We start from the raw sequence: 57,671 nt of genomic DNA on the forward strand, positions 1-57,671 counted from the left end.
ATAGCGAGCGATCTCTATAAAAAATAAGGGATAGCGCTAAGTTGTTTATAATGTGGAGGTTTGTGGAACATAAGGGCTATTTTAACCCAAAAAAATAACTTAAAAGGTGATCAATTGTCGATGAATTGCAGTCCAATTGTGACTGCTGAGTGTAAAAATGGGGCTGTGTTATAAACTAGCCTATAAACTTTTCTCGATTATAGGCTAGTTTATTGATGGATTAAGAAACTAATTTTTTCTCAATTTGCTCGAGGGTTTTTCCTTTGGTTTCTGGCAGTAAGTAGGAAATCAAAACAAAACCTAACACAGCAAATAAACCATACAATAGAAACGTTAAGGCCGTACCTAAATTTGATAACTGCCAAGGGAAAATTAATTGAATACTAAAACTGATTGCTGAATTAATCACCCCAACTACAGATATTGCGATACCACGTAAATGGTTGGGAAATATTTCTGCCAGTAAAACCCACATTACAGGTCCAAGAGATACGGCGAATGAAGCAACAAACCCTAAAATTCCAGCAAGAACAAAAGTGGCTTCTATATTAATCGCCGATTGAATTAGTTTCGCTTCATGTTTTTTAAATTCTTGTTTGCCTAGAGCATCTGTTAACGCTTGCTTAAATTCTAAGTCATCATTAAATTCTACATTAACTATTGGTTGTAGTTGCTCCTGATTAATCTCAAGAGTTTGCACAGCATTAGGTGTAAGTTTATAAGTAGCATTATTAAAGCCGATAAAACAAAGTATCATACTAAGTGCAATACCGATCAAGCCCACATTAAGTAAAGGTTTACGACCAACCTTATCTATTAAGAGCATAGCAATAATAGTAAAGATGACATTAATTAGCCCCACCCATACCGCTTGCGCAAATGCCGCATTAGTGCCAACACCACTTTGTTCAAATATGCTTGGTGCATAAAAGTAAATCGCATTAACACCGGTAACTTGTTGGAAAATAGCTACCGTTACACCAATAAGCATCACTAAGCGCATTTTCTTAGAAAATAATTCCTTAAAGCTTGCTAACAGGTTAGGTGTTTTTGCCTGCTTGGTTTTTTCAATTTCGTTTAGTTCAACTTGCATTAACTCTGCGCCATGCAACTTAGTTAAAACTTCTTTGGCTTTTTGTTGCTCCCCTTTCATCACAAGATACCTAGGACTCTCAGGAATAAAGAACAAACCAATAAAAAATAACATTGCCGGTAGAATTTCTAAACCTAACATCCAGCGCCAAATATTTTCTTGTAAATTAATGCTGGTTGCTAAAGCGCTTTCACTTTGCATCAAATCAACTAAAAAGTAATTAGTAAAATAAGCTGCAGATAAACCAATAACAATATTGAATTGATTTATCGATATCATTTTACCGCGCTGCTTGGCTTCTGATATTTCGGCTATATATACAGGCGCTAAAATTAAAGATGAAAATGCCATGCCACCTAAAAACCTAGAGACAATCAACATTTCATAGCTATTAGCAAAAGTAGAACAAACCGCAGAGACAACATAAAGCAGAGCAATAACTAACAAGACCTTTTTACGGCCGACTTTATCGCTGATAGTTCCTGCCACCGATGAAGCTATAACAGCGCCTAACGTTGGCGAGCTAACAACAAAGCCTTGTTGCCAATCGGTTAAGTTAAATTCTATCGCAACAAAGCTAACAACACCGGAAATAACTGATGCGTCAAAACCAAAGACGAAACCACCAAAGGAGACCATTAACGCGATATATAAACTTGGACTAATTTTATGCATGTAATATTAATTCTTATTTTTTATAAACTATGAGGATGCTATCTATTTAAGCCCATGGAGTAAACCCCATTTGCGTTAAAGCGGATTTTAGCGTTAATAAGTGCTCTAAAAAGCGTTATTTTTGTGACGGTTAAGTAATTAAATTAAAGATCTAATAACAAATATCAAAAAGCTCTCGAAAGATTATTGTTTTACGAGCCAGAACGAACAATAATAGAAGCAATTAAAACATAAACTGCAGGTAGTAATCTTAATGACTTCACGTAAACAACTAGCTAACGCCATCAGAGTGTTATCTATGGATGCTGTTCAACAAGCAAATTCAGGCCATCCGGGCGCACCTATGGGCATGGCTGACATAGCCGAAGTGTTATGGAATGACTTTTTAAAACATAACCCTGAAAATCCAAACTGGCCTGACCGAGATCGTTTTATTTTATCTAACGGTCACGGCTCTATGCTTATCTACTCGCTACTACATTTATCAGGTTATGATTTACCTATCGAAGAAATTAAAAACTTCCGTCAATTACATTCAAAAACCCCTGGTCACCCAGAATATGGCTACACACCGGGTGTAGAAACAACAACGGGCCCATTAGGCGCAGGTATATCTAATGCTGTAGGTATGGCAATTGCAGAAAAAACCTTAGCAGCACAATTTAACCAACCAGGTCACGATATCGTTGATCACTTTACCTACTGTTTCTTAGGAGATGGTTGTTTAATGGAAGGTATCTCACACGAAGCTTGTTCATTAGCTGGTACCTTAGGTTTAGGTAAACTTATCGCATTCTGGGATGACAATGGTATTTCAATCGACGGTGAAGTTGAAGGTTGGTTTACGGATGATACCCCTGCACGTTTTAAATCTTACGGCTGGCATGTAATTAGTGACGTTGATGGTCACGATCCTGTTGCTATTAGCAATGCGATTAAAGCGGCACAAGCAGAAACAGGCAAACCAACAATGATCTGTTGTAAAACTGTGATTGGATTTGGCTCTCCAAACAAGTCTGGTAGCCATGATTGTCACGGTGCCCCTCTTGGTCATGACGAAGTTGCTGCCGTGCGCGAATTTTTAAACTGGGAAGAGAAAGAATCTTTCGTTGTTCCTGATGAAGTTTATGCTGGTTGGGATAAAAAGCAGCAAGGCGTTGATCGCCAAGCGCAATGGGAAGCAGCATTTGTTGAATACAAAAACGCTCATCCAGAATTAGCAGCAGAATTTGAACGTCGTGTAATTAGCAAAGATTTACCAAGCGATTTTGCCGAAAAAGCAGATGAGTTTATTCAAGCATCACAAGCTAGTATGGCTAATGTTGCATCTCGCAAAGCATCACAAAATTCAATTGAAGCATTTGCGCCATTATTACCTGAATTATTAGGTGGCTCTGCCGATTTAGCTGGCTCTAACTTAACACTATGGTCTGGTTCAAAAGGCATTAGTGCAGATGATGCTTCAGGTAACTACTTATTCTACGGCGTACGTGAATTTGGTATGAGTGGCATAATGAATGGTATCTCGTTACATGACGGTTTCATTAACTATGGTGCAACCTTCTTAATGTTTATGGAATACGCTCGTAATGCCGTACGTATGTCAGCGTTGATGGGCATTCAAAATATTTTCGTTTACACCCATGACTCAATTGGCCAAGGCGAAGATGGTCCTACTCACCAACCGGTAGAGCAAGTTCCTAACCTGCGCTTAACACCAAACTTAACAACATGGCGTCCATGTGATGCAACCGAAAGTGCTGTTGCTTGGAAAGCGGCAATCATGAATCAAGATGCACCAACTGCATTAGTATTCTCACGCCAAGGTTTAACTCACCAAGTACGTAATGCTGAGCAAGTTGAGAATATTTCTAAAGGTGGTTACATCTTACAAGATTGTGCTGGTACTCCAGATGCAATTTTAATTGCTACCGGCTCTGAAATGACGATTACCATTGAAGCTGCAAATCAATTAACGGCTCAAGGTCATAACGTTCGCGTAGTTTCTATGCCAAGTACCAATGTATTTGATGCTCAAGATGAAGCATATCAAGAAGCTGTTCTACCAAGCTCGGTTAATAATATCGTTGCTGTTGAAGCCGCTCATAAAGATTTTTGGTACAAGTACGTTGGCCGTAAGGGTCGCGTAATTGGCATGGAAACTTTTGGCGAGTCAGCACCTGGCAATGTGCTATTAGAACACTTTGGTTTTACAGTAGAAAATGTTGTTAATACTACATTAGCGCTTATCAATAAATAGGATTATTACCATGACCTCCAGAGCTTCACTACCAAGTTGGCAAGCATTGCAAAAACATGCTGTTGAAATGAAAACTCAACACATGAAGGACTTGTTTAGTAAAGATGCAAATCGTTTTAATGAGTTTTCGTTAAACTCAGATTCATTTTTATTTGATTACTCAAAAAATTTGATCACCAGCGATACCATGCAAAAGCTTTTTACTCTTGCTCGAGACTGTGAATTAGAGCAGTGGCGCGAAAAGATGTTCAGTGGTGAGCGTATTAACACCACTGAAGATCGTAGCGTATTGCATGTGGCTCTGCGAGATCGTTCAAATACTCCTTTAATTGTTGAAGGTGAAAACCTTACCGAAAAAGTACAAGCTGCATTAGCTCAAATTAAAGACTTCAGCGAACGTATTAGAACGGGAACTTGGAAAGGCTATTCAGGTAAACGCATTAAAGATGTGGTTAATATTGGTGTTGGTGGTTCTAATTTAGGGCCACAGATGGTGACTGAAGCCTTAAAGCACTACAGCGATCAAAGTGTTAGGGTGCATTATGTATCTAACGTTGATGGTACTCAAATTGCTGATATTTTAAGACCTCTTGATCCTGAAAACACCTTATTCATTATTTCGAGTAAAACCTTTACTACCACCGAAACCATGACCAATGCCCAAACGGCAATGAAATGGTTGGTAACATCTGCATTTGATGAAAAAGCCATCGGTAAACATTTTGTGGCAGTGTCATCAAATAAAGCAACCGCCTGCGAATTTGGTATTGAAGAAGAGAATATCTTTGATATGTGGGATTGGGTTGGTGGTCGTTTTTCATTGTGGTCAGCAATCGGCTTACCAATTGCTCTTGATTTAGGTTTTGACAAATTTGTCGAGCTACTCGAAGGTGCTTACGAAGTAGACCAACACTTTAAAACCGCGCCTTTAGAAAAAAATGCACCAGTAATTATGGCTCTATTAAGCTTATGGAATTGCACATTTTTAGGTTCGCAATCACAAGCTATATTACCTTATGACCAACCATTGCATAAATTAACGGCTTATCTACAACAAGCAGAGATGGAAAGTAATGGTAAGTCGGTTAACTGGCAAGGTGATGAAGTGGACTACCCTACCGTACCTTCAATTTGGGGTGAAATAGGTATTAATGGTCAGCATGCCTTTTATCAGTACTTGCATCAAAGTAATAACGTTGTACCAGCTGATTTTATTGGCTCTGTCGCATCAGTTACTCCTGTTAAAGGCCATCACGATACATTAATGGCTAACTTTTTTGCACAAACAGAAGCACTAATGGGTGGTGTTGATGAACAGCAAGTACGCGCTGATTTGAAAGCAAAAGGACGCAATCAAGAATACATTGATAAAGTTGCTCCACATAAAGTGCATAAAGGTAATCGCCCAACTAACACGATTTTAATGGACCAAATAGAGCCACGCTCTATTGGTAGTTTAATTGCCTTATATGAGCATAAGATTTTTACTCAAGGAATCTTATTGCAAATATGTTCTTTTGACCAATGGGGTGTTGAGTTAGGTAAAGGCTTAGCCAATAACATCTACGATGAACTTAAGTCGGATGTTATTGATGGCAAGCACGATAGTTCAACTCAAAATTTAATTAACTATTATAAAGCAACTAAAGCTGCTAAATCATAATTCAAACAATTAGCTTTAAGCTATTGCCTCAATCTAAAGCACAGTATTTTTACTGTGCTTTTTTTGTTTTATAAAAAGACTCAATGAGCAGAAATTTAATGGACTTGGCATTTGTTACTGCTATGATAAGAATATTAATAACTTATTGATTTTTTGTATGAATAACGAATCGTTAATTGCTTTAGTTGTTTTGCTGATCGTCGGCTTAATCTTTGTTGTAAAAAAACTTAGAAACCAAGCCCATAAAGAAGCCGTAGATATTCTTAATAACAAACGCTCTAGACAGCTGATCACTGGTGCTCTTTCTATCTTTGCCATCATTGTTTTATTTATTATTAGTTATGGTTTAGACAGAATAAAGCAGCAAATAAATATACAAGCTGTTGCTTCTTTGCAAGCCGTATCTGAAGCCACAGAATCGTCATTACAAGTATGGCTTGAAGACCGTAAGTTATTACTAAACACACTAACTTCAGATCCTAAAATCAAACGATTAACCGAGCGTTTATTAGCGCTTCCACCTGAACAGATAACTAGAAGCTACCCACTCTCAGAGCTTCGCCAGTACCACCAAAACTTACCGCAAGAATATAAAAATATTGGTTTTTTTATTATTTCTAAAGATAAATTAAACTACGCTTCACAACGTGATAGTAACTTAGGTGAAACTAATATTATTCACTTGCAGCGCCCTAACCTATTGGCTCGTGTATTTAACAATGAAACGGTTTTAGTGCCACCAATAAAGTCAGATGTATCATTACATGACATACAAAAAGGTTTAGGTGCTCACAATACGACCATGTTTATCGCCGGCCCAATAAACGATGAGCAAGGTAATGTTATTGCGGCAATGACCATACGTATTGATCCATTTAAAGAGTTTTATAATTTTGCATCAACAAGTCGAGTAGGTGTTTCAGGAGAGACTTACTTTGTAAATGCGAAAGGACAAATGATTTCTCCGAGTCGATTTGAAAGCCAATTAGCCGAAATAGGCTTATTAGCAGGAGGAGAATCAAGCATATTAAACTTTACCTTAGTAGATCCCGGCCACGCTCTTACAGCTGAAAAACCTCTACAGCAAACTAACAAACCGCTCAGCTTCATTGCTAGTGTTAAAAACGTATTGGCTAAAAATAATGGGTCTAGTGATACAGGTTATAGAGACTATCGTGGTCAAGAAGTGATCGGTTCTTGGCGTTGGAATGATGATTTAGGTTTCGGCATTATTTCAGAAATAGATGTCGCAGAAGTTCAAAAAGGCTATCAAGAACTTAGGTTCACTATCAGCGCTGTACTACTAGCTATTGTGATCTTAACGTTTTTACTTGGCAATGCCGCTTTAAATATATTAAAAAGAATGAACAACCGCTTAAGTCGCTCCAACATTGAGCTTGAGCAAAGAGTTAAAGAAAGAACTAAGAAACTATCTGATAGAGAAAGTCGCTTATGGGATCTTTACGAAAACTCACCGGTTGCGCATGCAACTATTTTAAATTCGGGTAAATTTAATAAACACAATAATGTCTTTGCTCAACTTACCGGCAGAGATCGTGATGAATTTGAACATCTGCATTGGGGGGAACTATTACCGAGTTGTGATGCTAAAAATTGCGATTTAGCAGACGTTGGCCACAAGTTATTTAAGCAGGCATTTTCAGGCTTAAGCCAAAAAGATGTATTGATAAATATTCTGCATAAAAGTGGTAAAATTCTTACCGTTTCTACATCCGCAATTCCATCTTCTGATAATCAAGAAATAAGAATTTCATTAGTTGATGTCACCGAGCGGGAAAGTGCATTAGAGCGTTTATCACATAATGAAAAACAATTTCGCTCAATGGTTGGCAATATTCCAGGAGCCGTATTTCGTTTTGAAACAAAAACAAATGCCCCGGTAAAACAAAAAAATAACTTAGTATTTATTAGTGAAAAAATTGTCGAAATTACCGGGTTTCCTGCCAGTGACTTTATAGGTGAAAAAGCGACACAGCAAATTGAAAACTTTATCAGTAGTGCAGACAAAAAGCGTTTAGATTTATTAGTACAAAAATCAATTAAAGATGAAAAACCATTTTTACTCGAGCTTAAATTAACTGATCGTAATAATGATAAGAAGATCGTGCAATTAAAAGCAAAAGCATTGGAAGACAGCGCTAATGAGAAAGTCTATTTTGATGGAGTAATGGTAGATATTACTGATCAAATCAAGCTCCAAAATGAATTATTAGAAAGTGAAAATAGATTCCGCACTATTTTAGACAGTGTTGCTGATGGCATAGTCGTTATTGATAAAAAGGGCATTATTCAAAACTTTAGCCCAGCAGCCGAAAAAATATTTGGCTACAGTGGCGATGAAATTATCGGCGAAAATATAAAAGTGATTCAACCAGATGACGTTGCTCATAGACACGATGATATTTTAAGTAATTATCATCCTGGTAAAAAGTCAGCAGTTGTAGGCTCAACAGCAAGTGTTCTTGGTAAACGAAAAAATAATGAGTTATTCCCATTAGAATTATCAGTACGAGAAACCGTATTAGATAATGAAATCGTATACATTGGCGTGTTGCGCGATATCACCGAAAGAGCTGAGCAAGAACAATTAATTAAAGAAAGTCAGGAACGTCTTGATGCTGCAACATTTGGCGCACGAATTGGTCTTTGGGAGCTTTACCCTTATGAGAAAGTTGCAAGAATAAACTCAGTAAGCGCAAACTTATTAGGCTATAAACAAGTTGATAATAGCAACAGTAAAGACGAATGGTTTACTATAGACGATAGTGGTGAAGTATTTAATCAATTATCACATCCTGATGACAGAGAGCCAGCACAATTGCATATGAAAGATTGTGTTGAAGGACGTACCTCAGAGTTTAAACAAGAAATTCGCTTTAAGAACTTCCATGGCGATTATAACTGGATTTTAGATATTGGTCGGGTAACAGAATACGATGAGAACAATCGTGCAATTCGTATTTCTGGCGTTCATATTGATATTACTGAGCGCAAGCAATTAGAGCTAGATTACGCACAAGCACAAAAAGCAGCCGAAGATGCAAATAAGGCGAAATCAGATTTCTTAGCGAATATGTCACACGAGATCCGCACCCCGATGAATGCCATTATTGGTATGTCACATTTAGCTTTAGAAACCGATTTAGATAGAAAACAACGTAACTACGTAGATAAAGTTCATCGTTCAGCTGAATCGTTGCTTGGCATCATAAATGATATTTTAGACTTTTCTAAGATAGAAGCGGGCAAACTTGACGTAGAAACCATTGAGTTTAATTTAGGTGATGCGTTAGATAATTTAGTTAATTTTGTCAGCATTAAAGCTGAAGAAAAACAACTGGAACTACTGTTTGATATAGAGCCAGAATTACCAATGGACTTAATTGGTGATCCACTTCGTTTAACTCAAGTATTAATCAATCTAGCCAATAATGCCGTTAAGTTTACCTCTGAAGGTGAAGTAATTCTCAGCATAACCAGTAAATTCATTAATTCAGATTACGTTGAATTAAAATTTGCCATTACCGATACTGGTATTGGTATGACCCAAGATCAACAAGATAAATTGTTTCAACCATTTACTCAAGCAGACGCATCTACCACCCGTAAACACGGAGGCACAGGCTTAGGGTTAGCTATTTCTAAAAAGTTAGTCAATTTAATGGGTGGCCAGATTGAATTAGAGAGTGAATTAGGTAAGGGCTCTACCTTCTCATTTACTATAACCTTAACTCGCCAAGAAGAAAGCAAGCGCAAGACGTTAAAACCAATCTCTGAATTGAATAAAATTTTAGTAGTTGATGATAATACTCATGCCAGAGAAATATTTTCAAAAATGCTGCAAACTCTAGGCTATGAAGTTACCGCTGTAGGATCTGCATCACAAGCATTAGTGTTATTACGAGATGCTGATGCGGCAAAACCATATCAGCTGGTTCTGATGGATTGGCAAATGCCAACGATGGACGGTATTGAAGCCATAACCATAATAGAAAATAAATTAGACTTAAAAAATCCACCTAAGATATTCATGGTGACAGCCTTTGGTAAAGAGGAACTCAAATTACAACTTGGAGATTTAAATGTTGAAACAGTGTTAACCAAACCAGTAACTGCCTCTTCGTTAAATGATGCAATTATGGATGCTATGGGACGAAATCAACATAGCTCTATTGACTTAGGTTCACGACAAAACAAATCGAAAGACTCTATTGCCTTACTCCAAGGGGCGAATATTCTTGCAGTAGAAGACAATGAAGTTAACCAAGAACTAATTCAAGGGTTACTTAACAACAACGACATAAAATGTACTATTGCTAGCAATGGCCAAGAAGCTATCGACATATTAAAAGAAGTAACATTCGACGGCGTATTAATGGATTGTCAAATGCCGGTTATGGATGGTTATACCGCAACTAAAATATTGCGTGAAATGCCTGAATTTAGCAAGCTTCCGATAATAGCGATGACCGCAAACGCGATGTCAGGTGATAGAGAAAAAGCTTTGGCTTGTGGGATGAATGATCATATTCCTAAGCCAATCAATGTCGCATTAATGTTCCAGACCATGGCTAAATGGATTTCGGTTCAATCAAACAATAATAGTGAAGCTATTAGTAATAATCTGCAAATTGATATTGATTTACCTAAGCGCCTAAATACTATAGATATTGAAGACGGCTTAAAGCGTACTATGGGAGATAAGCAGCTTTATGTGAAGTTATTAGCCAAGTTTGTCCATGGCCACAAAGACTTTGCTGAGCAATTCAATCAAGCGATGACAGACAATGATATAGAGCTAAGTACGCGTTTAGCTCATACGTTAAAAGGCTTAGCAGGAAATATTGGCGCTATTGATTTACAAAACTCAGCGAGTTTATTAGAAGCGCAAGCGCTCAACAGTAGTATTTCTACTCCATGTGTACTCGAAGTAGAAATGAGTTTGGAAAAAGTAATTGTAGAGCTAACTGAATTACTCGAAAATTTAAAGCAACAAACAACCCCGCAACAATCGACAAGCAGTAACGTCGATATTAGCGAAATATTACAAACCTTACTGCCGATGCTTGAAGATTATGATACGCAAACCACTGACTATCTCATTGCTCATGAGCAAAGCCTACAAAGTAGTGGCGGCAGAAAATGGTTTGTTAGCCTACAAACTGCCGTTGAAAATTATGACTATGATACAGCAACAGCTTTAGTCCAAGAGAAGTTGAGTTAAATACAACTTAGTTATATTAACAATGCCCTATTTATATAGGGCATTTTTTTTGAAAAAAATATTTAAATTTAGCCTTTAGTCTACTTTTATGATCTGGTCTAACCTGTTAACCTAAAATATTACAACTTGTTAACATCGAGGTTAAAATGCGCATTGTAGAAATATTACTAGTAGAAGCTCCCCATAAGCCTGGTTACATGGCTAAAGTTTTAGGTGTCATCGGCAGCTTTGGTGCGACTGTTGAAGGTTTAAATGCAGTTAGACGCCTCGATAAAGATACAATTTGGGAAGTAACCGTTGAATATGATGACTCACTTAGTATTGAAGACTTGTTTGAGCAAATAAATCAATTACCAGAAACTTGTATTACCGGTAAATCTGACAGGGTTTTTAATCGCCATAAACAAGGGAAGATTCAAACTATATCAAGGGTTACTATTGATTCATTAGAAATTTTGCGTGATGTTTACACGCCAGGTGTCGCCAGAGTATGCCAAGCAATTCAGCAAAGTCCTGAAAAAATTAAAGAATTTACTAACATTCAAAATACCGTAGCCATAGTTACTAATGGCACTGCTATTTTAGGGTTAGGTGATATAGGACCTGAAGCGGGATTACCTGTAATGGAAGGTAAGGCTGCAATTCTTGCTGAAATAGTCGGCTTGTCAGGCGTGCCTATCTTATTGAAAGAAAAAGATCCGCTTAAAATAATTGAAATTGTTGAAGCAATCTCTCCATCTTTCGGGGCTATCTTGCTTGAGGATATTAAAGCACCAGAGTGTTTTACTATTGAAGAAGAGTTAATAAAACGAGTAAATAAGCCGGTATTTCATGATGACCAACATGGTACAGCCATGGTAGTGCTTGCCGCCCTTCTTTCAGCAACCAAACAATCTGGAGTAGATTTAAAAGAGAAAGTATTTGGTCAAATTGGTTTAGGTGCAGCAGGTATGGGCATTTGTAACTTACTCTCTGAATACGGGGTAAAACAAGTTGTCGGCTGCGACTTAAATGAAGACGCACAGAAAAAACTACGTTCACTTGGCGGTAATCCAATGAGCCTTGATGAAGTTATGGCAACAGCTGACGTTGTAGTTGCTACAACAGGTGTAAAAGGCTTAATAAAGCCTGAAATGGTGCGTGAAGGCCAAATAATAATGGCATTAACTAATCCTGATCCTGAAATTGAGCCAAGTGTAGCGTTAGAAAATGGTGCCCTATTTGCCACCTGCGGCAAGGTAGTAAACAACATGCTCGCTTTCCCTGGTTTATTTAGAGGAACCTTAGATGCAGGAGTCATAGAGATCACTCATCAAATGAAAATAGCCGTATCTGAAACTTTATCTAATTTGGCACGAGAAGGCGCATTAGTACCAGCCTCATTAAACAAAGACGCACATGATAAAGTTGCTAAAGCTGTATATAACGCAGCAATTAAGCAAAAGAATGAATTTTTATAAATCAGCTGTAGTGGTTCACATAAAAAAGCCTACAATAATGTAGGCTTCCTATTTAACGCTGATAAAGATTCATCAGGCTAATCTTTTAAATGCTTTGCTAAAAAGCGCTCCACTTTGCGATAAAGGTTATAACGATTATCTTGGTCTATAAAGCCATGAGCTTCATCTTCTTCAATAAGTGATTCATATGGGTAGCCCATTTCATCTAGCTTTTTAGATACCGCTTCATATTGCTCAATAGGAACCCTTCTATCAACTGCGCCATGGACAAAAAATAAAGCCGCTTTAAGCTTATCTAAATGATAAATAGGAGAACGCTCTTTAACGAATTCTTCATCATAGGCATTCCAAGCTCTTTCTAAAAATCGTCTACCAGCATCATATAACCGGGTATCACTCTTGTCCTTTTGAATAGCGATATCGTACACACCTACATATGGTACAGCACACTTATATAAGTCTGGCTCTTTAACCACGCCCATTAAGGCTGCATAACCACCGTAACTTGCGCCATAGATACAGATCTTTTCTTTATCTGCAATACCTTCTTTAATTGCCCAGTGAACCGCATCAGTAAGATCGTCTTGCATCTCCTTACCCATTTTAAGATAGTGATCATAATGGAAACGATTACCTCGACCACCAGAGCCGCGGTAGTTAACTTGCATTACGGCATAACCTTTATTGGCAAAAAATTGAGCCTCACCATCATAGCCCCAATCATCAGTTACTCCATAAGGGCCACCATGTACAACCTGCACTAATGGTAGGTTTTTAGACTTACCTTTAGGTAAAGTGAGATAACCGCGAATTTCTAAACCATCTCGAGCAATAAAACTAAATGGTTTCATATCTGCAAAATCACTTTCTTTGCGCTCTGGCGCTTTACTTAACAAGAAAGATAAGGAATTTTTCTTAGTATCAAATAAATAGTATTCGCCGGCAACTTTATCGCTATATACATAAACCAACATAGTTGCACCATCTTTGGTTCGTCCCTTTAACACAACTTCTTTATTTGGAAATGCTGCAGATAAACTTTTACGAATATTCACATCTGGGTGATCGTTAGTAAGGTAACTGGTTTCAATATATCCAGGCATTCTTTTTATGCCGAGCAATACTGAGTTATTAAAATCTGTAGAATAAAGTTTAGACGTTACCTCTGCATCTCCCTCAAGCGGTAAGATAGTTTTAAACCTTTTGCTGTCTGGATTGTATAATTCAATACCTTTTTCCGTTTGAATATAAAGTTGCTTATTATCAGCGGCAATATCAATAGTTTTAAAAGTTGAATTACCTCTTTTTTCAGACTCTTTATCTACAATAGTTTTATGTAACTGCCAATCTTCATCTTTGCTTGCACGATAATAAAATGTACGTGTATTAATATCGGTATCTTCGTCGTACTGCCAATGAATGTAGTATCGAATAACATTATCATGATCTAAAACAATTGAAGAATTTGCTTCATTGCTTTTGGCAAACTCTCGTTGGTGTCCGGTAAATGTATTAACTTTATATATGGTTGAGTAAGCGCTGTTACGAATATACATCAGTACATATTTTTCTTCGTCCGGTAGAATATCGATAAGTTGTGATATTGCTCTTCTACCGACAGCTTTACCTGGTTTAGCAGGAGTGGGAATTAGCTGTCTTTTTTTTGAACCATCGACATTAACTGCAAATAAAAAACCTGTATCAGCCGGTTGGTCTAATGGACCAACTCTGGTGTACATTTTAACAATGACTCGATCATCAGAAACCCAATCAATTACTCCTACATCATTCTCATCACCAAAATGATTTATGGATAATATTTTATTAGTTTTAGTCTCCATAATGGCTAAGCGTAAAGCTCCATCCATTCGAACTTTTGCGGCTAAATACTCGCCGGTAGGGGAGATTTCCAAACCACTAAAGTCGGTATATTTAAAGAATGATTCAACAGGTAAATTTGGTGCGGTTTTAATATTAGCATTTACTGGCAAAGAGAATATAAAGTAAAAACTAAATAAACAAACTATAAGATGACTAAGTTGTTTCAAAAGAACTCCATTTCGATAAGTTATTATTTTACGGTATATTTACCTATTAACTTAAAAAATAAAAGAGTCTATACATCAAATTATTATTGAATTTATATTTAATATGCTAAATCGCAATTACTTTTCATATTAAATACAGAAAATTAATGGGGTTGGTAATATAGTTCAGTTCATAGTTATGAACTGAACTAAAAAATCTTGCTGAAACTAAAGTTCAAGTTTAAATAACTTACTACTTGTTGGGCCATTTTGGCTGCGATGATTGGATGCATTGATCTGAATATAATAATCCACTTTACGATTGTTAAAACGCCCGCCTAAACCAATTGTTATCGGCTTACCAATTTTATATTTATTATAAGTGTAAAGTGATTTAATCGGTTTTAATTGATCTTTACTGGTTCCTGCGAGGATCTCATATTCATTAGCATGTTTGATATGCGTCCAAGTTAACTGAAACTGCCCTTTTTTAAGTTCATAACTAATACCAGTAACCTTTTCAGGGGCGGTAAATGTGTGTGCAACGGTTACGCTTGCCTTAGCTGTTTGCACGAATTTGTCACTATTTTCAGCAATAACGTCAAATTGATAACTGGCTTGATTAAATAAGTTTCGACCTTTATAAAAGACTTTGCCAGAGGGCTTATCAACAGAGAATAGACCGGCATCTTTACCCGCAACGATATAGTATGAAATATCTTTTACATCTTTATTTTTAATCGCTATTTCACCGATAGCAAGTTTGTGATCACCTTCTTGCAATACTTCAAAATTATACTCATTATCGGTAAATGCTAAGGGCTGTTCAATTGCTGATATTAAATTGCTAGCAACTTCATTGTGTTTAATATCATCCCCTTGCTCTAGCTGTAACAGAAATGCTTCAAGCTCTGCTTGCTCAGAACTATCAAGAACACTAATGTCATTATGTCTGGCTACTGCAGTTAATAAATTAGCAGCAGAGCCATCGTGTAAATAAGGCGCACTCTGCCATAAGCCAATAAGTGTTGGCGTATCTAAACCTGTTAATTTAGCGCCTAAACGTTGGCCAGAGTTTTTACCTAAAGTTCCAACATCGTGTAGACGGCCAATAGTACTATCGGTTAAATGCTCAGTGCGATGACATTGATAACAAGCTAAATCAATAAAGTGCTGCCTGCCATTAAGTGCTGTTGCTGTCATCTCGCCATTGTTCTGACGATAAGGGCTGCGAGGATAGGTATCTAAGGAGGTAACATAATCATTAAGTTGATCTAAAAAAACACTAACTCCTGATTTTTTACTTGCGTAGGCAGCTTTCACTGCAGAATAGCTTTTAGTAATCAATCCTGTGCCTTGATTTAACTCTCTAATTTGTATTTCAAAATCATGAACTTCATCAAAATTTGCAGTCCAATGTAAAGGCCCATGAGCAAGGCCAGCATGACCTGATAAATCAATCGTATTTCTAAAGCCTTCTCCCATTTGGCTTAGATCCCAAATGCGTCCATCGTGTGAACCATCAAAATGGCAAGATGCACAGCTCATGTAACCTTCTTGCGAGAGGCTAGGACTGCGAGAGTCATAAAATATTTTCTTGCCGGCAAGTACCTCTGGCACAAGATTTTCTGTTTTTACCGTGCTAATGCTTTTAACAAAATCGATATCACCGGAGCCAATGATATCTTTAGTGCTATTAAATACTGCGACACTACGTGATAAGAAATTATGAATGTAGAGTTTACTGCCATCATCGCTGATAACCATACTTATAGGAGATAAGCCCATAGAATCAAAAGAGAAACTATTATGTTTACCGTAACTATCAACAGCCCAAATAGTACTAGACCCTAAGGTGGAAAAATAAACCATATTACCATTAGGGCTATAAACCGCAGCTGTAGCCATATCGCTATTGTCAAAATCTAAGCGTTGTTCAAAGTTTTCTTGTTGATTTCCTAATTCAATTTTTGCTGCCATGCTACGCACTGTATGATCAAAACTTAACGCTTCGCCAGCACGTTTCATCCCCCTATAGATATTATCTTTTTTAGCCGGAATCCAAACATCGTTATAGGTTGGGTTAATTGCCATGGCGCCCAAATAATTAGCTGCGCCCTTACCATTATTTAATCCATCAGGATTTAAACTTGGCGCCAATTCAATTGATTTGGTTACCTGCATCCTTGTTTGGTCAATAAAGCTGATACTAGCTCCGACATTTCCTTCAACTCTAAACTCAGGAATTATGAGTTGCTTATGTTTTGCATCATAAGCTATGTGTCTTAAAGTCCCATGAACGTCAGCTTTTCGGCTAACTTTATAGCTTGCTAAATCTATCTCAAGTACTTGCCCTTTCTGCGCTAGAGCAACGTATGCTTTTTGTTGGTTAGATAGAATTACTATGCCGTGAGGCTCACTACCATAATCTAAAGCAATCGTATGAATTAATTCCGCCGTATCGCTATTGATAATCGAAATAGTGTCCGCTTTCTTATTAGTTACCCATATTTGATTTTTATTAATTGCTAACGATGAAGGATTTTTACCAACTTTAACCTCAAAAAGTACATCTAGATTAGTGTCATCTATTGCCGTTAAAGTATCGTTGTCGGGATTAACTACATAAAGACGTTTAGCGTCATCATCAAATGCTAAGGTACTGCTTTGCTTTGGTTTATTTTTATGTAAAGGCATATAAATGGTTTGGATACTTGTTGTTTTATCCGTTGTTTGTAGAGTTTGCTCTACGCCTTTTATACGCGTTGTTAAAGTAACGATGAAATTTCCAGCTGCAGCATATTGATACTCAACCTCTGCTTTACTAGAAAAGTTAGTCTCTGGGCTTCCATCTCCAAAATTCCACGAATACTCAAACGATAAATCATTACCTGTATATAAAGCCTGTGCCTTAAATTTGCTGGTATGGCCTAACTCTATTTGCGATTGATGATTAATACTCGCGTTAAATTTACCGACATATTCTCCTGTAGAAAAGGTAGCAAGGCGTTTATTGCCGGCAAAGAAGTTACCGACTTGATCAGATAATCTATACTCAGCAGCATCATTAACAACGACTTCGTATGTGGTGTTCTTCTCTAGCGCTAACTTAGGAACAATATTTACCACACCTGCAGTATGACTATAGCCTGCTGGAACAGGTTTGTTAGAGCCAAGTTTACGTAAAGTTAAGCTATACTCAGATAAGCTATTAGCATCAATAAAATCAGAAAATGAAATACCTATTTTACTGTCTAATGCAACGCCTTTAGTGCCATCTTCAGGTAAAATATATCGTAAAGACGGCCCTGTTTTATCAGCTTGTTTTGCATGAATGCCAATATTAAATCGACTTTTTACATTGTGATCACTAGTAACCACAGCTAAGTTTCCGATTGGAGAAATAAAAGCGTAGTCATCGGCTTCAGGGTATTTCGGATTTATATCTGTAACATGGGTCGCTTTATTGCCTTGAACATGCCACTTACTTAAACCTGGGTAATGCCCTAGATACAAATGGTCATCAATAGCATATCCATACTCCGGCTTTTTTAATCTGGTTGTTGTAGCAAGAACATATTCTTTAATATTGTTAAGATCTGAAAAGTCATAACGAATAATTTTCGATTCCACCGGCTTGTTCATAATATTAGCTTCATTGCTCTTATTACGAGTTCCGCCGCCATAAAAGCTAGAACCATAAACAAAGCCCTGGTAGCCAATATTTACCGTATGATTAGTAATTACTTTTGGATTCGCCGGACGAGTAACATCAACAAAAACAACTTTAACATCTCGAACAGCTACAGCCGCGGGGCTTAATATTAATAAATCACCAATAACATGAGCTGATCGTAATGTTTCATTGTAAAGCCCTGACTTAGGAAGGTGTGCAATTGTTTTAGGAGCCGTTAAGTCTGTTGTGTCAATTACAAAAAGACCATTTGAACCAATAGGGGCATAAACATAACGCCCTCCTTGCCAAACAGGAGAGAATGAATAGCCATCATAATTGGTAGGTTTTTTTTGACTAGGATAAGTATAAGTAGAAACGATACGAGGGATGGTTTTAGGATCATTATCAAAAAACGGGGCTAAATCTAAAATCACAAACCCTGCATTGTTAACGCTACGAGTAGAAATTAATACGTAATCATTATGAAAAGCCAATGCATGAATTTCAGCGAAGTGACCAACATATTGGTCACTCGATGGCTCATGGTAAATATCAGGATAATCGCGGCTGTCAAATACTTGCTTTGGCGCTTTAGGATCGTCAATATTTATTAGCACAAAAGCACCCGCGCCTTGCCCACCTCCGCCATCAGCCCCAAGAGGAGCAAAGACAACACCACGGTGCAAGCCTACAGCACTAAGCGCGGCTTTAGTATCTAACCAAGATATTGGCGTAGTAATATTATCAACATCATAATCTTGGTTAAAAGCAAAGACCTTACTATCGTTAGCAAAAACTAACTGGCTACAGATGACAAAATACACTACGAAAATAGTGCTCAGCACCGACAACAACTTTTTAAGTTGACAAAAAACTTCCAAAACAAACACTTTTATACCTACATTTTTTATTTTTATTTTTATTTTTATTTTTATTTTTAGAGATATTATTTCAAAACAACGACAGAATGAATTGAGCCAGCTCTTACAGGGTCATGCCATTGCCAAATTAATTTACCTGCAGAATCAAACTCTAGTATTTGCGGCGCTTTTTCACTGTCATTTTTACCATGCCCAGTCCAATTTGCCACAACTACATTACCATTATCTAATAGAGTTACTGCACCGAAAAAGTTATATAACACATCAGGGTTTGTCCCTCTTCCGCCGATTACTTTAATTAACTCACCTTGCTTGTTAATTTCTAACAAACTTGCCCCATATCCAGTTGAAACCAAATAGTTATCATTCTTAAGTTCTAGTGCAAAATAAGGTTTTTTAGTGGCAGGAGCGATAAGTTTCAAATCAAATTCGCGCACAATCTGTCCTTGCTTATCGGCTTCTTTTATCACAGTTTCAGCACCAGTAAATAGATAGTTCCCTTGCTTATTGATTCGCAATAAACGCATATATTTGCCCATATTTATGGGCAATGTTGCGATTAATTTATCATTGTTATCTAAAAGCCAAATTTTCTGTTTATTAGCTAAATAAGTACTACCATCATGGTTACGGATAATAGACGCTATACCTGAGCCAAACTTTACTTCTTTAGCCAAACTACCATCGGCTAGATTGTATTCTTGATAGCCCTTAGGCTTACTAATAAGAATTTTGTTGCCAGCAATTAATTGCATATCTCGATTGCGACCAACCTCTATAGTCCAATCATTTTCAGGATTAAATTGATCAACCAAGAGCAATTGATGGCGCGACTCATCAAGGGCTAAAAAAATGTGTTTTATCGTTTCACCATGCGCAAAGCCAGAGAAAAACAAAGAAATATATAGAAAAGCTTTATAAAAACGAGGCAATAATGACATAGAAAGTTTGACCGAAATTTATTATTTTAATTAGTATATCGGCAATAACCTAAGTTGTTAATATAATTCAGGTATTAAGAAAATTAGAAAACAAAAAAGCTCTACATCTTGCGATGTAGAGCTTTCTGTAAATTTAGTGAGTTAGCCGTATAAGCCGGGTTCTGTTACATCTTTCGATGCGACAATCATTCGTCTAGGCCTAGAATCGCTTCTAGGCTCAAGCAACCTACCCGGTTCCAACGCGAGCCACGCCGTAAGGAACCCTATTTGGTCTTGCTCCGGGTGGAGTTTACCCTGCTGCGGACTGTTACCAGCCGCCCGGTGCGCTCTTACCGCACAACTCAATATTCAACTTAGTGACACCAGTTAAAAGTACATTAACTATATAGGAACCCTGCCTGTTTGTGTATCAGTTTGTGGAACAGGTGTGTTACAAATAAATCGAGCATAAGGTCCCATCCGGTATAATAGAATTATTAGCTTGGATTTTGTTGAAAAAAACCATTTTCAGTACAAAAAAAAAACATATAGGCCAATCCTTAAACACTCAGTTAGCTACACTCAATTAATCATTGATTATCATTTATATAACATATACTCTTTTGCCAATCATGGATTTAAATTGATTTTTAGTACAAAAATGTCCCTATTTAGAAAAGAAGCTATAGCTCATCAGGAAGAGCGCTTAAATGGTACAATAATTCTCACCCAACCTCTTTCAATTAGGTTGACATCATCGATTTTAGTAGCTATCGCAGCTCTAATTGTAGTGTTTTTATTTAATGCTGAATATACTCGAAAAGAAACTGTTAGTGGCTTTATAGTACCTAACAAAGGAGTGATAAAGAGCTACGCTGTTCAGGGTGGAACAATTGAGAAGTTATTGGTCAATGATGGGGATTTTGTTAAAAAGGGGCAACCACTAGTATCTATCACCGTACGAAAAAACAATACTGACGGCTTGGATGTAAGTGAGGAATCAATTGTTCAACTAAAAAATCAAGAAAAATTACTTAGTGAAGAAATATCACGTTACATAGCCCTACAAGAAAAAGAACTATTAAATTCAAAAGTCCTACTTAGTATCTTAAATAGTGAAAAGCCAGAAATTACAAATCAATTGAATTTGATAAATGAAAAACTTCACTTATTAAATAAACAGCAAGAACAATTCAACCAACTTAATAATAACGGCCACTTATCAAATATAGAAACAGAACGCCGTCAACAAAATTTAATTGAAGCAAAACAAGAAAAACAAAATATAGTGCGATTACTTTTGAAGCATGAACGAGATAAATCGCAGATTTTATTTAATATTGAAAGTATTCCACTTGAGTATGCTTTACATATAAATAATGTAAGACGACAAAAATCGGAAGTTCAACAACAGATATCAAAAATCAAAAGTAATCACCAGTACACTGTCACGGCTAGCCATTCAGGTACCATTACAGGAATTCAAGTTGTAGCAGGTGAAACTTTAAAACAAAACAAACCTTTATTGAATATATTGCCTGAAGGTTCTGAACTTATCGCAGAACTATTATTACCAACCAGATCGGCAGGCTTTGTTGAACAAGGCCATATTGCACATCTACGCTTCGATGCTTTTCCTTATCAGCGCTTTGGTTTTATAAAAAGTAAAATTTTTCAAATTGATAAAGCCCTTATAATGTCTAATGATGTTCAGTTTCCAATAAAAATACTAGAGCCTGTATATCGTATAAAGGCGAGTTTAGATGTACAACAAATACACGCTTACGGTAAGGGCTTCCCACTTAAAAGCGGCATGTTATTTAAGGCTGATATTTTATTGGACAAAAGAAGCTTAATTGAGTGGATTTTAGAGCCTATTTATAGTCTTACAGGTAGAATTAGCTAGTAACTTGTAAGTGAAAAATTCATCTGCTTTGAGGTTTTCTTGAAGCAGTGAATAAAACAGTGAGCTTACTATTAAAGGTAATAAGAGCTCTCTATGTCACCTCAGCGCTAACACAAGCGCTGAGATTTAATTAACTAGGCAAAACTAAAGTGCCTAAATGGAGAATCGTAAAATGCGAGAATTAAACAAGAAAGAAATAAAGCAAGTAAGTGGTGGCGTTGCACCTGTCATCTGGGGTGTATGGGCATACATGACAAAAGCTATGATTGACAAAAACATTGAAGTTAATACTTAAATAAAAAGTACTTCAACATTGAACTAACATGTTGCCTTATCGGGCAGCATGTTAGCGATATAAAGCCTCATAATTTTAACAAGTATAATGATTTTTACGTTAATTAAGTACTCCGGTCTTGTTGTTACAAATTTAGAAATAAAACTAATATTACCTACATTCTGCCAGTAAGGTTGTGCAATGAACAAACCAACAGAACAAAACCTTCTTCAATTTTCTCTCTTAAAATCCGTACCTTTAATATTGCAATCAGAAATTGCGGAGTGCGCTTTAGCATCCATGGCAATGATATCTCATTATCACGGTCATCAAATCGACATGTCAACAATGCGTAAACGTGTTTCATCTAACCTGAAAGGGATGGATTTAGAGCAAGTAATTGAATTAGGGGATAGTTTAGGTTTAGCAAGTAGGGCTCTAAAATGCCCCGTTGAAGAGGTTAATAAGCTTACCCTACCATGCATTTTGCATTGGGACTTGAATCACTTTGTTGTATTAACCAATGTATCCACTTCAAATACAAAATCAAAGTTTACTATTAATGACCCGGCTATAGGGAAGCGAACACTTAATTTTCAAGAATTCAGTAAGCACTTTACAGGTATATGTTTAGAGTTAACACCTACTAGCAAGTTTGAAATTAAAAAAGAAAAGACAAAAATGAAATTCACTCAACTTTGGAGTCGAGTTTCAGGTTTAAAAGTTGGGTTAACTAAATTAGTTGGCCTTTCTATTGTTTTGCAATTATTTGCTTTAATGACGCCTTATTATATGCAATGGGTAGTGGATGAAGTATTAATTAGTTACGACCATTCTCTATTGACGATACTAGCTCTGGGTTTCACCTTAATTTGCATTGTAAGCACAGTCACAAATGCTGTTCGCAGCTGGCTCGTACTAAGACTTTCAAGCTTGCTTAATATGCAAATGGGTATAAATTTACTGCGCCATTTATTACGCCTTCCCATGAATTTTTTTGAATCACGGCACATTGGCGATATAGTTTCCCGCTTTGGTTCATTGACTCAAATCCGTGAGCGTATAACCACAGGCTTTGCTGAAACACTTGTTGACGGTGTGATGTCTTTAGGCGTGTTAATGATGATGCTACTGTATTCGGTAAAGTTAACTGTTGTCGTTTTAGTCGCAATATCCTTATATACCATTGTTAGATTAGCGCTATACCGTCCTCTTCATCAAGCCACTGAAGAAATGATCCAAAATTCTGCAAAAGAGCAAAGTAACTTTTTAGAAAATATTCGTGGCATTCAAACCATCAAAATATTTGGCAATGAATCCCAGCGGCAAGGTATTTGGCAGAACCGGTATGCAGAAGTTATTAATGCTGAAATAAAGTTGGGGCGATTAAAAATCAGCTTTGACTCAATGAATAAATTACTGTTTGGTTTGGAGAATGTCGTCGTAATTTACCTAGCTGCTATACTGGTAATGGCGAATACCCTGTCTGTCGGTATGGTACTGGCTTTTATCGCTTACAAAGGGCAATTGACAGAGCGTTTTGCTAATTTAATAGAGCAAATAATTCAATTTAAAATGATGCGCTTACACCTTGACCGAATTGCCGATATTGCCTTACATCCTGAAGAAACTAATCGTGATGGGATGGACGTTATTGCCCCCCCAAAAGGACAGTTATCATTACAAAATATCTGCTTTAGCTATAGTGATGACGAGCCCAATATTCTGGACAACCTGAATCTAACCATTAATTCAGGTGAGTCAATTGCTATTACAGGGCCATCCGGGTGTGGAAAAAGCACTTTAATGAAATTAATGCTTGGTTTATTGCAACCTACGTCCGGTAAAGTTTTATTAGATGGCAAAGATATAACCCAATTAGGCATAAAAAATTACCGAAAGCATGTAGCTGCCGTGATGCAGGATGATACCTTACTTGCTGGGTCTATTGCTGACAACATCTGCTTTTTCGCCCCTCAACCTAACCTCCTGAAAATAGAGAAATGCGCAAAGCTGGCTGCTATTCACGAAGATATTACCCAAATGACTATGGGCTACAACGCCTTAGTTGGCGATATGGGTTCAAACCTTTCTGGTGGACAAGTGCAGAGGATATTGCTTGCCCGCGCCCTTTATCAATCTCCATGTCTATTATTTATGGATGAGGCCACTAGTCATTTAGACAAAGACAATGAAGCAAAAATAAGTGAGCAAATCCAATATTTGCCTATGACTCGTATTTTGATTGCACATAGACAAGAAACTATTGAAAAAACAGAGCAAGTTTTTCGACTTGAACATGGCAAGTTGAGTAATCATAAAACTAACGAGCTTTTGGTTAGTTAGCCTGTAACTCCTTATTAATAGGAAAAATCTAAATTACAGAGAGTCTAAGTATGGTAAAATTGGCGTTAAGTTCTTGCTCGAAAGTGATTTTTACTAATTAGTTTAATTTTGCCCCAGAAAGTTAACCGTACATAAACGGGCAACCTGGGGCGCCTACTCCTTTGATAAAATAATTAACAGTGCTTATTTGAAGGTTTTCCGCTAATCAAAACTCACGGTAACCGTGAAGATATTCATCTCCAGGTAACTGATGAAGTTCGTTAAGAACAAATCGATAAGCTCTCGGGCCCCCTCACCATTTAGGCAACCACTGTAAAGCGTGTAAATTTGCCCTGTTAGAAAACACACATCGATGTCTTTAACGAGCTCAGGGTATGCACCCTGAAAGCTAAAGTCGGTTATATACTCGAATTGCCACAAGTCGTTGCTATTGACTAATCGAATCTCTACGGGGTGAAAACCGCCAGCATCAGCCGAGTAGTCATCGTCACGAAAGTTAAAGGTGATGGCGTTAACATCCGGTTCAACTTTGTCGAACTTAGATAGTTCAGTATTTAACAGTGTGGTTAATGTTGCAGGTACAGCAAAACGCTGCCCTTGGTTAAAGGTCAGTTTCATAATGTTATTCCTATGGTTATTTTGTTTTGGTTACAGTAAGCCTGATTCGGCAAATGACAATGGTTCTTTAGCAATAATGATATGGTCTAATACTTGGATATCGATTAGCGCCAGAGCTTTAACTATACGTTGCGTGATTTGTTTATCGGCGAGTGATGCTTCACTAATGCCAGATGGGTGATTGTGGGCCAAAACTACGGCCGCAGCATTCACCTTGAGTGCGTGCTTTATTATCTCTCGCGGATACACTGCAGCAGCGTCAATGGTGCCGAAGAACATCTCTTTGTATTCAATCAGTGCATGCTGGTTGTCCATAAACATTATGGCAAACACCTCTTTCTCGTATGCGCCAAGCTTGTGCTTAAAGTAATCTTTAGTTGATTTCGAACTGGTGAACGTTGCGCCAGCGCAATACCGGGCATCGATTACTTCAATCGCTTTCTCCAGTACTTGTTCGGCTGTTAGCGGCCCTGTTGTAATGTAGTCCATTAGATTCTCCGGTTAATTTAGTTTGCCACGAAGGTAACTTAACGCCTGCGTTACGAGCCAAGCTAGGCTTGCAAATACACTGGCTACTTTGGCAACCGTTTCGGCGATGTTAGTTACTTTGGGCGAAATAATATCGAGCGCGTTTTCAATAAAGGTTAGTAATCTCATAAGTCACCTATGGTTTGTATTATTGAACCCAAGGCATGGCCTATGCCCTGGGTAAATAGCTATTAAGCTGCTTGTGCGTATTCATGCTCATCAAGTATTACAGCTCCGGTAAACCAGTTAACGAGTTGCTTCACCTTAGCAATCACTAGGTCTTTCACTTGAACAGCTTTGCTCAGCAGTAGGTTACCGTATGCTTTTACCAACGCGAATACCCCATCGGCATTATCAATAACAAAGGCTTTAGCTTTAACGAAGAGTTCAACTGCATTAGTGCCAAGACCCGTGAGTGAATTCATTAGGCCCTTCCCCTTGAGTGCGGCAATTGCCATGATGAATCCGGTGTTAACTCCAGCGAATTTAGCGATAGTTGCTGCGACTACTGCTGCACCGATGAACTGTGCTTTTTTAATGTTACGGTTAAGAAATGACTTAAGGTTGTCGAATGCTGACTTGACTGCATTAACTACGATAAATACGAACGATGGCTCTTTTACTTGGTTATTGTTTGGGTTACGTGATTTCATGGGATCTTCCTCTTTGTTTGCTAATTGTTGTATGTCGTGCAATTGGCACAATTCTCTGTAAAACGGTATGACAATGGTAGGTACGACTTCGGCTGACTTAACGGCTTCATCAAGTAACTGGATAAACTTGCTTAAGTTATTGGTGAACAAGTATCTAAGTTCTCGGCCGCCATAGTAATCGTCGTTGCTATGCATAAAATCGACAACTCGTTTTAGGTGTACCGGTTTAATTGGTTTCACTAATATTTTCTCCTTTTAGTTCTTTAGCAACAGCTGCAATAGTCATACGACTTGCGCCAGTGATTTGTTGGATTTGGGTGTAGGTATGTTTGGTATTCAGTAGTTTTTTAATCGATAACCACAAGGTTTGATTTCTTCGCCTGCCTTGGTACTTATTTGGGTCAGCGGCTTTGGCTCTGGCGATACCTTCCAATGTTCGCTTGCGTCGAAGGTCATAGTCTTTTCTTGCTGTTGCCGCCAGAATATCAAGTAGCATACCGTTGACAGCCTTAAGTACGGCCGCAACAAAATCATCACCGCTATCCTGTTGTTTTAACGCTATGTGGCTAGTCGGTAGATCTAACGCAACAACACTGACACCTTTGGCTTCAATAATGTTTTTCAGTCTTAGCCAGTCGTCATTCTTCAAGCGACTAATTCGGTCTACAGATTCAATTAAGATTATGTCGCCGGCACTAACATCAGATAACAATCGGTTAAGCTCGGGGCGGTCAAGTGATGTTCCAGTGAATTGCTCCAAGTAGTAGTTTGATATCTGCTGGCCATGGCTGTTAGCGAACGCTTTAATCTCGGCTTTGGCACGAAGCACATCTTGTTCAGTAGTACTGACGCGCAAGTACGCACGGATAAATCCCATAGGTAAATCTCCTGCGGTAAAGTTAGGGTCGTTTAGGTGGACTAGTACAGTATGGTTGGAGTGGTGTTCTATAGTGTACCTAGTGTGGTGGTACAGGTATGGTATACCCTTTGTTGACCAGTAATTTAGGCATTAAAAAAGGCTTACCGAAGTAAGCCTTTTCATCTGTATATATTACTTATAGCAATTTTTATGCATTATATTTAAAGCTATTAACCAATTATCCTTTTATAACGACTCTTAAAGGCTTTTTCTCCACCTTCCATCTGTGTACAAATAAAGTTTTTAACACTTTCTTCTTGTAAACCACCATCGATACAAGGTGCTAATCTTTGCCTATCTTGCTTCATCCCTATAACCAATTCCGCATCCCCATTTACAACAATAGGAGCTGAGTGAGTTACTACAATCAATTGCCTTTTTTGTTTATTTTTAGCAATGGCTGGAATAACAGAGCTAGATAACATTCCGCAATCCAAATCATCCTCAGGTTGGTCTAATATTAGTGGGTCATCACCATATGACATCAAGAATGAAAGCATTGAAGCTGACTTTTGCCCAGGAGATGCTCTTTCTAATTGCCTAAACTGACCGTCAGGATCTTTGAATTTTATTTGTAGTCCATCTTCAGGGAACCAACAAAATATATTATCGACTACTTCATTTGGCAATTCACTTAAGCGGGATCGAAGTGAACCATGAATGTTAGAATAATTTTTAGATAAAGTACCCTGAGCATGAAAATGCTTTAACTTAGTTAATTCTATCAACCTTTTCAATGGACTTTTAGGTGAAAATTTATTTATATCCTCCAATCCATATAGTAATGAATTAGGCGACTCACTGTCGAAAATATAAGTTGTAAATCTATCCACACCACTAGACTTTTGATAGCCTTCGACTAAACCTTTACTAGAACATGCAAGTGGTAGTATTTGTATATCTAGATCACTTAACCCTAAATCTGTAATAAATTTTTGTCTTTTATTGGTAAGTTCTAGTCGGTGCTTTATCAAAGCTTTATATGCCGCGACTCTTTGTTGTGTAGCCTCGCTTAGCTTGTTTTCCATACCAGACTCACCTGCCAGCACTTCCTCAAGTTCAGCCTCTTGAACAATTAAATCAGTTAACTCATCAGGGCTGATACTATCACTTTCCAACTCCTGTATTTTAGCTTTTAATAATTCTTCATTCTCATCTACTCTAGATGTTAATTTCGTGTAGAAGTCACCTTTACATAACGCATCTAATTGGCCTTCAGCAGTGGATATTGCATTACCAATATTATCAACAAATGTATCTACAATTAATTTAATTTCTGTTTGCCAAGCTTGCAAGTCAGATTTATCAGTAGTAATAGTTGGTGTAGTACTATTTTCATATTGTTCTTTTAGGTTTAAGAATAAAGTATCTAAATAACCTTTATGAGCATTTGCATGAGTTAAATCAGATCTGTCTTTCACAATTTTTTCTTGTAAAACATTCAGGCCCGATTTATTTAGTAATTGCAGTTTTCGCTTTACATCTTGCAATTCACCTTTAGTTTGGGTCAATGCATTAATTTCACGAACTACCTTTCGCTCGTTATTACGACACAGCTTGAATTGCTCCTCAAGATTTAGACGCTCTCTGTCCCATTCGCTATAATTTACCTGTACACTTTCATCAATAACTTTTAAAAATGAATTGGGTTTGGTTGCAATTTCATACAGCATCTTTTGTGAATAAATTGACACGGGAAAACGTGATGTACTAAAAGTATCTTCCTCGAGCCATTTATCAGTTTGTTTATCTTTATGATAAAAACATCTGCTTTCAGGAGACCAAGTTAGCAAATATTTACTATTGTCTTTTTCATATTCAATTTCGATAAATGAGTCCTTTGACATTACACCATCGGCATCAATACTTTTAAAACTTTGTATTTTTTTTTGTTGGTATGAAGGTAGTTCAGTGTCACGTCGCAATCCTAACCTGATTGCCTCAACTAAAGTAGACTTTCCAGAACCTCGACTTCCAACAATTGCGGAATACCAAGGACTGTATTGGATATCAATGCCATCATTATGCTCGTTTCTGCACATATTGGTTTTTAAACTTAATTTTACAATGCGCTTATTAGGCAGCGACGGAGGGGTTTCTGGACTTCGTTTAATGCAGTGAATAGGATCTGACAGAGCTGTTTTTATACCTTCGAAAGATGGCTCAACCATTTTAACCCAAGTAAAAGAACGTCCCATTTCTTCTAATGAGTGTGCATCAGAGCCTTTAACCCACGCTAAATCATCGATTAAAATTTGCTGATATTTATCTAATTCAGAGCGATTGCCTATTAACTCTATTGCATCAGGTCCTTCAGCAAACACCTGTTTTACAGATTCTTGGTTTGAATTTTGAAAAATACCCTTAGGTTTGTCAACGTGAGCCAAAATCGAAAGCGCAGACACTGAAGCCTGGCGGATATTACTTAAAATAGCTCGCACACCATAACCCAACTCTAAGTTATGGTTTTTATATTGACCTTTTGGAAGGTTACAAGACCCAACTAGTTCGCTGATAGTTTGTGAAGTAGCTTTTTCTTCAAAAATAGCTAAAACATGGCAATTTCCAGTTGCAGTAAGCTCAACTGCTGGCAATACAATAAGTTCTCTAAACCCATTCTCAACTCCATCATTGTATTCAGCCTTCATCGTTTCTAGTTCTGCACGAACTTTATCCACCCAGGCTCCGGTGTTATGATCCGCTAAAACAACGCAATCTAAACCTTTGGCCATTTGAGAAGTTAACCATTCTCGTTCACTACAAATTTCAACATTAACATCCTTATCTCGAGATCTAGGAAAATCATCTGATGCCGGTGAATGACAGTGAAAATCAACCTTAAACCATTTACTTCCTTTAATACTCAATTAGAGTCTCCTATTTTTTTAAATAGATGTAAGGTTAAAATTTTTTATTAGTAAAAGCCATAACTTTTCTACATTTAAATCAACATATAAATTAGGCTTGTATTATTAATATTGGGGACTAATCTTAAACACAGGAGAACAACGTTTAAGGATAAACGCCATGACAACAAGAAAACCACGAGTAGCCCTTTTCATCGATGCCGATAACGCATCAGCCAAACAAATCAAGCAGACACTAACAACACTTTCAGCCTACGGCAGTATTACCATGATTAAAGCCTTCGGTAATTGGAAGAAGCCCCATCTTAAATCTTGGGCTAAGTTCTTAAAGCAATACAAAATCCAACCGGTACAACAGTTCGACGTAACGAAGCAAAAGAACGCCACCGACATCGCGCTTACCATTGATGTAATCGACACATTGCATAACGACAATATCGACGTATTTGCCATTATGTCATCCGATGCTGACTTTACGCCTGTTGTTGAGCGCTTGCGTTCTGCGGGTAAGGTTGTGATTGGTATTGGTGAACGTCATGCTAACCAGGGTTTTATGGATGCTTGCTCTGAGTTTGTGGTGGTTGGTCGTGAGGCGGTAAAAGTTGCAGCGCCTAAAAAACTACCGACACATTTAAAAAACACCGTCCGATTGGCCATCTCAACCTGCGCCAAGGTCCATGGAAAAGTAAGACATAAGGATGTGGAGAATTTGCTTCGAAAAATACCATCATTTGATAAAGTCGGATGCTCATCACAGCAGCTGGCACAACTTATAAATACCACTGGCAATGTAAATTAGACAAGTTGTTAGTACCTGTAGTAAAAATATGGTAACTCGGTTACATCGTCACAGCCGTTTTTTTTTACTGGTATAAGATAAAGTCATTAATGCAACCTAACCTATAGAATATATCTATTAAGTATCTACATTCACTAAAATAGTGACCTTATTGTTTTCCAATTCCTTTCTATGTAAAAGGTCACCATTTTTGACTGCAAACATGATGTCGCAATGATGTCGTTAACATGGCACCATGTAATCGCTATAGTTAATTCAACTTCTAACTAACAGACATTAAATACATGAGCCAGGAAACATACCAAATAAACCCAATAACCCTGAAATATTACAGAACAAAAGCCAAACTTACTCAGGAAGCTATTGCAGGTGAAAGTCACCTATCAATACGCCAATATCAACGAATAGAGAAAACAGGGAATACAACAAAACAAAGAGCGGAATGTATTGCAAAGACTTTGAGCCTGGCCATTGATGAGCTACAAGTAGAACCAGACGAAGACGATTCACTTTGGTACATTACCAGCCCAAGAACTTATAAAGGCCGCATAGACAATGGTTACTACAGTGCTATCGACGAATTGAGAAAGCTAATTAATTCCTTATCCGTTTTTAATGAAGATACAGTATCACTCATAATAGATGACTCTAAGTTACCGATTAAAGTCACATTAAATCCCCTATTTGATGACCAAGAATATACTTGGACCTTGCGTCCTGTGCAGTTCAATGAAATTAAAGGCATTCTCTGGACCGAGCTAAATGACTGGCAAAAATGCTGTTGGGAAGAACAACTAAAAACTCTTAAATATGATATCGCTAATCAAGTAATATTAAACGGCTCTCCAGTGGTTCCAGAAGGTTCGAAGCTAGGGTTTTATGTTGATTTTGTAAAAAACACTACCACAACGTCTAAACATCAAGGGTTTAAATTTTTTGAATCGGATGGAGTTTTTAGAGCGTCACTTGTAGATTGGCTTGAACAGCAAAAAATGATTTCCTGCAACGAATCATGGACAGCCCCTTCAACGATAGTAGTGTCAAATTTCAGTGACGATGATGAAGATATCAATAAAATAATTATTACAAGAGTATCTCTTGATAAGTCAGGTTCTTTTCATGACGCGCCATGGCCTAGCTCTATCAAGAAAAAAGTGGTTGATTCGATAAACACTTGGAAATACGACAAAAATTCAAAACCAATACCTATTGGTATTGGCGAGAATTGCTTTGATGAAATCATTCCGGTGATGGAACCAGAGCATCAATTAGAAACTTTAACTTAATAAGGAGAATCACATGAGCAATAAACCAGCACCATTTAATGGGCCAAGTAAAACAGGTAACCCGTCAGGTCCAGGTCGTGGTAATAACCTACCGAAAGGTAAATAAAATGTAAACTAACTGAACACCCAGTGCACGGGGTGTTTTTTCAATTTATATGTATAACTCCAGACTCAATCTGACACTTTAGGTTGCTTGATTGAATAAAATCTGACAGTCTGTAATGAGCGAATAACGGTCAGTTGATATTAGAAAGGAATCTTGTTTTGTTCAAACATCTCAACATCATAATAATTTCTTGTTTGTTAATCTCATGTACAGGTGAAACTAGTAAAGAATCAAATATTAAATGGCAAGATGTAGCATTCATTGACATTAAGCTGATAGACCAATTAGCAAGAAATTATGCAATATTACAAATGCCTGAGCTTGATGGTACGGAAATTAAATTGGTTCAAGTAAATGCTATGTACCAACCCAAAGTTAATAAACCTGATTTAAGCGTAACTTTTTTACACGAAAATTCTTTAAAAGAGTTTGAGCAAAATAAAACGCTTAAGAATCTAGAAGCTAACTACCAAACAACCAGTGTTATGGAGTTTGTTAAAGTTCACTTTGATGAGAGTGGCGAACCTATAGAGCTCAGTATCCAAGAAGTTTTACTTCAAGGTGGAGAGAAAGAATTTAGAGATACATATGATTCTTTCTAACTTATATTAGGCAGCAATGAGCGAATAAGAGACCTTCCGAGTATTAATTTACAAGGAACCAGTAACTGTTACAGCCACTGATTCCCTTGCTAAACTAATGTAAGGTATATTAAGAAATCACGGTCATTTCATTTAATGTAAACTCTTCAACTGCCCCTTCAGTGGCTGCCATATAATCAGCTAAGTGTTGGTTAGCCATATGCGTTTGCCACAATTCTCTTGTTTCCCAATTTTCATAAAAAACAAAATGGGCAGGATTATCATTATCTTGGTGTAAATCGTAATTAATACACCCTTCTTCTTTACGAGTAATGTCGATAAGCTTTAAAAGCTCACTTTTAACTAAGTCAACTTTATCAGGGTTTGCTTTTATATTTGCTACTATAGTTAATTTTGCCATGTTGATATTCTCTCTATTGTGTATTGTGTGGTTTTAAAAGTCTTCTAGTACAATCTTTCCTATTGATTTTCCTGATTCCAACTCCTTGTGTGCTGCTTGTAAGTTTTCAGCGTTGATCGTTCCTAAATGCTTACCTACTGTGGTTTTAATATAGCCTTGGTCAATTAATTCACTTACTTTATTTAGTAAAGTATGTTGCTCATCGATATCTGTTGTCTGGTACATTGAACGAGTAAACATAAACTCCCAATGCAGTGATAAGCTTTTAGGCTTTAACTTGGTAATGTCTAATGTCTCTGGATCATCAATTAAAGCTATCTTTCCCATAGGTACTAATAAATCAATATAACTATCTAAATATGAGTCGGTATGCGTTAGGCTAGCTACATGAGTAACTTTGCCAATATTTAGTGCTTCAATTTGCTCGGTTAATGACTTTGTGTGGTCAATGATATAGTCAGCGCCTAGCTTTTTAACCCACTCCATAGAGCTTTCACGCGATGCAGTAGCAATAACTGTTGCCCCTGTAAGGACACTAGCGAGCTGGACTAAAATTGAGCCTACACCACCTGCGGCACCAACAATTAATAAAATATCGTTTGATGATTCTGTTAAGTTAGGCAGTTTCTGTTTAATTGCTAAACGCTCAAATAGTAACTCCCAAGCGGTGATAGCAGTTAAAGGTATAGCAGCAGCTTCACTATTAGATAAGGATTTAGGCTTTTGTCCGACAATTCTTTCATCAACCAGTTGATACTCTGCATTGCTTCCTTGTCGGTTTAAGTCGCCAGCATAATAAACCATATCTCCTAGTTTAAAATGGCTGACTAATTCGCCCACTCCTACAACTTCGCCAACAGAATCCCAACCTAATACCTTATATTGACCGTTTTCAGCAGATACATTTTGACGAATTTTATAATCAACAGGGTTAACTGCTACTGATTTAACTTGCACTAATAAATCATACCCAGAAGCAACAGGTTGTTCTAATTCTATATCGTTCAGAGACAAAGCATCATTAATAGGAAGTGATTTTGTATAACCAATGGCTTTCATTATTGATCTCCTGATTCGCTGCACACTTATTAAGCGAGATAATTAGTAAGGATTAATGATAGAAGATAGACTGGGAAACAAAAAGATTATAATATTTGATTTATTATCAAATAATTTTTGACAACCATGAAGTTAGAAGATCTGAATGTAATTTTAAAAGTTGCTGAGTTTCGCAATATCACCTTGGCAGCAGAAAGTCTGGATATGAGCAAAGCAACAGCGAGTGCAGCCGTAAAACGTGTCGAACGTTTGCTTGGTGCCGAGCTATTTATAAGAACAACTCGCCATTTAAGACTTTCTGTTGTAGGAGAAAGATACATTCCAACGTGCGAACAAGCATTGAAAATGCTAAATCAAGCACAGCAAAGTATTAAAGATGAATTAGATATCATCGATGGAGAGCTTAGAATTTCAGTTCCATCAGATTTAGGTCGTAATCGAGTTTTATCTTGGTTAGATGAATTCATGCAATTCCATCCCAAAATTAGCGTCAGGGTTCATATAAGTGATAGTAATATTGATTTCTATCGAGAACCTGTTGATATAGCTTTGCGTTATGGTTTTCCAAATGATGCCAACCTATATGGTTTTAAAATATGTAATGTTCCTCGTTTAGTTTGTGCAACACAAGAATATTTAAACAGAAATGGTTCACCCAAACACCCTAATGATTTAAAGCACCATAATTGTTTACTGTATCAATTACGTGACATCATTTATGACACATGGGAATTTATGCGTGGTAATGAAAAAGTGAAGGTGAAGTTACAAAGTAATAGAACTTCTAATGATGCTGAACTTGTTAGACGTTGGTGTACTCATGGTAAGGGAATAGCGATTAAATCTAGTTTAGATATGTCCTCTGACTTACTCAATGAAAAAATTATTCGATTATTACCTGAATATAAGCCTACACCGACGGAGCTTTGGCTTATTTGTCCAAGCAGACAAACAATAACTCCAGCCATGAGGTTACTTCGGGAGCATTTAAAAATTAAATGTGATGAAGTATACGCACAATTAATAGAAAAAAAGATACTAGATAAATCCGACCTTAAATAGCTACTTTTAATTTATGCTCATCACTAGAATTTTTAGCTATTGGTTAACTGATAACTATTTATGAGCGGCTGTTAATGGCACAGAACGGACTGTCAGGTCGAGTACCAACTTGTATCCCACCATGTCAGATCGCATCTAGACTTCTACAATTATAGTCTCATTAAATTTTGTCGACTCGCTCTAGAACAAAATCAAACCCTCTATCAACACTACCTTCAAATTTTGAAAATTTCCATAGGTCATTATCAATCACAGCCTTCACGCCACCAGAGCTAGTGCCATACTTAGTGCCTTTAACTAATAGCAAGCGACAATAGTCGCCATTCATGAAAGTCTGTTTAGCAGCATCATATAGCTCTTTTCCGTGACTTACAGTTAAAGATGCATCACCTAATTCCTTTGATAATGGCCTTACTTTCTTAGTGAAAATGCCTTTGCCATGGCTGTAATTGTTATTTTCTCTGTCGATATGATCAGTTTCCGCGGTAAACAAGTAGTGTTCTTCAGTTTTTGCTATCCATGAGTACTGGTCTCGCTGTGTCGCGCTATATTTTTTTAAAGCTGTTTTAAGGCCGTCAATGTATTTACCTAAGGGCTTTGAAGGTTTCATTTTATTTCCGATTTAATACGATAACGCACAAGATACCCCATTTAAATATAACTTTACAGTAAATCAATGGTTACATCGGTAACATCGTTGTAGCTGTTACTTTATAAGGCCTATATAAAAACTTACATGTAACCAAATCTATAGGAAGATATCTATTAAGTACTTACTTTTACTAAAATGGTGACCTTATTGCTTTTCAATTCCTTTCTATGTAAAAGGTCATCATTTTTGGCTTATTATTAAATTACAAGCATGAAAAAGGCCCACTTTCGTGAGCCTAACTTTAGTTTAAACGCTATAGCCACCATCGTCGACGATGTCTGGAAATGAAATTGCATCAACCAATGAGTCGTGCCAAGCCTTATGCCTTTCGGCAACTTGGCGAACCTTAAATTGAACCAACTCTTTTAAACTCAGCCCAATAGCATTAGCGAAATCATTCAAGTCGGGAAATTTCTTTCGCCAACGGCTTAATGTATTTTTTTCAGTTTTAGTCAAAGGTTCATCACCTGAGCACTTACGCCCAACCTTCTTATTTTCAAAATCGGCGACAACAGCGGCATCCTCAAGATAACTAACTTTCGCCTCAACCAACTCTCGCTCAGCAACTCCCCACTCACCTCCCACACGCTCAAGGAAATACTCAACACTAGCTTTGTCTGGTAACACTAGCGTACAGGTGCTATCGCTGCCAGGGTTACGCAATGAACCTCTAAAAGCGTTTTGCATATGAACATTGTGCTCACGCCAGCGAGTAATCTGCGCTTGACTTATATTCAAATGCTCTAACAATGCAACCTCAACAGGGCTTGGTTTCAAACTGTAAAGCATAACGATAACATTATGTCGGGTTAGGTCGTTTCGACCATGAGTCATTGGGTTTAAGTCAGCAACATCATAGCCTTCCTGTTCTAGCCAGGCAGTCGCATCACCATTTTCCCTACTAGCGTTATTTAGCAGCCATAACGACTCTGTAAGATCACATTCGCGTGCTACAGCCGCCGCAATTTTGTTAGATAAATCAGGACGAGCTTCGATTTTATGCTTGCTAAATGTTTTATCCGTAACGCCAATGATTCTGTCGAGACGGTTAGCAATACCACCAACATGACGACTCGGTAATGGCTGCAAATCAAACTCAACGCCCTGAGTATTTTTTAATAACAATGCAAATATACTGTTTTCAACGTCGTCAGAGAGTAAACGAACGTTAGCGAAACAATCAAATACTGACGAGTTGAACATTTCGCATTTGTTTATCTTTGGGGTGTTTCCTACATTTAAATAATACCCATTGTCATTCTCATCAGGTCGATTCATACAAAAAACCATTTGATTTTCAGTTGATTTTTCTATTATTAAAAAATTACTGTGATTACGGTTAGCCAACACTTGGTCAATCATTTTCCAGCAATACTTGGTTTCTAAATCATCCTTATTTTCATCACTATAATAGAATGTGCGTCCATTGCTGCTGAGCTCCAGTAATGATACAACATAGTGACTCGTGTATTCCCTAGCCGTAGCTTCAAAGTAGCTTAGATAATCCTGAAGGTTTTGTTTCGTCATCTTATCCGCATGAATGCTGTATGCTTCGGGAACTTCGTCAATCACCAAGTTAGCTTCCGCTAGAGCATCGTTTTCGAAGTTTAATAAGCTCAAAGCTTTGTGTGTAATAAAAATAACCCAATTTTTATCTTCATTTTCATGGGCACAATATTCATCGATTGCACGATTAAATTGAACGGTTATAGTATCCTCGTGTGCTGTATCATTTATTGTCCGCATAACTGGAAGTTCATAACTATTGCTTTCACAAAGTTCTCGAATCTCACTTACTCGACTATCCCGCTGCCCCATAGCTTTTTTATTATGCACGGCATAAATAGTAAGGCCAGTGCGTTGGCAGATATTTTGACACTCAGAGTATGATTTTCCGGAGCCCGGTGGTGCTGAAACCAATGTAATACAACTATTTGACTCACCTAATGTTGGCTCACGTTCACGCTCAACCCGAGCAACCTCACGCTCTAAATAACGTTTAACTAGAGTTATTCCTTTATCCTGGCGGAAATCATCAACATCTTTATGGTCTGGACAGAAGATCGCATCTAGACCAGAATGTTTTGCTGATAACCTTCCTGCATCATCGTTATCACCAATTAGAATCAACTCCGGTAGCTCTTGCGCGACGACTCTGATATTACCCGCATTTATACCTACGGCTACAGATCTCCCTAAGGCCATATTAGCGGTTATCGCATCCGCGAGACCTTCTACTATAAACTCAGGGACTCCATCGCCTACGACCGCGTAAGAGCCTTTCATCGCACCTTCTTCACGGATAATTATGAATTTATTCGAGCCATTAATTTTAGCTGGCGTGATTACCTGATAAGCATCATCATTAAGCTTATAAATCAGTAACTCTAGTGGTTTACCTGACTGAAATAAGTCGGCTTTAATCACCGAGTATTCAATGTTGATATCAGCCGGTGTAAACCCTTTTGCTGTTAAATATGGATGAGCTATATTTTTCACACCGTTAACATATGCGTTTTCGATGCGAGTAAATCGTTGCAGCTTAGTCAGTGCCTTATCTGCTCGGACTTTATCCCGTTCCACTTTACGCTCTTCCATGGCTTCAAAGTTAAAACCATCAGTTGCATCAAAACCAGTATCGTAGTCAGATAAATTGAAGAAAATTTTCTCTGCATAATCACTTAAAGTACACCCCGTACTGTGTAAATAAAAGCCTTTAGCATTGCGATAAACGCGAACAACTGACTTCTCACCTGTATCATGCAGTTGCTCGAATTCGCCTTCGCGTAGGTTGATGACAAATTCTAATATTTCATCCGGTTGTTCTAAAATCCAACCGTCATCAACGGCTTCCTGTAAGTCGCTAAGTAGTTGTTCATTTGTTAGTAAGTTCTGCATTATTCAATTCCTTTGATTTGTAAGTAGCCATTGCATCCAGCGTGGCCATTAGGTGTTTCGAGTATTTGATACCGAGTAAATCGGCTTCCAGTTTAATTAAGTTAATTACTTTAGGCGGTAGGATTAATCGCATTTCGTGCATATTCGTACTCCTGTAGTAAATTAGCGGCCATCTTGGCCATTGAACAATTTGCCTGCTTAGCTAATCGCAGTAAATGCTTTCTCGTTCGTTTATTTGGTCTTATCTTCATCGTCAGATTTCCTTTTTATGATTTGTATTGCGCGAGTGGTCAGCTTATTTAAAGCCATAAACGCACTCACAGTTGCGGGTGAATAGCCCTGAGAAGTCAGGACCAATATCATGTTGTTGCGTTGTTGTTTATTCATTAATTACGCCTCCTAACTTTATTTTAAGGTGCAGCGAAAAAAGGCGACGATGAAAAGGAGAAAAAACTAGATATATCCTTAAATTTAAAGTAATTTTTATACGAAAATAAATATCTCAGGAATATTAATGAATAGGAAATACTGGCAGCAGGCTTGTGGCGATACAGAGCGAAATTATGCCGCCGTTTGTTTTAAGTGGGGAGTTGTTTTAAATGGTCCTGGGGAATTAGGCCCTCTTCCAGATTCTTATGATAAATATTTAGCGAAGGGGGTTGGCAAGAAAAAACTCACCGATATTAATCGTTTCGCGTACGAGATGAAGGAAGGCGATATAGTTGTTTTACGGTTAGGGACTAAAGATGTTTTAGGTATTGGAGTTATCAAAGGTAACTATGTTTGGCATGATAGCTTTGGAGACATTGACGGTTGGGATTTGCAGCAAATAAGACGTGTACAGTGGCTATGGACAAATATAGATGCACCTAAAAAATTTGAGACTTATGCACTTAAGCAAGGGGACACAACACAGCAGTTAACAAGTCCCCAAGTATTGGATTGGGTCGATGGACTTGAATTAGACTTTGATACACCTACAAACTTACCTGATATCCCTACTTCTGCACCAGAAAGGTTAAATATAAATCAAATTTCAGAGGCCTTATTCGACCAAGGTGTATCAAGTACTTACATTGATAACCTGAGTAAAGAAATTGATGAACTAATAAGAATCGCAAAATGGTATCAAAAATACACTTCACCTTCAGAGCATGAAACAGTCACTTACTTAGCAGTCCCATTGTTAAGGGCCCTAGGCTGGACACCACAGAAAATGGCAATTGAGTGGAATAAAGTTGATATAGCCTTATTTAACCAGCTACCTCGCCAAAATGAAAATTTAAATACGGTTGTTGAAGCTAAGAAAAAGGGGAATTCCTGCTTGATGGCATTCTCCCAAGCCGAATCATACGCTAGTGACAAACCGAATTGTAATCGATTAATCGTAACGGACGGCTTGAGGTATGGCGTATATATAAAATCACAAAGTATATTTAAACTTCATGCTTACATGAATCTTACTCGCATGGTGGCAGATTACCCAGTTTATGAATGTATGGGAGTTGTAGATGCATTAATTGCCATGACGCCTGAATGGCAGCCATAGATTACAACACATCCGCCAGTGCCGGATATTGGTGATACGCCCATTCGATGCAATCACCTTTCGGCACCCAAAGTACATCTTCTCCGTCAATAATACTGCGCTGGTAATTAATGGTATCGTCGATGAAGTCATTGATGGCATCTGGACTGACATACACCAGGTTTTCACAGAACCGCTCAATTTGCAGCAAATCGTAACGGCCTAAACGATCGATACGGAAGTTATCAGCAACCCCGTCGACTTCGATATATCGGTGACGAATGACTTCAGGTAATCGCTCTGACGGCCTCCAGTCGTGCAGTGCATTTCGTCTTACATTGGTTTTGGTTACAGGGGTTAAGGCTGGCGTTGTTTGTTTTTCAGGAGCGATATCGCCAATTACTTTTAATAGCTCCCATAGCTCTTTTAGCCAGTTAACTATACAGTTAATGATTTTTTGCAGCATGATAACACCTCGTTTAACGAATATTAGAAATAGACCTATATGATTCTTATAACGAATATTTTGAAAAATATTGAGAAGAATGGGGCGTAACCGAGTAACCACGAAAAAAGGCCACACAGATTAACTATGTGGCCCATATTCTAAAAGCCCCAAACGATGGCATTTATCTCGTTTTGCTTTTTAAGGTAGTTTTCTTTTTTGAGCTTGTTTCTTGGTACCCTATCGGGGTTATGGTTATCTCCTTCGAAAAAATAAACGTAACACTTACCATGCTGTTCGGTACCCATCGCCCTTAATTTTTCAGCTTGCCGCCTTGTCAATTTAAGATTATTTATAAAGGCTTGTTCAGCTTCACCTTTAGTTTTTATTCCAAGTGGCAAATACTTCCGGTTTAAATACTTTGCGGTATTATTTTTATGAATGACAAGGCAGTAAGGTGCAAACAAATCAAAGTTACTTAAATTTTCCATACGTCCCCTCCTAAGCTACATCATCAAAAGATAAGCTAGTATTAAACAACGTTTCATTTACATGAACACAGCGTGTCACGGTACCGTCAATTCGTTTTAAAACCGTATCTCGTCGATCACTGGCTGACGTTATATATCCATGATTAACTAGGACACGCCTCACCTTTTGGAAATCCATGCCCGCACACAAGGTATTATTAAAGACATCGGTGAAGATGAAGTAATTATTACCTTCCCTCTTACCCCAGTAGTGACCTTTAGGTGTTGGATTGTCTTGACTTATAAATTTGTTTCGGGAAGCACGCATTAATTTTGCTTGAATAGTCGTCACAGCACTTTCCAATACTTCAGCCTCACTATTTTCACGACTATCTTGCCAAGACCTAAAGCACTCTTCTCCAGCCCAAACCACTTCATCTAAAGGCCAGCCTGTGATACCTAAATCTGTTGCCAACTTGCCTGCAGCGACAACATTTGCAAAATTACTTGCGACCCTGCGCTCAATAGAGTCTAATTCTGAAACATTTATTTTTTCAAGAAACTCGTTCCTAAAATCAAGCGCTAGTGAAGTGCAAAGTTCCTTATCACTCATAACTTCGTCGGTAAAATATTGCCCAGCTGTTCCGTAATAATTATCAACTGCGCAATTCAGCGCTTCTATGGCTGCACCACTATCAGGGTAATTGTGAATATCATCAAGCACGCCATGTCCTTCGCCTGCGTCAGCACAAATGTCAACAAACCTAACCTCTTGACCTTCATATAGGCCTTGTTTACTGTCTGTCAAAGCGCTTTTAATTGAAAACTCACCGCTCGACAAGCAGTTGTTCAACCAAGTATTGCGTTTGTCAGTTTGTCCAAATCGAGCCCTACCTTCGCCGTTACATACCATGTAGATAACCTCAGATAACTTATTTTTAGGCAATTGAGCTATCTCATCAAAAATTCCAGCACTATGATTCAATCGCTGTAGAAACTCTTCAAGCGCGTTATCTGTCGTATGCCACGTCATTAGTCCCTTTCCTAGCACTGACATTGCTAATTTTAGAGCTGAAGATTTACCAGTTGAGCTTTTGTTATATAAATGAAATACGCAACATTGCCCGTCGATTAAAGGCAATATGAGACTGCAAAACACAACACTTACAGAAAACATCAATCTAGAATTACCAGCGCATAACGCTGCAACATTATTTTTCCACTGCTCTAATTCACCACTTTGTTGATAAAATTGCTGCATATTAGATGGCGCGTTATATATATAACGACCAAACAAGCCTCCTTTTGGTGAAACATAAGTATCACCGTACCATCCTGGTTTATTAACGCTGATAAATCGCTGTGAGGGATTACAAGCTAAAACGTAGTCGTACAACTTCTTTTTTTGCCCTTCGACAAAATGCAATCCATGGTACGACAAGTGCTGAGCTAACTTATTAGCGCTTGATGAAGTTTCATTCATTGGCAGTACAATCGACTGCCACTGTCCTTCAAAGTCCTTAAAGGCTATTTTTCTCTCCCAAGTCTTATGCTCAGCATTTTTGACATAACCTAGACAAAATATTTGTGCCGATATGTAAATGTATGACTCATCGACTATCTGGTATAGACCTCCATCATTAACCACAAAATTATCCGGTATGCCGTTTATTAAATATTCGTCACCATTTATATCAATTGTGGTTGGCTCATTTAAACTGCGTAAAGTATTGTTCGTTGTTAAATCACTATTCATGAATTAGAATCTCCGTTGGTAAAAATATTGGTGCAACACATGTCACCATTTGAATAGTAAACAGATAATTTTGGGCGGCATAGCTTGTGCGTATCCGGAATTAGATATGAAAAAGCGGATAGGAAAAATGTTTACAAAAGAGGCTCAAAATGCATTCTGTCAATGGATAAAAGATACTGTCGTAATAATCAATCAACTTGAGGAAAAGGCTTCGTTGACGGCCGCTCAAAAGGACCAACTATTTGAAGCCCGTCGTACCATACTGAAATGTTCATCAGATGCGCATAAAGAAGGGATGCAGTTACCTAGAGAGTATGGGGAATATGTTGCGACTAGGCTTGCAAAGTATTTTGACGGCGATAAAAATAATAGACCAACTGTCGCTCAACTTTTTGGCCTAACTACCGTTAAGCCGAAATCTTACGATACTTTCGATCTGAGAATTATAGTTAAACAATATTGTGAAGGTTATTTGCTTGCTATAAAGGAAGCTTCTTTAACTGAGAAAAGTATAAAACCGAAAATGAGTAGAACCGATTTATCTTGGCTCAAATACGATCAGTATTTCAAATTTGCAAAAGACTGCGGATATATCGATGCTACAATAGCACGCTTCGCACCTCTGACTCAAAATCGGGTTGAAGTTTTTATAAAAGAAGTACTATATATAGAAAAAAGTGAAGCAAATGAGCGATTTAAAAAAACCGACATGAGGAAGTATCTGCTAAGCTTAGGGATCGAACTTAAGGACAAGCCAGGTCACGTTAAGTAATAGCAATGGTTGGGGCTTTATCATCCCCAACCAACTCTTGAAAAAGGTGCTGATTGAGCATTAGCATTTTAGATTTTGTTAATTAACAATATATACCTAATACACCGAGCTGCTAATTAACATCACCAAAATCTTAGCTAGCAGACTTAATAGTCAATCACGTCAACCACCTTACATAGCTCTTTCAACGAAAACCTGTGGGTATATCTTGCCGTGATACCGAGCCCGGAACTTTTATCATGACCAACCAACTCTTGAACTAATTGCGGCAAGATATTCGCTTGAATAGCCTTAGTAACAAACGTATGACGGGTTGAATGAAATACCCGCTTATGGCCTGTTTCATCGTATACTTTTACTTCAGATTTTTTTAATAAATTATGATTGAACCAATCTGTGATGTGCTTGGTAACAAAACTTACATCCCCGAAAATAAAGCACTCATCATCAGCCACACTGTCAACAAACTTGATGAAACCTTGGTCAACAAGTTTTTCACTTAATGGTACTAATCTCAAAGCGTTATCTGTTTTAAGCTTTTTGTTACCTTCATTAGTTATTTGCAAATAATAACGTTGAGCATCAGGATGGTACTTGATATTTTTCTTCTGCAGGTTAACTAATTCACCTCGACGTGCTCCGGTAAAGAATGCCAACCTTGGCAACCAATACTGCCAATCAGCTCCAGCAGCGTTACGTAAAATGGAGTTAACTTCATGGTCATCAAATGAACCATAACGATTAGGCTTTATTCGCATCCGAATGGCTTTAGTAGGGTTTTCTAGCTTGTAATCAAGCTGATAAATTAAATATGCAAATACGCCTTGTAGCCATTTAAGGTGCTCTTTTGGTGTCTTGGCTGCTACTTTGTCATTGTCAGGTATGATCTCTAATTGAGTTATTTCTTCCCAAGTCATTGAGCAATAGGGCTTAATGTTTTTACGTGGTAGCTCAGCAACTTTAGCCAAGTAATTCTTTAAATCACGCGTTGTTATTAGGTTTACGGCTTTATCACCGCTTATCAGTAGGAATAAGTTTTTGTACCTTAGGTACGAGTCCCTCATTTTGTCCGTCAGACCTTTATTTTTAATCTTGTAGTCAATTAATTGGTCGTGTATTTCAGAGAATAACATCATAGGGTTAATAGCTTCTAGTGTTGCTTTAGGCTCTGAGAATGGCGTTGAATAAGCAGAGGTTTCTCTTTGCATTACATCAAATCTCGACTCCGATAACTGTTTAACTAATCTATTTAAGGCAGGTTTATCATTTCTTTTTAGTGTTTTTTGAAAGCTGAATCGTTTGATTGAATTTACGATTGGTATGAATTGGTGTAGGCGAGAATATGCTTCACTTAGGCTATCGGTACGTAAACTAAAGCGTATTTCAGTTTTATTTATTAGTGCCGCAACTTTAATTGGCAAGCGATAACGAAAGTAATAGGTGTTGCTTCGTAGTTCTAGATATGAAGGTAGTTTGCGGAATACTTGACGAGTTGGCTTGTGTATCAGTTTGTGTAACATTAGTGGACATCCCCATATTGAGATGCCACTAAGTCATTGTTCTAATAGAACAAACCAATTAGTGAGTTAGCCGTATAAGCCGGGTTCTGTTACATCTTTCGATGCGACAATCATTCGTCTAGGCCTAGAATCGCTTCTAGGCTCAAGCAACCTACCCGGTTCCAACGCGAGCCACGCCGTAAGGAACCCTATTTGGTCTTGCTCCGGGTGGAGTTTACCCTGCTGCGGACTGTTACCAGCCGCCCGGTGCGCTCTTACCGCACCCTTTCAGCCTTACCTGTGCTATTGCTAGCCATCGGCGGTCTTCTCTCTGCTGCACTTGTCGTCGGCTCACGCCGCCCAGGTGTTACCTGGCACCCTGCTCAATGGAGCCCGGACTTTCCTCCCCTTAATCTGTCTACCAAAAGCTTACGCAATTGATACAACGATTAAGCAGCGATTGTCTGGCTAACTCGGGCGCATTCTAACCGATCAAAGGGGTAAGAGTAAAATCAATTGTGAGTAGAATTAAATTTAAATAATAAAACCATGGTACGGTCTAATTATTTAAATTAATCTAATGATAAAAACGTTATAGGAAATTAGTTTGACCATTAAACTTTGGCACTGCCATAACAGCCGTTCACTTAGAGTATTATGGGCGCTAGATGAGATGAAACTTGAATATGAGTTACACTCAATGCCCTTTCCTCCCCGCTTTCTCGAAAAGTCATTTTTGCAATTAAACCCTTTAGGTACGGTACCATATTTAGAAGATGGTGATGTAAAGCTAACTGAATCAAGCGCGATGCTACTTTATTTAGCTCAGCAGTATCAGCAAAACGAATTATGTTTAGCTGCCAATCATAGTGAGTATGGGAATTTTTTAAATTGGTTATTTCAAAGTGACGCTACTCTAACCTTTCCACAAACGCTAGTATTGAGGTACTCGCAATTTGAAGCTAGTGCTAGGCAAAGTAAACAAGTGAGTAATGATTACGCATTGTGGTTTATTGCTCGTCTCAAGCGTTTGAACGAACACTTGCTCAAACATGATTATTTATGTGCTGACAAATTTACAATTGCCGATATAGCCGTTGGTTACGCTTTATATTTAGGTGAGCTTTTGGGCTTGGCACAGCATTATAAACCACAAACGGCGGCTTATTTATTGCGATTAAAAACTCGCCCAAGTTTTATTAATACAGTTGATATTGGTAAAGAGGTAGCAAACTATAAAATTAAAGCTTTTACATTAGACAATTAAAGTTTTAAATCTAACGCCACTTGATACAGTGCATTTTTTTTCACGCCATGAATTTCAGCCGCAATCGCACAAGCTTTTTTAGGTTTCATTTCGCTAAGAAGTAACTTTAACGTGTTTATTGCCGCTGGAGAAATTGCATTAGGATCAACTTTTGCGCCCTCAATAATAAGCACCATTTCACCTTTTAATTGGTTTGGATCTTCATTTAACCAAGTTAAAAAGTTATCAGCAGTATCAGCATGAACCGTTTCAAAAGTTTTGGTAAGCTCTCTGGCAATGACGATTTGACGTTCGCCACCTAATACTTCTTTAATATCTTGCACAGTATCAATTGCTCGGCGCGGCGCATCATAAAAAATCATGGTACGAGTTTCATGCTCTAATTCAGCAAGTTTAGTTTTTCGTGCACCTGATTTTGAAGGTAAGAAGCCTTCAAAGCTAAATCGGTCTGTTGGCAAACCCGCTACAGATAATGCAGAAATAGCGGCACATGCACCAGGAATTGGAGTAACAGCTAAGTTTAAGCTTCTTAAATGCTTAACAATATGAAAACCTGGATCTGAAATAAGTGGTGTGCCAGCATCAGATACTAAAGCGATGCTTTTACCTTCGTCTAACATGCTAGCAATCTGCTCTTGGCGCTGACGCTCGTTATGGTCATGCAAAGACATGGTTTTATTTTTAATATTATATGCTGATAATAAGCGACCTGTATGGCGAGTATCTTCACAACAAATCAAATCAACTTGGGTAAGTACATCAATGGCTCTCTGGCTAATATCCATTAAATTACCAATAGGCGTTGCAACGATATAAAGAGTACTTGCTGAAATTGTGGTTTGTGTCATGTTATTTACCATTTTTAATATCGAAGAATAGCGCAGCAACTAAGTAGACTAAATTTCTTTTACATAAGTAAGTTACAATCTAGCTCTTGCCCTAAAGCGAGTTCGCAGTTTACTATAACAACTATATCTCTTGTAGCATTATTAATTAAGTTAGCGGCATTTTAGCTTGCTATAATACTATTAACTACTTTCTTGGACCATTTAGCCTTGATGCAAATAAAAAATTCGACCTTTAAAACCCCACTATTTATCATTTTAAGTGGCATTTTTTTACTACAAAGCTGTGGTACGCCTGTAAGTGAAAAAGCACCTGTAGCAACGACTAACCTTGAAGATACTACTCAAGAAATCGAAGTAATTGAAGATAGTGAATTAACCCCTGAGCAAATGGTTGAACAGGCAAAGCAAGAAACTACAGAACAAGCTACCATTCTTTTATTGCAAGCTGCTGCGCTCTATTTACAAGAGCAAAAGCTGGAAAAGTCTTTATATATTAGTCATCAACTAAGTAAGCTGCCTTTAACTCGATCGCAAAAGAACTTTAACGAATTAAATTTAGCACAAGGCCTGTATGAATTAGGCTTTGCCGATTTAGCCCAAACTAAGCTAGATATGGTAAAACGTGAAACGCCATCACAAAGACAATTAAGGCTAGCAGCGCAAATTAATGTGCAACGAGGTTTGTTAGTTGAAGGTATTGTGAGCTATTTAAACTATTATCAAAGCTACCCAACAACAGATATAACTGAGATTAATTACTTAAACTCTATTTTTGCTCGCTTAAAGCCTTATCAATTGGCCCATTTAAACAAACGTAACGCATACGACTTAGATGGTTGGTTAGCACTTACAAACTCCGTAAGCACTTATGGTACCGATGAAGTTGCTCTTGCTGAAAATTTCGAACAATGGAGTTTAAAATATCCACAGCATCCTGCAAATTTATTATTAGAGGATTACCAAGATAAAAGCTTAGCTGCTAATAACCAAGTTATTATTAATAATGTAAGCGTGCTAATTCCATTATCAGGGCGTGAAGCTATATTAGGTAAAACCTTACAAGCGGGTATTTTGGCAGCTTATGGCAATAATCAGTCTCAACAAATAACCTTTATCGACACTAACTCAAAACCTATGGTTGAGATCATAGCGAAGCTCAACCTATTGCAGCCTGATTTTGTTATTGGTCCATTGTTAAAAAACCATGTAGATCAATACTTAACGTATACCAACAGCACTAAGGATGAGATATTATCAACGCAAAGCGAAGTAGCACAAGCTAGCACTATTGAAGTTAACGAGTTAAATCTTGAACAGTTAAACCTTCAGCAAAGCAGTTCGTTAGCAGATATCGATAACGAAAACCTACATTCTGATTTAGATGCTGTAGAAAGCAACTATGACTGGCCTACTCTGTTACTTAACTTACCTGAAAACGGGCTACTTGCCGAGCAGCATTATGCCTTTTCTATGTTACCAGAAGCAGAGGCGACACAAGCTGCGTTTTCGTTAAGCAAAAAAGGTTTTAAACAAGGCTTAGTATTAAGCCAAAACTCTGCTATAGGTAAGCGTATGGCAAACTCTTTTGCACAGCAATGGCGCTTACAAACAGGTTTTGAGCCAACCATAGTTTATTACCCTAATGGTAAAAAAATGCAGTCCGCAGTAAAGGGGGGATTAGATGTTAACCTTTCTGATGAGCGAATTAGGTCTTTACGTAATATGCTACAAGAAAATGTAAAAGCGGAGTCACGTAACCGTCGCGATATAGATTTCATTTATTTATTTGGCACGCCAGATCAAGCAAAACTTTTAAAGCCGTACATTGACGTTAATACTAGTCCATTTGCGCAATCAATTCCGATTTATGCAAGTTCTAGAAGCAATAGTGATGCAACTGACAGAAACTCTCGTCGAGATTTAACCGGCTTAACCTTTACCGAAATCCCTTGGCTATTAACTGGTAAAGAAAACAGCCCTGAACTTTCTAGCGAGGCGAAACAAATTTGGCCAACGAGAAGCAGTGCTTTAGAGCGTATTTATGCTATGGGAATTGATAGCTGGAATTTAACTAGCAAAGCTAAAAAAATGCAATTACTACCTTTACTAAAACACCAAGGAGAAACCGGCATTCTGCAAATAAATGAAAGCAGAGTGATAAGCAGGAGCTTTTACTGGGGCAGATATCGCTCTAGCCGAATTCAACATGTTGAAATGGATTAAACCAACTAATCGTAGCAAAGGCTTCTTATTTGAGGAGTTAGCTAAAAATTATCTGATAACTAATCAACTCGAATTTGTTGAGTCTAATTTTTACTCTCGTTTTGGTGAGATAGACTTAATAATGAAAGATGGTAAGACTTTGGTATTTGTTGAAGTAAAATACAGAAAATCTGATCGCTTTGGCAACCCTTCTGCTTTAGTATCTTTGAGTAAACAAAAAAAAATTATAAAAACAGCTAAATTTTATCTGCTCAAAAAGCAATTAAATGAATATAATAGCTATTTTAGATATGACGTCGTCAGTTTATTAGGGCCGGCTGATAATCCCCAAATAACTTGGCTTAAAAATGCCTTCTATGGAGTCTAAAAATGTTAGAGCGCGTGAAACATAACTTTCGTGAAAGCATCGAAACCCAAATTGCAGCAAGCGAAGAATTACCTATCGCAATAGAAAAAGCAGGTATGACAATGGTCGAGTGCTTACTTGGTGGTCATAAGATCCTAACTTGTGGTAATGGCGGCTCAGCTTCTTCTGCTCAACACTTCTCTGCCGAGTTACTTAACCGCTACGAAACCGAGCGACCTAGCCTACCAGCAATATCTTTAACAACTGATAGCTCAACTATTACCTCTATAGCTGACGACTATAGTTACAACGAAGTTTTTTCAAAACAAATAAGAGCGCTAGGTAATGCTGGTGACGTCTTGGTTGCTATATCTCCTAACGGTAATTCAAAGAGTACAATAAAAGCGATTGAGGCAGCTGTTGCTAGAGATATGAAAATAATTGCATTAACCGGTAATGATGGCGGTGAAATAGCAGGCCTTCTTGGAGAAAGCGATGTTGAAATTAGAGTGTCATCTGGGCGAGAAGCTCGGATCCAAGAGGTGCACTTATTAGCTTTGCATTGTCTATGTGAGATAATAGACACAACATTATTTCCACAAGCAATGAGCTAAAACCAAATAACAAATCCATTCTCAATTGGTTTTGATATATTACGAATAATTAAAAGAATTAAACAAAAACATGAAACAAATTACCATTGCCATCCTTTCTTTAGCCTTATTACAAGGCTGCGCTGTTGTTGTTGTTGCCGGGATCGGAGCTGGAGCTGCATCACTAAACGATCCTCGCCCTTTTGATGTTCAAGTTGACGATCAAACTATCGAAGTTCAAGGTTTACGAGATATCTCCGAGAATGAAGCTTTAGCCAATGCAACAAACGTACAAGTTATTAGCTTAAACAGTACTGTACTTCTCGTTGGACAAGCTGAAACTAGAGCGGATAAAGATAAAGTACATAAAATAATTTCTGCAATACCTCGTGTTAAGAAAATTCACAATCAGATCCGTATTGCTAAGCTAAGTACAGCCGGAACCAAAACCACTGACTCTTGGCTTACCACCAAAGTAAAGTCGAGTTTACTTACCGATGATCGCCTCGACGGGTCAATTATTAAAGTAATAACTGAAGATTCAGAAGTGTTTTTAATGGGTATTGTTACAACTAAAGATGCTAATATGGCTGTAGAAATTGCTCGACATATCGATGGAGTTGCTAGAGTTTACAAAGCGTTTGAAATTAAAAAATAAGACTCTTATCACTATTTATTAATTAGTTTTCAGCAGCAGTAAACAATAAAAAACCAGTCAAATGACTGGTTTTTTAATATCGATAATAATAGCCGTTATGACTATTTTGATTGGTATTATTTTACGATAGATAAAGAAGGTTTACCCTTTTTCTCTGGTTTGCTGCTCTGAGTTTCTTCAGGAACCTCAACATCGGGATCTGGATACTCAACACTAAATGATGAACCAACACCATTTTCACGCGCGTAAATAGCTGCTATGGCTTCGTAAGGTATGTAAAGGTGTTCTACTTTACCACCGAAGCGTGCTGTAAATTCTATCACTTCACCAGCCATAGAAATTGAACCTAATGATTCAGGCGCAATATTTAATACTATTTGCCCGTCTTGTACATGTTGCACAGGAACCAAAACATTTGGATATTGGGCATCAACCGCGATATATGGGGTAAGTTCGTTATCAACTAACCAATCGTAAAAAGCCCTAATTAAATAGGGCTTGTTCGATGTCATTTGCTCAGACATTAGCTTAATACTAGCTTATGCTGGACGACCGAAACGTAACTCACGCTCGGTTTCTGTTAAAGAAGCTTGGAATGATTCGCGATCAAATAGACGGATCATGTAAGTTTTAAGCTCTTTACTACCTTGGCCTGATAACTCAATGCCAAACGCAGGTAAACGCCATAATAATGGAGCTAAGTAACAATCAACTAAGCTAAACTCTTCACTCATGAAGTATGGTGCTTCATTTAAAATAGGTGCAATGCTTAATAAGCTTTCACGTAAATCTTGGCGAGCTTTATCTGCATCAGCTGAATTACCAGTTAAGATAATCTTTGCTAGGCTATACCAATCAGTTTCAACACGGTGCATCATAAGACGGCTACGACCACGAGCAACAGGATAAACTGGCATTAGTGGTGGATGAGGGAAACGCTCATCTAAGTATTCCATAATGATTTTAGCTTCATACAAAGCTAGCTCACGATCGATTAACGTCGGTACTGTTCCGTAAGGATTTAAATCGATTAAATCTTCAGGTAAGTTATCCATCTCAACTAAGTGGATGTCAACACCTACACCTTTTTCTGCTAGTACAATACGAGCTTGATGTGAGTATAAATCATCATCATATGAAAACAACGTCATTACAGAACGCTTGTTGGCGGCTACAGCCATATATCCTCCAAAGATTTCTCTTAAAAAGTGGTACTTACATTGTTATAAGTACGACAAAGGGGCTAACTACTAATTTGTTAAAATTAGTATAGCCCCAATTTACTATTGTAAAAATATTAGTGAACGTCGCGCCAATATTCTTTCTTCAATAAATAACTAAGTATAAATAGAATCACTAGGAAACCAAGTACCCAGTAACCTAAACGATGACGCTCAACTTTACTTGGCTCACCGGTATATTCTAAAAAGTTAACTAAGTCGCGAACTACTACGTCGTACTCAGCAGGTGTTAATTCACCTGGTTGAGTCAGAACAAGATCTGCACTAGTAAGTGGGCGAACATTGTCTGATTGTAACATAGCTTTAGCTTCAGCGGTTAACTCTTGTACACCTTGTAACTGTTGGAATACATGTGGCATACCAACGTCTTTAAATACTGCATTGTTTACACCAAATGGGCGTGCACTATCAGCGTAGAAAGAACGTAAGTATGTGTATAACCAATCGCTACTTCTAAAACGAGTAACAAGTGTTAAATCTGGTGGCGCAGCACCAAAGAAAGCAGCAGCTTCTTTAGCCGGCATAGTATTAGTGATGTGATCACCAACTTTTTCACCAGTAAACATTAACGTTGCCATGCCTTCTTTTTCATCTATATCAAGATCTGCAAAAGTACGGTTATAACGTTGATATTGTAATTGGTGACAACCTAAACAATTATTCATGTAGGTTGCAGCACCATTACGTAATGATTCTTTATCAGTGATATCATTATTAGCTTTATCGAGTGCTCCTCCACCGCCAGCTGCTAGTGCTAATGTCGGCAATAAAGTTAGTAGAGCAATTATTATTTTTTTCATTATTTAGACACCCTTTCTGGTACCGGCTTAGTTTGCTCATTTTTAGAGTAGAACCAAAGCGAAATGAAGAAACCAAAATAACCAAGAGTCGCGATACGACCAATTAAATTAGCAAGGTCAGAAGCTGGCATAGTACCTAAAATACCTAACACGATAAAACAGATAGTAAATTGTACTAAGTTAACTAAGTGCCATTTGCTACGGAATTTGAATGACTTAACCGTACCACGGTCAAACCATGGTAATGCGAATAACATACCAATTGCCGCAAACATACCTACCATACCAAGTAACTTGTCCGGAATTACACGTAAGATTGTGTAGAACGGACCGAAGTACCATACTGGAACGATGTGCTCAGGTGTTTTTAAACCATTAGCAGGAGTAAAGTTTGGCGCCTCAAGGAAGTAACCACCACCTTCAGGTGCAAAGAACATAACCCAACAGAATAAAATTAAGAAACCTACAACACCCATGATATCTTTTACTGAATAGTAAGGGTGGAATGGGATAGCATCTACAATGTCATACTTATCAGTGTACGCTTTGTGGAATTTAAACTTACTCTTTTCCTCTTCAGGAACACTGCCTTTCTTCTTCTTAATGCTAGTGCCTTCAGGGTTGTTCGAGCCAACCTCATGTAGAGCTAGAATATGTAAGAAAACTAAAACAACAAGTACTAGTGGTAACGCAATAACGTGTAATGCGAAGAAACGATTTAGAGTTGCACCAGAGATAACATAGTCACCACGGATCCAAGTAGTTAAATCATCACCAATTACAGGGATTGCACCAAACAGTGAAATAATAACCTGTGCACCCCAGAAACTCATATTACCCCAAGGTAATAAGTAGCCCATGAACGCTTCAGCCATTAACACTAAGTAAATTAACATACCGAAAATCCACAGCAATTCACGTGGTTTCTGGTACGAACCATACATTAGGCCACGATACATGTGTAAGTAAACAACAATAAAGAATGCCGAAGCACCAGTTGAATGCATGTAACGTAATAACCAACCATAATCAACATCACGCATGATGTATTCGATTGAAGCAAATGCACCATCGCCTGATGGTTCATAATTCATTGTTAACCAAATACCAGTTACGATTTGGTTCACTAGTACTAACATGGCTAATGAGCCAAAAAAGTACCAAAAGTTAAAATTCTTTGGAGCAGGATACTGACCAACATGTTTGTTCCATGCGTCAGTAATTGGTAAGCGCTCGTCAAACCAAGCCATTAAATTAGCAAACATTATGATTCTCCTTGACCGACACCAATTAATAAAGTGCCTTCTGATGGGAATGAATGCTCTGGAACCACTAAGTTAAGTGGTGCTGGAACGCCTGCAAATACTCGACCTGCCATATCAAACTTAGAACCGTGACATGGACAGAAGAAACCGTAATCTACGCCTTCAACTTGTTCAGCAAAGTCACCTTTTTGATATGTTGGGGCACAACCTAGATGCGTACATACACCTTCAGCAACTAAGTACTCAGGATTAATTGAACGATGAGGGTTCGCTGCATACTCCGGTTGTTGAGCTTCTTGTGAAGCTGGATCACGTAATAAATCGTCGTGACCACTTAAACCATCAATTATATCCTTGCCACGGCGCACAATATAAATTGGCTTTCCTCGGTATTCGGCACGGATTAATTGTCCGGTAGCGATTTTGCTGATGTTAACTTCAACTGGTGCGCCAGCAGCTTTCGCTTTGGCACTTGGGTTCCAGGAAGCAATAAATGGCACAGCTGCACCAACAACACCTACCCCACCAACTACTGACGTAGCTGCGGTAAGAAAGCGTCGACGGCCGTTATCCACGGGCGCATTGCTCATTTCATTTCTCCAATATTTACTAGACACTAATTTTAGATTTATATTTTAACTAGGGATTTTCTACAAAGTTAATCAATAAGTAATTAATTTCGACAAAATGTAGTTAAAAATTTTTTGTTTATGATAATGAAATGGACGTTTTTTTACAAGGTAAATCCCTATAAGAAGTACGCTTATTTTAAACAAACTCAAGAATCTAGACTAAAGATGTAGCAGAATTGTTGATAGCTTATTAGCGGGTGATTTTACAAGCAAAAAAAAACCGACCATAAGGTCGGTTTTTGAACACGATAAGTAAAATTAACGTTTTGAGAATTGTGGACGTTTACGCGCTTTGTGTAAACCAACTTTCTTACGTTCAACTTTACGAGCATCACGAGTAACGAAACCAGCTTTACGTAAATCAGAACGTAAAGTTTCGTCAAATTGCATTAATGCACGAGTGATACCGTGACGGATTGCACCGGCTTGACCAGAAATACCACCACCAGAAACGGTAATGTTAAGGTCAAACTTTTCAACCATGTCTACTAACTCAAGTGCTTGACGAACAACCATACGAGCCGTAGGGCGACCGAAGTAAACGTCTAAGTCACGATTGTTAATTGTAATTGCACCGTTACCAGCTTTCATAAACACACGAGCTGTAGAGCTCTTGCGACGACCAGTACCGTAATATTGATTATCAGCCATTGTTTATAACTCCAAAACTTTAGGTTGTTGTGCAGTATGTTTGTGCTCAGCACCAGCATACACTTTTAATTTACGGAACATGTCACGACCTAGAGGGCCTTTTGGTAACATACCTTTAACGGCAAGTTCAATAACACGCTCTGGCGCTTTAGCGATTAGTTTTTCGAAACTAATTTGCTTAAGACCACCAACGTATTCAGTATGCGAGTAGTAAATTTTACCTTTCGCTTTGTTACCTGTAACACGTACTTTCTCTGCATTGATAACAACGATGTAATCACCAGTATCAACACTAGGAGTGTATTCTGCTTTATGCTTACCACGTAAACGAGAAGCAATCTCTGTAGCGATACGACCTAAAGTTTTATCTTCGGCGTCCACTAAAAACCATTCGCGTTGTACGCTTTCTGGTTTAGCTGTAAAAGTTTTCATTAAAGAAACCCATTTTAAATAAAGTTACATAAATTAGTAATCAATTATCCGATTACCGGTTTAAATTAGACTACGCATTACCCCTTCGAGTATCGAGCCTGATGCTTTTTCAAGCAGTAGTAACGTTGGGAGCCGCGAATTATATAGATAAACAATCAAAAGATCACGTATATTTTTCACTCAAATGCAGTTTTTTTACATTTATTTTAAAATAGACGTGTTTTAAAGCCGAAAATCGCAAATTATGGTAAATGTTCACTTGCTAAATAATCGTGTGATTGCATTTCTTGTAAGCGGCTTAAGCAGCGTTTAAATTCAAAATTTAAACCGCCGTCGCTATATAATTCTTCCATCGCAACTTCTGCAGAAATAATTAATTTAACCCCGCGCTCATAAAATTCATCAACCATAGCAATGAAGCGGCGTGCACTATCATCTGAATCTCGCCCCATCTGTTTTACATTAGCAAGTAAAACACTATGATATTCACGGCTAATTTCCATGTAATCACTTTGACTACGCGCGGTTTCACACAATTGATGAAAATCAAAATGAACGACCCCATCAGAAACGGCAATGGTGTTGAGTTGGCGATTATTGATTTCTATATCAACATTGGTTTTACCGGCATCTACTGATAGCTGTTTAAAGTAAGTACAAAGGTTCTCATCAGCTTTTGGATCAAGCGGGTAATGATATATCTCAGCTTGTTCAAGCGTGCGCAGTCGGTAATCAATGCCGCTATCAACATTAATAACATCACAATATTTATTAATTAAGTCTATTGCTGGCAGAAATCGAGCTCTTTGCAAGCCATTGCGATAAAGTTCATCTGGAATAATATTTGATGTGGCAACTAAGGTAACGTTATGACTAAATAGTTCTTCAAATAAAGTACCTAACAACATAGCGTCGGTAATATCTGAGACAAAAAATTCATCAAAACATATGATACAAGTTTCATCAGCAAACTTTTTAGCAATCACTTTTAGCGGGTCGGCTGTACCAGTGAGTAACTTTAATTCTTGATGCACTCGATGCATAAAACGATGAAAATGCACCCGCATTTTGTTTTCAAACGGCAGACAGTCATAAAAGGTATCAACAAGATAAGTTTTACCTCGTCCTACTCCTCCCCAAAAGTACAAGCCTTGCACTACTTTAGGTTCATTTTTGCCGTAAGTTTTAACCCAGCCTTTTAATACTTTTTTAAAACCTTTAACTGGTAATGGCTTATTTTCAAGATCTTCGTAGAGTCTTTGTAGGTTTTTGACTGCGTTTTCTTGAGCAGCATCATAGACAAAACCATCTTGTTGCAAATCTGCTTGATATTTTTGTAATGGGGTCAATTTGATCATAAGTTTTCGTTA

46 protein-coding genes and 1 other RNA gene are annotated in these 57,671 nt (G+C 37.8%); 18 read left to right on the forward strand and 29 right to left on the reverse strand.

Annotation, left to right across the window (positions count from 1 at the left end):
* Positions 1-220: 220 nt before the first annotated feature.
* A complete protein-coding gene (locus FNN08_RS15300; protein WP_143587340.1) occupies positions 221-1,768 on the reverse strand; it encodes a sugar porter family MFS transporter in 1,548 nt (515 codons plus the stop codon).
* A 253-nt stretch (positions 1,769-2,021) separates the two neighbouring features.
* Between FNN08_RS15300 and tkt the strand changes: the two genes are divergently transcribed.
* The 4 genes from tkt (at position 2,022) to FNN08_RS15320 (ending at position 12,396) form a co-directional block, all read left to right on the forward strand.
* Positions 2,022-4,028, forward strand: a complete 2,007-nt coding sequence (tkt, locus tag FNN08_RS15305; RefSeq protein WP_143587342.1) for a transketolase — start codon at positions 2,022-2,024, stop codon at positions 4,026-4,028.
* Positions 4,029-4,038: 10 nt separating this feature from the next.
* Positions 4,039-5,691 carry a glucose-6-phosphate isomerase gene (pgi, locus tag FNN08_RS15310; protein ID WP_143587344.1) on the forward strand — a complete coding sequence of 551 codons (1,653 nt, stop codon included), beginning with the start codon at positions 4,039-4,041 and terminating at the stop codon, positions 5,689-5,691.
* Positions 5,692-5,848: 157 nt separating this feature from the next.
* Positions 5,849-10,936: a PAS domain S-box protein gene (locus tag FNN08_RS15315; protein WP_143587346.1), complete on the forward strand. Its 5,088-nt coding sequence runs from the start codon at positions 5,849-5,851 to the stop codon at positions 10,934-10,936.
* A 146-nt stretch (positions 10,937-11,082) separates the two neighbouring features.
* Positions 11,083-12,396 (forward strand): malic enzyme-like NAD(P)-binding protein, encoded by a 1,314-nt coding sequence (locus tag FNN08_RS15320; protein WP_143587347.1) that lies wholly within the window; start codon positions 11,083-11,085, stop codon positions 12,394-12,396.
* 77 nt (positions 12,397-12,473) lie between these two features.
* Here FNN08_RS15320 and FNN08_RS15325 read toward each other — a convergent pair whose 3' ends face one another.
* The 3 genes from FNN08_RS15325 to FNN08_RS15335 form a co-directional block, all read right to left on the reverse strand.
* Entirely contained in the window at positions 12,474-14,444 is a 1,971-nt protein-coding gene (locus tag FNN08_RS15325; protein ID WP_143587349.1) for an alpha/beta hydrolase family protein, read from the reverse strand.
* 207 nt (positions 14,445-14,651) lie between these two features.
* On the reverse strand, positions 14,652-18,980 hold the full coding sequence (locus tag FNN08_RS15330; protein WP_143587351.1) for an Ig-like domain-containing protein: 4,329 nt from the start codon (positions 18,978-18,980) through the stop codon (positions 14,652-14,654).
* 65 nt (positions 18,981-19,045) lie between these two features.
* Positions 19,046-19,921, reverse strand: a complete 876-nt coding sequence (locus tag FNN08_RS15335) for a hypothetical protein (RefSeq protein ID WP_143587353.1) — start codon at positions 19,919-19,921, stop codon at positions 19,046-19,048.
* 481 nt (positions 19,922-20,402) lie between these two features.
* Between FNN08_RS15335 and FNN08_RS15340 the strand changes: the two genes are divergently transcribed.
* The 3 genes from FNN08_RS15340 (at position 20,403) to FNN08_RS15350 (ending at position 24,426) form a co-directional block, all read left to right on the forward strand.
* On the forward strand, positions 20,403-21,806 hold the full coding sequence (locus FNN08_RS15340; protein WP_260679368.1) for an HlyD family efflux transporter periplasmic adaptor subunit: 1,404 nt from the start codon (positions 20,403-20,405) through the stop codon (positions 21,804-21,806).
* Between the two features lie 157 nt (positions 21,807-21,963).
* Positions 21,964-22,101 carry a class IIb bacteriocin, lactobin A/cerein 7B family gene (locus tag FNN08_RS15345; RefSeq protein WP_143587355.1) on the forward strand — a complete coding sequence of 46 codons (138 nt, stop codon included), beginning with the start codon at positions 21,964-21,966 and terminating at the stop codon, positions 22,099-22,101.
* A gap of 180 nt (positions 22,102-22,281) precedes the next feature.
* Positions 22,282-24,426 carry a peptidase domain-containing ABC transporter gene (locus FNN08_RS15350; protein ID WP_143587357.1) on the forward strand — a complete coding sequence of 715 codons (2,145 nt, stop codon included), beginning with the start codon at positions 22,282-22,284 and terminating at the stop codon, positions 24,424-24,426.
* 201 nt (positions 24,427-24,627) lie between these two features.
* Here the strand turns inward: FNN08_RS15350 and FNN08_RS15355 are convergent, their stop codons facing one another.
* The 6 genes from FNN08_RS15355 to ppl all read right to left on the reverse strand — a co-directional run bounded on the left by FNN08_RS15355 (position 24,628) and on the right by ppl (position 30,011).
* Positions 24,628-25,044, reverse strand: coding sequence for a DUF2787 family protein (locus FNN08_RS15355; protein ID WP_143587359.1), 417 nt, complete (start codon positions 25,042-25,044; stop codon positions 24,628-24,630).
* 30 nt (positions 25,045-25,074) lie between these two features.
* The gene (locus tag FNN08_RS15360; RefSeq protein ID WP_143587361.1) at positions 25,075-25,533 is read right to left on the reverse strand and encodes a JAB domain-containing protein; all 459 of its coding nucleotides are present in this window, start codon (positions 25,531-25,533) and stop codon (positions 25,075-25,077) included.
* Between the two features lie 12 nt (positions 25,534-25,545).
* On the reverse strand, positions 25,546-25,701 hold the full coding sequence (locus FNN08_RS16385; protein ID WP_185962690.1) for a hypothetical protein: 156 nt from the start codon (positions 25,699-25,701) through the stop codon (positions 25,546-25,548).
* Between the two features lie 62 nt (positions 25,702-25,763).
* Entirely contained in the window at positions 25,764-26,465 is a 702-nt protein-coding gene (locus tag FNN08_RS15365) for a hypothetical protein (protein ID WP_143587363.1), read from the reverse strand.
* Positions 26,452-27,102, reverse strand: a complete 651-nt coding sequence (locus FNN08_RS15370) for a recombinase family protein (RefSeq protein WP_143587365.1) — start codon at positions 27,100-27,102, stop codon at positions 26,452-26,454. The genes FNN08_RS15365 and FNN08_RS15370 overlap by 14 nt, the downstream gene beginning before the upstream one ends.
* A 212-nt stretch (positions 27,103-27,314) precedes the next feature.
* Positions 27,315-30,011, reverse strand: coding sequence for an anti-phage protein Ppl (gene ppl / locus FNN08_RS15375; protein ID WP_143587367.1), 2,697 nt, complete (start codon positions 30,009-30,011; stop codon positions 27,315-27,317).
* 160 nt (positions 30,012-30,171) lie between these two features.
* On the opposite strand from ppl, the gene FNN08_RS15380 reads away from it, so the two are divergent.
* The 3 genes from FNN08_RS15380 (at position 30,172) to FNN08_RS15390 (ending at position 32,804) form a co-directional block, all read left to right on the forward strand.
* Complete coding sequence (locus FNN08_RS15380; RefSeq protein WP_143587369.1) at positions 30,172-30,810, forward strand: NYN domain-containing protein; 639 nt, start codon at positions 30,172-30,174, stop codon at positions 30,808-30,810.
* A 458-nt stretch (positions 30,811-31,268) separates the two neighbouring features.
* Positions 31,269-32,096: a hypothetical protein gene (locus FNN08_RS15385; RefSeq protein WP_143587371.1), complete on the forward strand. Its 828-nt coding sequence runs from the start codon at positions 31,269-31,271 to the stop codon at positions 32,094-32,096.
* A 264-nt stretch (positions 32,097-32,360) separates the two neighbouring features.
* Positions 32,361-32,804, forward strand: a complete 444-nt coding sequence (locus tag FNN08_RS15390) for a hypothetical protein (protein WP_143587373.1) — start codon at positions 32,361-32,363, stop codon at positions 32,802-32,804.
* Positions 32,805-32,913: 109 nt separating this feature from the next.
* Here the strand turns inward: FNN08_RS15390 and FNN08_RS15395 are convergent, their stop codons facing one another.
* Both FNN08_RS15395 and FNN08_RS15400 read right to left on the reverse strand, forming a co-directional pair.
* The gene (locus tag FNN08_RS15395; RefSeq protein WP_143587375.1) at positions 32,914-33,204 is read right to left on the reverse strand and encodes a putative quinol monooxygenase; all 291 of its coding nucleotides are present in this window, start codon (positions 33,202-33,204) and stop codon (positions 32,914-32,916) included.
* 33 nt (positions 33,205-33,237) lie between these two features.
* Positions 33,238-34,263 (reverse strand): zinc-binding alcohol dehydrogenase family protein, encoded by a 1,026-nt coding sequence (locus FNN08_RS15400; protein WP_143587377.1) that lies wholly within the window; start codon positions 34,261-34,263, stop codon positions 33,238-33,240.
* Between the two features lie 126 nt (positions 34,264-34,389).
* Here FNN08_RS15400 and FNN08_RS15405 point away from each other — a divergent pair, with 126 nt between their 5' ends.
* Positions 34,390-35,325, forward strand: a complete 936-nt coding sequence (locus FNN08_RS15405; protein WP_143587379.1) for a LysR family transcriptional regulator — start codon at positions 34,390-34,392, stop codon at positions 35,323-35,325.
* Between the two features lie 160 nt (positions 35,326-35,485).
* Here FNN08_RS15405 and FNN08_RS15410 read toward each other — a convergent pair whose 3' ends face one another.
* The 3 genes from FNN08_RS15410 to FNN08_RS16390 form a co-directional block, all read right to left on the reverse strand.
* Positions 35,486-35,935: a hypothetical protein gene (locus FNN08_RS15410; RefSeq protein ID WP_143587381.1), complete on the reverse strand. Its 450-nt coding sequence runs from the start codon at positions 35,933-35,935 to the stop codon at positions 35,486-35,488.
* A gap of 288 nt (positions 35,936-36,223) precedes the next feature.
* Positions 36,224-38,875 carry a hypothetical protein gene (locus FNN08_RS15415; protein ID WP_143587383.1) on the reverse strand — a complete coding sequence of 884 codons (2,652 nt, stop codon included), beginning with the start codon at positions 38,873-38,875 and terminating at the stop codon, positions 36,224-36,226.
* A gap of 231 nt (positions 38,876-39,106) precedes the next feature.
* Positions 39,107-39,262 (reverse strand): hypothetical protein, encoded by a 156-nt coding sequence (locus FNN08_RS16390; RefSeq protein WP_185962691.1) that lies wholly within the window; start codon positions 39,260-39,262, stop codon positions 39,107-39,109.
* A gap of 127 nt (positions 39,263-39,389) precedes the next feature.
* On the opposite strand from FNN08_RS16390, the gene FNN08_RS15420 reads away from it, so the two are divergent.
* Positions 39,390-40,424: a hypothetical protein gene (locus FNN08_RS15420; protein ID WP_221931809.1), complete on the forward strand. Its 1,035-nt coding sequence runs from the start codon at positions 39,390-39,392 to the stop codon at positions 40,422-40,424.
* A gap of 1 nt (position 40,425) precedes the next feature.
* Here the strand turns inward: FNN08_RS15420 and FNN08_RS15425 are convergent, their stop codons facing one another.
* The 3 genes from FNN08_RS15425 to FNN08_RS15435 are packed head-to-tail and all read right to left on the reverse strand — an operon-like array spanning position 40,426 to position 43,074.
* Positions 40,426-40,971, reverse strand: coding sequence for a hypothetical protein (locus FNN08_RS15425; protein ID WP_143587387.1), 546 nt, complete (start codon positions 40,969-40,971; stop codon positions 40,426-40,428).
* A 38-nt stretch (positions 40,972-41,009) separates the two neighbouring features.
* Entirely contained in the window at positions 41,010-41,339 is a 330-nt protein-coding gene (locus FNN08_RS15430; protein ID WP_143587388.1) for a hypothetical protein, read from the reverse strand.
* Positions 41,340-41,349: 10 nt separating this feature from the next.
* Positions 41,350-43,074 (reverse strand): DUF927 domain-containing protein, encoded by a 1,725-nt coding sequence (locus FNN08_RS15435; RefSeq protein ID WP_143587389.1) that lies wholly within the window; start codon positions 43,072-43,074, stop codon positions 41,350-41,352.
* 106 nt (positions 43,075-43,180) lie between these two features.
* On the opposite strand from FNN08_RS15435, the gene FNN08_RS15440 reads away from it, so the two are divergent.
* Positions 43,181-43,846 (forward strand): hypothetical protein, encoded by a 666-nt coding sequence (locus FNN08_RS15440; protein WP_143587390.1) that lies wholly within the window; start codon positions 43,181-43,183, stop codon positions 43,844-43,846.
* Positions 43,847-43,992: 146 nt separating this feature from the next.
* Here FNN08_RS15440 and FNN08_RS15445 read toward each other — a convergent pair whose 3' ends face one another.
* A complete protein-coding gene (locus FNN08_RS15445) occupies positions 43,993-45,366 on the reverse strand; it encodes a DUF6538 domain-containing protein (protein ID WP_143587391.1) in 1,374 nt (457 codons plus the stop codon).
* A 58-nt stretch (positions 45,367-45,424) separates the two neighbouring features.
* An RNA gene (gene rnpB, locus FNN08_RS15450) (RNase P RNA component class A) lies at positions 45,425-45,821 on the reverse strand.
* 131 nt (positions 45,822-45,952) lie between these two features.
* Here rnpB and FNN08_RS15455 point away from each other — a divergent pair.
* Positions 45,953-46,612, forward strand: a complete 660-nt coding sequence (locus FNN08_RS15455; protein WP_260679369.1) for a glutathione S-transferase family protein — start codon at positions 45,953-45,955, stop codon at positions 46,610-46,612.
* On the opposite strand, the gene rsmI is transcribed toward FNN08_RS15455, so the two are convergent.
* Entirely contained in the window at positions 46,609-47,460 is an 852-nt protein-coding gene (rsmI, locus tag FNN08_RS15460; protein ID WP_143587392.1) for a 16S rRNA (cytidine(1402)-2'-O)-methyltransferase, read from the reverse strand. The genes FNN08_RS15455 and rsmI overlap by 4 nt on opposite strands.
* Before the next feature lie 210 nt (positions 47,461-47,670).
* Here rsmI and FNN08_RS15465 point away from each other — a divergent pair, with 210 nt between their 5' ends.
* From FNN08_RS15465 to FNN08_RS15480, 4 genes are all read left to right on the forward strand, one after another.
* Positions 47,671-49,683, forward strand: a complete 2,013-nt coding sequence (locus FNN08_RS15465; RefSeq protein ID WP_143587393.1) for a penicillin-binding protein activator — start codon at positions 47,671-47,673, stop codon at positions 49,681-49,683.
* Positions 49,667-50,050, forward strand: a complete 384-nt coding sequence (locus tag FNN08_RS15470) for a YraN family protein (protein WP_143587394.1) — start codon at positions 49,667-49,669, stop codon at positions 50,048-50,050. The genes FNN08_RS15465 and FNN08_RS15470 overlap by 17 nt, the downstream gene beginning before the upstream one ends.
* A 2-nt stretch (positions 50,051-50,052) precedes the next feature.
* Positions 50,053-50,643: a phosphoheptose isomerase gene (locus FNN08_RS15475; RefSeq protein WP_143587395.1), complete on the forward strand. Its 591-nt coding sequence runs from the start codon at positions 50,053-50,055 to the stop codon at positions 50,641-50,643.
* A gap of 70 nt (positions 50,644-50,713) precedes the next feature.
* Positions 50,714-51,280 (forward strand): BON domain-containing protein, encoded by a 567-nt coding sequence (locus tag FNN08_RS15480; protein WP_143587396.1) that lies wholly within the window; start codon positions 50,714-50,716, stop codon positions 51,278-51,280.
* Positions 51,281-51,396: 116 nt separating this feature from the next.
* Here FNN08_RS15480 and FNN08_RS15485 read toward each other — a convergent pair whose 3' ends face one another.
* The 8 genes from FNN08_RS15485 to zapE all read right to left on the reverse strand — a co-directional run bounded on the left by FNN08_RS15485 (position 51,397) and on the right by zapE (position 57,659).
* Positions 51,397-51,804 (reverse strand): ClpXP protease specificity-enhancing factor, encoded by a 408-nt coding sequence (locus tag FNN08_RS15485; RefSeq protein WP_143587397.1) that lies wholly within the window; start codon positions 51,802-51,804, stop codon positions 51,397-51,399.
* Between the two features lie 15 nt (positions 51,805-51,819).
* On the reverse strand, positions 51,820-52,461 hold the full coding sequence (gene sspA / locus FNN08_RS15490; RefSeq protein ID WP_143587398.1) for a stringent starvation protein SspA: 642 nt from the start codon (positions 52,459-52,461) through the stop codon (positions 51,820-51,822).
* Positions 52,462-52,577: 116 nt separating this feature from the next.
* Entirely contained in the window at positions 52,578-53,321 is a 744-nt protein-coding gene (locus tag FNN08_RS15495) for a cytochrome c1 (RefSeq protein ID WP_143587399.1), read from the reverse strand.
* Positions 53,321-54,586 (reverse strand): cytochrome b, encoded by a 1,266-nt coding sequence (locus FNN08_RS15500; protein ID WP_143587400.1) that lies wholly within the window; start codon positions 54,584-54,586, stop codon positions 53,321-53,323. The genes FNN08_RS15495 and FNN08_RS15500 overlap by 1 nt, the downstream gene beginning before the upstream one ends.
* Positions 54,586-55,176, reverse strand: a complete 591-nt coding sequence (gene petA, locus FNN08_RS15505) for a ubiquinol-cytochrome c reductase iron-sulfur subunit (RefSeq protein WP_143587401.1) — start codon at positions 55,174-55,176, stop codon at positions 54,586-54,588. Before petA ends, FNN08_RS15500 begins: the two co-directional genes overlap by 1 nt.
* Before the next feature lie 300 nt (positions 55,177-55,476).
* A complete protein-coding gene (gene rpsI / locus FNN08_RS16395) occupies positions 55,477-55,869 on the reverse strand; it encodes a 30S ribosomal protein S9 (protein WP_185962692.1) in 393 nt (130 codons plus the stop codon).
* A gap of 3 nt (positions 55,870-55,872) precedes the next feature.
* Complete coding sequence (rplM, locus tag FNN08_RS16400) at positions 55,873-56,301, reverse strand: 50S ribosomal protein L13 (RefSeq protein ID WP_185962693.1); 429 nt, start codon at positions 56,299-56,301, stop codon at positions 55,873-55,875.
* A gap of 242 nt (positions 56,302-56,543) precedes the next feature.
* Positions 56,544-57,659 (reverse strand): cell division protein ZapE, encoded by a 1,116-nt coding sequence (zapE, locus tag FNN08_RS15515; RefSeq protein WP_143587402.1) that lies wholly within the window; start codon positions 57,657-57,659, stop codon positions 56,544-56,546.
* Between the last annotated feature and the right edge of the window lie 12 nt (positions 57,660-57,671).

Origin of the sequence: Thalassomonas sp. M1454 (assembly GCF_007097525.1) — a bacterium.
Classification (GTDB): Bacteria; Pseudomonadota; Gammaproteobacteria; order Enterobacterales; family Alteromonadaceae; genus Thalassotalea_A.

Coding starts and splice junctions, on each gene's coding strand:
- FNN08_RS15300 (WP_143587340.1), bottom strand. CDS start 1,768: ATGCATAAAATTAGTCCAAGTTTATATATCGCGTTAATGGTCTCCTTT.
- tkt (WP_143587342.1), top strand. CDS start 2,022: ATGACTTCACGTAAACAACTAGCTAACGCCATCAGAGTGTTATCTATG.
- pgi (WP_143587344.1), top strand. CDS start 4,039: ATGACCTCCAGAGCTTCACTACCAAGTTGGCAAGCATTGCAAAAACAT.
- FNN08_RS15315 (WP_143587346.1), top strand. CDS start 5,849: ATGAATAACGAATCGTTAATTGCTTTAGTTGTTTTGCTGATCGTCGGC.
- FNN08_RS15320 (WP_143587347.1), top strand. CDS start 11,083: ATGCGCATTGTAGAAATATTACTAGTAGAAGCTCCCCATAAGCCTGGT.
- FNN08_RS15335 (WP_143587353.1), bottom strand. CDS start 19,921: ATGTCATTATTGCCTCGTTTTTATAAAGCTTTTCTATATATTTCTTTG.
- FNN08_RS15345 (WP_143587355.1), top strand. CDS start 21,964: ATGGAGAATCGTAAAATGCGAGAATTAAACAAGAAAGAAATAAAGCAA.
- FNN08_RS15350 (WP_143587357.1), top strand. CDS start 22,282: ATGAACAAACCAACAGAACAAAACCTTCTTCAATTTTCTCTCTTAAAA.
- FNN08_RS15355 (WP_143587359.1), bottom strand. CDS start 25,044: ATGAAACTGACCTTTAACCAAGGGCAGCGTTTTGCTGTACCTGCAACA.
- FNN08_RS15360 (WP_143587361.1), bottom strand. CDS start 25,533: ATGGACTACATTACAACAGGGCCGCTAACAGCCGAACAAGTACTGGAG.
- FNN08_RS16385 (WP_185962690.1), bottom strand. CDS start 25,701: ATGAGATTACTAACCTTTATTGAAAACGCGCTCGATATTATTTCGCCC.
- FNN08_RS15370 (WP_143587365.1), bottom strand. CDS start 27,102: ATGGGATTTATCCGTGCGTACTTGCGCGTCAGTACTACTGAACAAGAT.
- FNN08_RS15380 (WP_143587369.1), top strand. CDS start 30,172: ATGACAACAAGAAAACCACGAGTAGCCCTTTTCATCGATGCCGATAAC.
- FNN08_RS15395 (WP_143587375.1), bottom strand. CDS start 33,204: ATGGCAAAATTAACTATAGTAGCAAATATAAAAGCAAACCCTGATAAA.
- FNN08_RS15400 (WP_143587377.1), bottom strand. CDS start 34,263: ATGAAAGCCATTGGTTATACAAAATCACTTCCTATTAATGATGCTTTG.
- FNN08_RS15405 (WP_143587379.1), top strand. CDS start 34,390: ATGAAGTTAGAAGATCTGAATGTAATTTTAAAAGTTGCTGAGTTTCGC.
- FNN08_RS15410 (WP_143587381.1), bottom strand. CDS start 35,935: ATGAAACCTTCAAAGCCCTTAGGTAAATACATTGACGGCCTTAAAACA.
- FNN08_RS15415 (WP_143587383.1), bottom strand. CDS start 38,875: ATGCAGAACTTACTAACAAATGAACAACTACTTAGCGACTTACAGGAA.
- FNN08_RS16390 (WP_185962691.1), bottom strand. CDS start 39,262: ATGAATAAACAACAACGCAACAACATGATATTGGTCCTGACTTCTCAG.
- FNN08_RS15420 (WP_221931809.1), top strand. CDS start 39,390: ATGAATAGGAAATACTGGCAGCAGGCTTGTGGCGATACAGAGCGAAAT.
- FNN08_RS15430 (WP_143587388.1), bottom strand. CDS start 41,339: ATGGAAAATTTAAGTAACTTTGATTTGTTTGCACCTTACTGCCTTGTC.
- FNN08_RS15435 (WP_143587389.1), bottom strand. CDS start 43,074: ATGAATAGTGATTTAACAACGAACAATACTTTACGCAGTTTAAATGAG.
- FNN08_RS15440 (WP_143587390.1), top strand. CDS start 43,181: ATGAAAAAGCGGATAGGAAAAATGTTTACAAAAGAGGCTCAAAATGCA.
- FNN08_RS15445 (WP_143587391.1), bottom strand. CDS start 45,366: ATGTTACACAAACTGATACACAAGCCAACTCGTCAAGTATTCCGCAAA.
- rsmI (WP_143587392.1), bottom strand. CDS start 47,460: ATGACACAAACCACAATTTCAGCAAGTACTCTTTATATCGTTGCAACG.
- FNN08_RS15465 (WP_143587393.1), top strand. CDS start 47,671: ATGCAAATAAAAAATTCGACCTTTAAAACCCCACTATTTATCATTTTA.
- FNN08_RS15470 (WP_143587394.1), top strand. CDS start 49,667: ATGTTGAAATGGATTAAACCAACTAATCGTAGCAAAGGCTTCTTATTT.
- FNN08_RS15475 (WP_143587395.1), top strand. CDS start 50,053: ATGTTAGAGCGCGTGAAACATAACTTTCGTGAAAGCATCGAAACCCAA.
- FNN08_RS15480 (WP_143587396.1), top strand. CDS start 50,714: ATGAAACAAATTACCATTGCCATCCTTTCTTTAGCCTTATTACAAGGC.
- FNN08_RS15485 (WP_143587397.1), bottom strand. CDS start 51,804: ATGTCTGAGCAAATGACATCGAACAAGCCCTATTTAATTAGGGCTTTT.
- sspA (WP_143587398.1), bottom strand. CDS start 52,461: ATGGCTGTAGCCGCCAACAAGCGTTCTGTAATGACGTTGTTTTCATAT.
- FNN08_RS15495 (WP_143587399.1), bottom strand. CDS start 53,321: ATGAAAAAAATAATAATTGCTCTACTAACTTTATTGCCGACATTAGCA.
- FNN08_RS15500 (WP_143587400.1), bottom strand. CDS start 54,586: ATGTTTGCTAATTTAATGGCTTGGTTTGACGAGCGCTTACCAATTACT.
- petA (WP_143587401.1), bottom strand. CDS start 55,176: ATGAGCAATGCGCCCGTGGATAACGGCCGTCGACGCTTTCTTACCGCA.
- rpsI (WP_185962692.1), bottom strand. CDS start 55,869: ATGGCTGATAATCAATATTACGGTACTGGTCGTCGCAAGAGCTCTACA.
- rplM (WP_185962693.1), bottom strand. CDS start 56,301: ATGAAAACTTTTACAGCTAAACCAGAAAGCGTACAACGCGAATGGTTT.
- zapE (WP_143587402.1), bottom strand. CDS start 57,659: ATGATCAAATTGACCCCATTACAAAAATATCAAGCAGATTTGCAACAA.